This is a genomic window from Allobosea sp. P1_A7 (assembly GCF_056406775.1).
The window spans coordinates 1-50,008 of the sequence record NZ_JBFTZN010000009.1 but is presented as its reverse complement, the minus strand read 5'-3'; the positions used below and the strand labels follow the sequence as shown (position 1 = coordinate 50,008).

Below are 50,008 nucleotides of genomic sequence, written 5' to 3'. Positions count from 1 at the left end.
GCGCGGGGGAGACCCGCGCCGCATCTCCTGCTCCGGTCGGCCGCACGGTTCTCTCGCGCGTTCTTCGCCCCGGGTGCCTTCTCTGTTCTCTCTACGGATGATGCCATGACGCTCACGGTCATCAGGAATGCGGATGTCGTCGTGGCCTGGGATGCCCAGGCTGCCGGTCACGTCTATCTCTACGGCGCGGATGTCGCCTTCGAGGATGGCAAGATCCTTTTCGTCGGCGAGCGCTATGACGGCCCAGCGGACGAGACCGTGGACGGGCAGGGGCGAATGGTCATGCCCGGCCTGGTCAATATTCACTCGCATCCGTCCAGCGAACCCCTCAACAAGGGCTTTCTGGATGAGCTCGGTTCGCCGGCGCTCTACAATTCCTCGCTTTACGAGTTTATGCCGATCCTGCGTCCGGATGCCGAGGCGGTGCCGGATTGCGTACGCGTCGCCTATTCCGAGCTGCTGCTCTCCGGCGTGACGACGGTTGCGGATCTGTCGGTGCCGCATCCGGACTGGCTCGACCTCGCGGGACAGAGCGGCATGCGCGTCTGCCTTGCTCCGATGTTCCGCTCGGCCCGCTGGCATACGCGCAATGGCTATGTCGTCGAATACGAGTGGGACGAGAAGGCCGGTGCCGACGCCATGGCGCAGGCCTTTGAGGTTATCGCCAAGGCCGAGGCCCACCCCTCGGGCCGCCTGTTCGGCATGGTATGCCCCGCCCAGATCGACACCTGCAGCGAGGGGCTGATCAAGGAAAGCTATGCTGAGGCCGGCCGACGCGGGCTGCGCTGGCAGATCCATGCGGCGCAGTCGACGGTCGAGTTCCATGAGATCACGCGCCGGCATGGCGTCTCGCCGATCCAGTGGCTCGAGAAGCTCGACGTGCTCGGCTCCACGAGCATCGTCGGTCATGCCATTTTCCTCGACGACTACCCGCGCAACGCCTGGCACAGTCGCCGCGATCTCGATCTCCTGGCCGAGAGCGGCACGACGGTGGCCCATTGTCCGACCGTCTTCATGCGGCGGGGCATCGCGTTGCGTGATTTCGGGCGCTATCGGCGGGCCGGCGTGAATATCGGCCTGGGTACGGACACCTATCCCCACAACATGCTCGAGGAAATGCGCAATGCGGCCTATGTCGCGCGCCTGATGGCGGAGAGCCCGCGCACGCTCAGCACGACCGACCTGTTCGAGGCTGCGACGGTCGCTGGCGCCCGTGCGCTGGGGCGCAGCGATATCGGCCGGCTCGCGGTGGACTGCAAGGCGGACCTCGTGCTCGTCGACCTTGCCCATCCCATGATGCAGCCGCGGCGTGATCCCGTTCGCAGCCTGATCTACGCGGCGGCCGAGCGCGCGGTCGATCGCGTCTATGTCGATGGCCGGCTCGTCGTGAGCGGTGGCGAGGTCCTCACCATCGATTACCCCGCCGCTGCGAGGCGCCTGCACGAAGCCCAAAAGCGGACCGAAGCGGCCGCTCCGAGGAATGACTGGGCCGGCCGCCCGGTGACGGATTACTCGCCCMTGACCTTTCCCGAAGCCGGGCATAGGACCTCCGGGGCCCGCTCATGAGCCCGGCCACGGCCACACCGATCATCGAACTGCGCAACCTGACGACGGCCTTTCAGACCCTGAACGGGACGGTGCGGGCGGTCGACGGCATTTCGCTTTCGCTCGAGCGCGGCAAAACGCTCGGTATCGTGGGGGAGAGCGGGTGCGGCAAGAGCATGCTGTCCCTGTCGATCATGGGCCTCGTGCCGCCTCCGGGACGCAATGCCGGCGGCGAGATCCTGTTCGAAGGGCGCGACCTCCTGAAGCTGCCGCCGAGCGAGATGCGCGACATTCGTGGCAACCGCATCGCCATGATCTTCCAGGAGCCGATGACCAGCCTGAACCCCGTGCACACGGTGGGGTATCAGGTCGTCGAGTCCTTGCGCGCGCACCGCAAGGCCTCGGCCCGCGATCTGCGTGACGAGGCCATCGAGGCGCTGCGCAGGGTGCGCATTCCATCGCCCGAGCGGCGCTTCGACGAGTATCCGCATCAGCTGTCGGGCGGCATGCGCCAGCGGGTCATGATCGCCATGGCGCTGACCTGCAAGCCGGCCCTGCTGATCGCGGACGAGCCGACCACGGCGCTGGACGTCACCATCCAGGCCCAGATTCTCAGGCTCCTGCGCGAGTTGCAGGAGGAGACGGGCATGTCGATGATCCTGATCACCCACGACCTCGGTGTCGTCGCTCAGGTCGCCGATGAGGTGGCCGTCATGTATGCCGGCAAGGTGGTCGAGCGGGCCTCGGTCAAGGACGTGTTCCACGATCCGCAGCACCCTTACACGATCGGCCTGATGGGTTCGATGCCACGCATGGACCAGGACGTTGCGCGGCTCATCGCGATTGACGGCGTCGTGCCTCCGCCCTTCCGGTTGCCGCAAGGCTGCCGCTTCAATCCGCGCTGTCCGTTTGCGGATGACGGCTGCCGCGCGGAGATGCCGGTGCTCGGGGAAATCGGCCCGACCCATCTCGTCGCCTGTCGGAAGGCCCCGCTGGAGGAGTTCGTATGACGGTACCGTTGCTCGAACTTGAGGACGTGACCAAGCACTACCCCGTCTTCAAGGGCCTGATCCGGAAGAAGCAGGTCGGTGCGGTCCGTGCCGTGGACGGGGTGAGCCTGCAGATCAATCCAGGCGAAACCCTGGCGATCGTCGGTGAGAGCGGCTGCGGCAAGTCGACCACCGCGCGTCTTGCCATGCGGCTCATCGCGCCCACGGCGGGAAGCGTGCGCTTCGAAGGTCGCGACATCACGCATCTCGACCGAGCGGCCATGCGCAGCATGCGTCGCAATATGCAGATCGTCTTCCAGGACCCCTATGCCAGCCTGAATCCGCGCATGACGGTGGAGGAGCTGATTTCCGAGCCCATGCTGGTCCATGGCGAGGGCACGGCGGCCTCGCGGCGTGCGCGCGTGCTGGAACTGCTTCGGAGGGTCGATCTCGCTCCCTATCATGCGGCGCGCTATCCGCACGAGTTCTCGGGTGGCCAGCGTCAGCGCATCGGCATTGCCCGGGCCCTGGCCCTGTCTCCGAAGCTCATCGTCTGCGACGAGCCGGTGTCGGCTCTCGACGTTTCGATCCAGGCACAGGTCGTAAACCTGCTGAAGGACCTTCAGAAGGAATTCGGCCTGGCCTACCTGTTCATCTCCCATGGCCTCGCCGTCGTGAAGCACATGGCCGATCGCGTGGCGGTGATGTATCTCGGGCAGGTCGTCGAACTGGCGAGCAAGCAGGACCTCTACGGTAATCCGCGCCATCCCTACACGCAGGCCCTGCTGTCCGCGGCTCCGGAGCCGGACCCGACCCGGCGCGAGGCGTGGAATGTGCTGGGGGGCGATGTCCCGAGCCCGCTCAATCCGCCAGCGGGCTGCCGATTCCATACGCGCTGCCCCCTCGCGCAGGAGCGCTGCCGCAGTGACGTGCCGAGCCTTCGTGCCGTCGGCGCGGGGCACAGCGCCGCGTGCCATTTTGCCGAGACTGTGCCGACCTTCAGCCACGCGGCTGCGGCCCGGGAGGAATCGCCGAGCCGGCGCAGGCGCCTCGCGCTCTATGAGGCGCACCGTCGTCAGGTGAACTGAGCGAGGCTTGGCGTCTGAGGCGGTCCACGCACACCGATTGTCCTCGTCTTGCCGTCACGCCCGGACCGCGATCTCCGTGCCGTTTGTGCATGCTTGGTCCGCTGCCGTGAAGAAGGCGTCGGCATAGGCGTGAGCCGGGTCGAGTCCGCGGCGCGTCATGGCTGCGACGGCGTCATCAACCAGGCGGGGCGAGCCGGCGACATAGGCTGTCACGCCCTCGAGTTCGGCAAGCGCTTCAAGGCGAGCACCGAGCGGCGGTCCGTCGCTCAGGACAGGGATATAGGTAAAATCGGCGAGCCGGTTGGCGAGGTCAGCGATCGTGGCCTCCTGATAGAGATCATGCTCAGCCCGCGCGGCATTGTAGAGCCGAATCGGCTGTTTCAGGTGCAGACGCGCAGCGCTGTGCAGGATCGACAGGATCGGGGCGAGCCCGGTTCCGCCCGCCACGGCGAGGATTGGCCCGGTCCGCCTTGCGCGCAGATGCGCCGTGCCCATCGGGCCACGCAGCCGGACGGGATCGCCCGCCTGCAACCCGCTCGCGACATGGCCGCTGGTCACACCATTGGCGACATGCCTGATGTGGAACTCGAGGAGCGGCTCGTCCGGGTCGTTCGCCATCGAATAATTGCGCGGCGCGCAGCCTGCGAAATGCAGTTCGGCATATTGGCCGGCCGTGAAGGCGAGCGGCTCTCCCTCCAATTCGACGCGCAGGATCGAGATATCCGGCGTCGGGCGTTGCAGCGAGACGACCCGTCCCGAAACCTCGCGCAGGGGATGTCCGGCCGTGTCGCTGCCAAGCCAGGCGATGCCGCAATCGCTGCGCGGCTGGGCGCGGCAGGCGAGAACGAAGCCGCGCTCCGTGTCTGCTGCGGTGAGCGCGAAGGGCGTGTGGGGAAGCAGCTCGACTTCGCCCGAGAGAAGCCTCGACTTGCAGGCGCCGCAGCGCCCGACCTGGCAGCCATAGGGATAGGCGTACCCGGCAAGCTGGGCCGCTTTCAGAATCGTCATATCCGCCGCGACGGTGATTTCGGTCGCGAGGTTGGCGATGTGGACGGTGTGGTTTGCGGTCATCGAGCGGGCACCTGCTGAGGCTCGAACGGCGCCACCGCAGCGCCGGCCATTGGCGGCGAGAAACGGCGCAGGCGCTGCGCCTTCTCGACGCGGTCGGCCCTGGAGGAGGTGATGCCCCCGACCGCGACCAGGGGCCTCCGCGCTGACCGCACTTCGGACTGATTGATTACCGTCATCTGCGCCACCTTGATTGGACGAACGCTCAATGCGGTGCGGCTTCCCATAGTGGGAGTGTCAAGCGGCCGCGGACCTGTCGTGGGAAGAAAATCCGGGCTTGACCTTGCCATATGGCAAGGACCGACACTGATTTTGCGCTCATTCCTTCAGGAGAGATTTCCCATGTGCCAAGCTCACCAGTCTCAGGACCACGAGATTGCTTCCGCTGCCGTTTCCGGCGTTTCCGTTCGTGTCGACGACATGACCTGCGGCCATTGCGCCGGCACCATCAAGAGCGCCATCGAGAGCTCGATCCCCGGCGCCAAGGTCAGTGCCAACCCGGAGGCTCGCCTCGTCTCGGTCGAAGGTGCCGATCTTGCCCGGGTTCGCGAGATCATCGCCCAGGCCGGCTATACGCCCGACGCTGCGCCTGCCCACGCCTGAGCACGTGAGGCCGGAAATCCGGCCTCCGCTCGCGTTCGGCAAGGCTCCTTGAAATCGTGACAGCCGCGGCGAATGCCGCGGCCTTTTGCTTGGCCGCGCTGTCTCGAACAATGACAGGCGCTCAGCAGATCATGCCGTCCCCATCCGGTTCAGGCGCGGGGTGGGGCGGTTGCTGCTGTGCTTGTGTAAGCCGACCTTCCCATTCCCTGGGGGCGTGCGGCCGATACGGGACCGGGCGGAAGCCGGCGCCCGGAAAGATGGTCCAATCCCCATGGCGGCTTTGGCCTTAGCTCTGGAACTGTCGCAAGAAACGTCTGGACGGCTCCACAGATGACATCGCCCGCAATCATAGTGCTTGACCGCGCCAAGGGCGCGCAGCCTGCCATCAGCCACGTCACGACGAGGCTAAGCGCGGCCGACCCATTTGCCGCGGGCCGCGAGATTGCGTGGACCGGCCCCGATTCCATGGCCGCGGGCCGCGCCACGTTCGAGGGGACTTGCGAAAGCGTCTCATTTCCTCACACCGAATTCCTGGTTGTTGTCGCCGGCCTGCTGCGTCTTGCCGAGACCGGTAAGGCCGCCCTGGAGTTGACACCCGGGCGCGGGGCCGTGATCGCGTGCGGCACCGGGTTGCGGATCGAAGCGATGCCCGGTGCGCGCTTCGTCTTCTGCGCCATGACCGGTGCGACCTCGGCCGCGCCGGGATTGCAGGAAATTCTGGCTGAGGCCGCCCTCTCGCCCTCGGCGGCGCCGCCGGTCGAGGTGCTCATCGGCCCGACGCCGCAATGCCGCAGCTTCAACGCCTTTACCGACGAGGCCTCGCGCTTCCGGGCAGGCACCTGGGATTCGACGCCCTATCACCGCATCTCGCGCCCGCATCGCGTCAATGAGCTGATGCATCTGGTCGCAGGCAGCGTCGATCTCACGGGGGCCGATGGCAGCGTCACACGTGTCGAGCAAGGCGACAGCGTCTTCGTTGTCCAGGAGACGCCCTGCGCATGGGAAAGCCGCGTTCATGTCGCCAAATTCTACGTCGTGCAGGAGGTCCGCGGCTAAGCCCGCGACCGTCCGGCCGATGCCTCTGACCATGGAACCGATGATGTCCGCTACCGCCCCTCAAGAGACGCTGCTTCTGCGCGAGATCTCGACGGCCGACGCACTGGCCTGCCATGCGCTGTCGCGCGCCGTGAACTGGCCGCATCGCGCCGACGATTGGAAGATGGTGATCGGCCTCGGCCATGGCGTCGTCGCGACGCTCGGCGAGGAGATCGTCGCGACGGCACTGTGGTGGCCCTATGGTGAGAGCCATGCCACGCTCGGCATGATCATTGTTTCGCCCGCCCATCAGGGTGGGGGCATCGGCAAACGGCTGATGCAGGCGCTGTTCGAGCAGGCACAGGGGCGCTCGCTGATGCTCAATGCCACTGCCGCCGGGGAGCCGCTCTATGCGAAGCTCGGCTTCGTTCCCTGCGGTGGGGTGCAGCAACATCAGGGCGATGCGCCGGCGATCGCGGCGCCCGTCCTGCAAGCTGGCATGTCGCTGCGCCTTGGTCGCCCAGCGGATCTGGAAATGCTGGAGCGGATCGACCGGCAGGCCACCGGGCTGGCGCGCAAACCGATGTTGGAGATGCTGCTCGCCTGCGGCGAGTGCATCGTGCTGGAGCGCAGCGGCCAGCCCGTGGGCTTCAGCATCCTCCGCCGCTTCGGTCGCGGCCTGGTGATCGGACCTGTCGTCGCCATGAAGCGCGACGATGCTCAAACCCTGATTGCGCATTGGCTGCATGAACAGCGCGGTCAGTTCCTGCGTGTCGATATCCAGGCGGATTCAGGGCTAGGGGATTGGCTGACGGAATGTGGGCTGAAGCCTGCGGGGCTGGTCACGTCGATGGTGCTTGGCGAGATGCCAGACCAACCGGGGCCGATGCGCCTCTACGCCTTGGCCAACCAGGCACTCGGCTGACTGTCGGAGCAGGCGGACACAATGGCGCTGCTTTACAAATCCGATCCCGCGCGCGGTGCCGAATGGGCCAGACTTCTGGCGGCAAAGGCGCCGGATCTGGCCTTCCGCATCTGGCCGGATGTCGGCGATCCCGCAGACATCCGCTATCTCGCTGCCTGGATGCCACCCGACGACATCATGGCGCAGTTTCCAAATCTGGAACTGCTGATCTCGGTCGGGGCCGGTGTCGACCAGTTCGATTTTTCGAAGCTGCCGCCGGAGCTTCCGGTCGTGCGCATGGTCGAACCCGGCATCGTCGACGGCATGGTCGAGTATGTCACGATGTCGGTGCTGGCGCTGCATCGCGACCTCGTGCCGTATATCGCCCAGCAGCGCGACCAGCTCTGGCGTCCGATCAGGGTGTGGCCGGCATCGACCCGTCGCGTCGGCGTTCTAGGGCTCGGCATGCTGGGGGAGGCCGCGTGTCGCAAGCTCGCAGGTTTCGGCTTCCAGGTCGCGGGGTGGAGCCGCTCGCGCCGCGAGATCGAGGGCGTAATCTGTTATGCCGGCCCGGACGGGATGACCGATTTCCTCAGCCGCACCGATATCCTGGCCTGCCTGCTGCCCCTGACCGAAGAGACGCGCGGCGTGCTGAATGCCGAGCTCTTCGCAAAACTGCCGCGGGGCGCGCGGCTGGTGAGTTCCGGACGTGGCGGCCATCTCGACCAGGATGCTCTGCTCGCCGCGCTTGACAGCGGCCAGCTCTCGGCAGCGGTCCTGGATGTTACCGTGCCCGAACCGCTGCCCGTCGGCCATGTGCTGTGGAGCGACCCGCGCGTGCTGATCACCCCGCATATCGCCAGCATGACCCAGCCGGAGACGGCGGTCGACGTCGTGCTCGACAATCTGAGACGTCATCGCGCCGGCGAACCGCTGCTCGGCCTGGTGGACCGCAAGCGCGGCTATTGAGGGGAGATCAGTCCATGCTCGTGGAACAGCTGAAGGATCCAAGCCTGTTCGTCCAGCGCGCGCTGATCGGTGGCGAGTGGGTCGGGGCGGCGTCGGGCGCGGTGCTGGCGGTGAGCGATCCCGCCGACGGCTCAGAGCTCGGTACGATCCCGGCCTGCGGCGAMGCGGAGMCGCAGGCTGCCATCGCTGCCGCGGAAGCTGCCTTCCCGGCGTGGCGCGCGCGCCCGGCAGCCGAGCGTGCTGCCTTGCTGGAGCGCTGGCACGATCTCCTGCTGTCGCATGCCGGTGATCTCGCCCTGATCATGACCGCAGAACAGGGCAAGCCGCTGGCGGAGGCCGAGGGCGAGGTGCGCTATGGCGCTGGCTTCATCAAATGGTTCGCCGAGGAGGCGCGACGCATCTATGGCAGCATCGTGCCGGCTCCGACCACCGACCGGCGCATCCTTGTGCTCAAGGAGCCGGTTGGCGTCTCTGCCGCGATCACGCCGTGGAATTTTCCCAATGCGATGATCACCCGCAAATGTGCGCCGGCACTGGCGGCGGGCTGTACCGTCGTGGTCAAGCCATCCGAGCTGACACCCTTTTCGGCTTTGGCGCTCGGTATGCTGGCGGCGCGGGCCGGTATCCCCAAGGGCGTGATCAACATCGTTACCGGCCTGCCCAATGCGATCGGCGAGACGCTGACCGGCAGCACCGCGGTGCGGAAACTCTCCTTCACGGGCTCGACGCGGGTCGGTGCGCTGCTGATGCGCCAGTCCTCCGACACGCTGAAGCGGCTCAGCCTCGAGCTTGGCGGCAATGCCCCGTTCATCGTCTTCGACGATGCCGATCTCGACATGGCCGTTGCAGGGGCCATCGCCAGCAAGTTCCGCAATGCCGGCCAGACCTGCGTCTGCGCCAACCGCATCCTGGTGCAGGACGGCGTTCATGACGCCTTTGCGGAGCGTCTTGCGAGAGCGGTATCGGCAATGCAGGTCGGCAGTGGTCGCAGGGATGGCGTCAGTATCGGTCCGCTGATCAATGCCGCGGCTGTCGAGAAGGTCCGGGCTCATGTCGAGGATGCCTTGGCGCTCGGCGCAAAACGGGTGGTCGGCGGTGAGGCTGGCTTCGATCCTGCCCGTTTCATTGCGCCGACCGTGCTGACGGGGGCGAATACACGGATGCGCCTTGCCAACGAGGAGACATTCGGCCCGGTCGCGCCGCTGTTCCGGTTCAGGCATGAGGATGAGGCGATCGAGATCGCCAATGGCACGCCCTATGGCCTGGCGGCCTATTTCTACTCCGAGAACCTGCATCGCGCCTGGCGCGTCGGCGAGCGGCTCGAATTCGGTATGGTCGGGCTCAATACCGGCTCCGTCTCGATGGAGGTTGCGCCCTTCGGTGGCATCAAGCAGTCCGGAATTGGGCGCGAAGGCGGCGCAACCGGCATCGAGGAATATCTGGAGACCAAGAGTTTCCATATGGGCGGGCTGAAGCAAGCCTGAGCGGCGGCGCCTCTCAGAGCACCGAAAGCATGATGTGCTGTCGCTGCCTCGGAAATGCGCAGGGGATACCATGTCGGCCCCTCCGCTGAAGCCGACATCATGGCGGCCCGGTCCTAGGCTTCTGGCAAGGCGGCCAGGCCGTCAGCAGGGAAGAGCCAGTCCATGCATGAGCCAGTTTCCAATGTCGGTGCAGCGCTTTCGGGCCGCATCAGCCCCGGTATCCAACGTGCTCTCGCCCATATCGAGCGGCACTTCACCGACGCGGTCTATCTTGAGGATATTGCGGTTCTCGCCGGACTGAGCGTCTGCCGTTTCGTGACGGTGTTTCGCCATCAGGTCGGGCTCACGCCGCATCGCTTCATCTGCCACCGGCGTATCCGTTACGCCAAGTCATTGCTGCGCGAGGGCGTGCCCTTGGCACTGGCGGCCTCCGAGGCGGGCTTCTTCGACCAGAGCCACCTGTCGCGTCATTTCAAGAGCATATGCGGGGTCACGCCGGGCCGCTACCTGCGCGAGCAGGCGCATGCTACGCGACTGAGGTCCGAACCTGCTGCCTATACGCAGGCCGGCGCTGCCTGATCCGTCATCCGCCTCTCGATCCAGAGATCCCCCAGCAAGGCCTGTCTCCATGACCGTCAACTCGCTCGAAGCACTCGACCGCATGCATTGGGTCCACCCTGTCGCCAACTGGGCGGGGCATGAGAAGCGCGGCGTCACCATCCTGAAGTCGGCACGCGGAGCCTTCATCACGGACGCCGATGGTCACGAACTGATCGATGGCTTTGCGGGGCTCTGGTGCGTCAATGTCGGCTATGGCCATGACAGCATCGTCGAGGCGGCTGCCGCGCAGATGCGCGAGCTGCCCTATGCGACCGGCTATTTCGGCTTCGGCAGCGAACCTGCGATCCGGCTGGCCGCCAAGCTGGCCGAGATCACTCCCGGCGATCTCAACCACATCTATTTCTCTCTCGGCGGTTCCGATGCCGTCGACAGCGCGCTGCGTCTGATCCGCTACTACTACAACGTCACCGGACGACCGGCGAAGAAGCAGATCATCTCGCTGGAGCGAGGCTATCACGGCTCAAGCTCGACGGGGGCCGGCGTGACGGCGCTGCCGGCGTTCCACGCCAATTTCGACCTGCCGGCGGAGGGGCAGCACTACATCGCCTCGCCCTATCMCTATCGTAACCCGGCGGGCTCCGACGACGGCGCCGTCATCGCAGCCAGCGTCGCGACGCTGCGGGCCAAGGTCGAGGAACTCGGTGCTGACACCGTTGCCGCCTTCTTCTGCGAGCCGGTGCAGGGTTCGGGCGGTGTCGTCGTTCCCCCGAAGGGCTGGCTGAAGGCGATGCGCGATGCTGCGGTCGAACTCGACATCCTCTTCGTCGCCGACGAGGTCATCACCGGCTTTGGACGAACCGGCCCGATGTTCGCCTGCGAGGCGGAGGGCGTCGTGCCGGACATGATGAGCATGGCCAAGGGCCTGACCTCGGGTTACGCCCCGCTCGGAGCGCTCGCCATCGGCGAGAAGGTCTATCGCGCCATCGCCGACAACGCACCCGCCGGCGGCCCGATCGGGCATGGCTATACCTATTCGGGCCATCCCGTCAGCGCCGCCGTCGCGCTTGAGGTGCTGCGCCTCTATGACGAGGGTGGCATCCTCGCCAACGGCCAGCGCGTCGGCGCCTATTTCGAGAAGCGCCTCGCTACGCTTGCCGACCATCCCCTGGTCGGAGAAGTCCGGGCGCGCGGCCTGCTCGCCGGTGTCGAGATCGTTGCCGACAAGGTCACCAAGGCGAAGTTCTCGCGCGCGGCGAAGCTGTCCGACCATCTCTTTGCGCGTGGCTATGCCAATGGCGTGATCTTCCGCGCCTTCGCCGATGATATCATCGGGCTCGCTCCGCCTCTGTGCTGCAGCGAGACGGAAATCGATCTGATTGTCGCGCGCCTGCGCCAGACGCTGGACGACATGCTGGCGCTCCCTGAGGTCACAGCCGAGTTGAAACTGGTTGAGCCGGCATGATCCTCGCTTTGCTCGGATAGAGCGACGTGTTTAGTTTCACGCCACCGGAGTGGTGGCTCGCCGTTCGGGTTTGCGCGGGGAGGGCTGGGGTGAGGCTTTCGTGGTGACACCGGGCGTGCGGCTCGATCGCATCGACATGAAGATTCTGATTGAGCTCCAGAACAACGGCCGCGTGACGAATGTCACGCTGGCCGATGCGGTCGGCTTGTCTCCGAGCCCCTGTCTGCTGCGGGTGAAGCGGCTCGAACAAGCCGGCTTCATTTCCGGATATGGAGCCACGATCAATCTGCAGAAACTTGGTGAGACGATCACGGTCTTTACCGAGATCACGCTGGCGGACCATACGAAGGAATATTTCATCCGCTTCGAGACTGGCTTGCGTCGCGTCGACGAGGTGGTGGAATGCCATATGGTCAGCGGCGGCTATGACTATCTGGTCAAGTTCGTCACGCGCGGGCTGACGCATTACCAGTCGCTGATCGAGACGCTGCTCGATCGCAATCTCGGCATCTCGAAATACTTCAGCTACATCGTCATCAAGACGCCGATCCAGAAATCGGGCTATCCGCTGCCTGTGCTGTTCGACGTTTAAGGCATCGGCCGAAAAGTAGATTGCGGTTTTCGGAAAAGCCGATGCAAACACAGAAGGTTAGATCACCGGACGGGATACGATATCCGGTCCGATGATCTAACCGTCAACCCAGGGCCTGGTTGATCAGCCCGAAGGTGCGCATCGTGCCGCGCGCCGCATGATTGTTGCCGCGGATCATCGTCGTCACGGTGTCGTGGATCATCATGCCGCAGGATTCGAGGAAACCGCCGAACAAGCCCTGCTCCATCGCAGTGTCGACCCGGAGGAACTCGCCCTCATGTGCCTGGACATGGGGCCGGGTCAGAGCAATCGCCGCCATATCGTCCTCCGCCACGATCGGCCCGACGACATGGCCTCGCCCGAAGTGGCGGCACAGCGCGAAGCCGACGGCCTCTCCGTTGCGTTCGTGGATCGTCCCGATCGATTGCGGCATCAGGGCCTTGATCACCCGCGTCCGATCCGCGCCATAGGCCATCGCATCGAGACGGGCGATAGCGTCAAGATCATCCACAACCACTGGCCTTACCGAGATCGTGGAATCGGTGGCGGGGCCTGCATCCTCGACGCGGCCCTGATGCTGAAAGACACGGCCGATGGGCTCGAAGCCGAGCGAGCGGTAGAGCCGGTAGCCTTCGCGCGTCGAATTCAGGCGCAGATCGCGCTGCCCGGATTGTTCGAAGATCGTGTCCATCAGCCGCCGGCCCGCACCTCGCGCCTGGAGGCGGGGCGAGGTGATAACCATGCCGATCGTGGCGAAATGTTCGCCAAAGGGCCACCACATCGCTGTCCCGAGCGCACGACCGATCAGATCGCAGGCGATGAGGCCATATCCGACCTCGAATACCAGCCGCCAGTCCTCAGGGCGATGCGGCCAGGCGACGGCGATCGAGAGTTGGTGTGCCTGGCCGAGATCGGCCTCGGTCATCGCGCGGATATCGATCGCATAGTCAAGTGGGCGCTTGGCCGTTTTGTAATCCACCCCTGCGAGCCTCATCTGGAATGAAGCCCAAGTATAGGTGCGCCGCTGGCTTTCGAGAATAGTAAAATTCATACAATACATAGGCTTAGAATGTCGCATGCTCGGGCTTCCAAATCGGACCGCGTCTGGGCAACAGCTTGCGCAGACCGGTTCGCAACGCCTTTCCGGCCCTGACAGCCGGCGCTGACCCGCGGATCGATCGCTGATGAAACTCGAACCCTATTGGCTTGCGACGGCGCCGCGTTTTGGCGGAGGCGCCACAGGTCCGCTCGCAGGCACTGTCGATGTCGCCATCGTCGGCGGTGGCTTCACCGGGCTCTCGGCGGCCCTGGCCCTGGCAAAATCCGGCGCAAGCGTTGCGGTTCTGGAGGCGGGCCGTGTGATCGGCGAGGCGTCCGGGCGCAATGGCGGACACTGCAATAACGGGCTCGCCCATGATCTCGGCGGTCTCGCAGCCAGCCTGGGCCAGGACCGTGCCGTGGCGCTCTACCGGGCCTTCGATGATGCGGTCGATCAGGTGGAGAGGCTGGTCGCAAGCGAGGCGATCGATTGCGATTTTATCCGCACCGGCAAGATCAAGCTCGCGGCCAAGCCCGAGCACTTCGCCAAGTTGCAGAAGAGCGCGGAGTTGCTGTCGCGCACCGTCGAGCCTGATCTCACCGTGGTCCGGCCGGAAGATATCCGCCGGGAAATCGGTTCCGACGGATTCCATGGCGGACTGGTCTTCCCGCGCAGTGCCCACATGCATATGGGCCGTTTCGGTGTCGGGCTGGCCGATGCCGCTGCGCGGCGTGGCGCGAGCATCTATGAGAACGCTGCGGTGACGGAGCTTCACCGCCTCAAGGCGCGTGCGCACAGGGTCGTGACGAGCCGCGGCGAGATCGAGGCCGGGCAGGTGCTGCTTGCGACCGGGGCCTCCCGGCAGGGGCCGTTCGCCTGGCTCAGGCGGCGCATCGTGCCGGTGGGCAGCTTCATCATCGCCACCGCGCCGCTTTCGGCCGAACTTGCTGCATCGATCCTTCCGATGCGGCGCACCGCGACGACGACGAAGAATATCGGCAACTATTTCCGCCTCACGCCGGATAATCGCCTGATCTTCGGCGGCCGCGCCCGCTTCGCACTGTCGAGCCCGAAATCCGATGCCAAGAGCGGTGCGATTTTGCAGGCGCGGATGCTTGAACTCTTTCCGCAGCTTTCCGGCGTCCGCATCGACTATTGCTGGGGTGGTCTGGTCGACATGACCTCTGACCGGTTGCCGCGCGCCGGCGAGCGTGACGGCGTGTTCTATGCCCTGGGCTATAGCGGCCATGGCACCCAGATGTCGGTGCATATGGGCCAGATCATAGCCCGCGTCATGGGCGGGGACGTGAATGCGAATCCGCTGGCGGGGCTCGCCTGGCCCGCAGTGCCAGGCCATTTCGGTCCGCCCTGGTTCCTCCCCTTCGTCGGCGCCTATTACCGCTACCAGGACTGGCGTCACTGAGGAGGCGTCAACGAGAGGAGCCCCATCGAACACCCGGGCCTCCGCGTCGCGGCTTGTCGGGAATGATGATGAGGCTCGTGGATTCAGCCTGCCTGCTTCAGCATCGCTGAAGCAGGGGGGAAACCGTCGTCAGCTCGGGCCGGAATCGAGGCGATCKATCGGCTCCTTCCCGACCGCGCTCGGCTGCGCGCGAGTGGCCGTAAGCCTTCACGCACCGATGTCGATCAGCACGGTCTTGTGCCGCAGATTGGTCTCGACGGCTTGCCGGCCGAGATCCTTGCCGATGCCGGAGCTCTTGTACCCGCCGGTCGGCAGGATGAAGTCGAGCGTGCGGTTATAGCGGTTGATCCAGACCGTGCCCGCCTTGATCTGGCGTACGGCCCGCAGGCCTCGGCCGAGATCGGAGGTGTAGACGCCGGCCGCGAGCCCATACTCGGGGTGGTCGGCGAGGGCGAAGCCTTCCTCCTCGGTGTCGAAGCGCTGGATCGTCAGCACCGGGCCGAAGATCTCCTCACGCACCGCCGCGGTGTCCGCATCGACGCCTGTGAGCAAGGTCGGCTGATAGAAGGCTCCGCCGTGACCCTCGATCCTTCCTCCTCCCAACAGCACCTCGGCGCCCTGGGCGCGGCTGCGGGCCAGGATCGCATCGATGCGCCGGGCCTGGATCTCCGAGATGATCGGCGCAAAGCCCGTCGACGATTTCCAGGTCGGACCTGGCGCGATGCGCGAGAGCCGCGCCAGCAGAGCTGAGACCAGGGTATCAGTGGCCTGCCGCTGAACGATCAGCCGCGAACCCGCCACGCAGGCCTGGCCGGCATTGGCGAGGAGCGAGCTGGCTATGCAATCCGCTGCCTTGTCGAGATCGGCGTCAGCGAAGACGAGCTGCGGGCTCTTGCCGCCGAGCTCCAGTGTTACCGGCTTGATGCCGGTCTCGGCCGCGGCCTTCATCACGGCGATGCCCGTACGGGTGGAGCCGGTAAAGGAGAGTTTGGCGATGCCGGGGTGGCGGCTGAGTGCGTCGCCCGTCACCGCGCCCGTGCCCTGTACGACATTGAAGATACCGGGCGGAATTCCGGCCTCGACGGCGAGCTCAGCCAGCCTCACGGTCGAGAACGGCGTCAGTTCGGACGGTTTCAGGACGATCGCGTTGCCGGCGGCGAGCGCCGGGCCGACCTTCCAGCTGGCCATGCTGAGCGGGAAGTTCCAGGGCGTGATCGCCCCCACCACACCATAGGGCTCGGAGACGATCATGCCGAAATGGTCGGCCCGCGTCGCGGCGACGTCGCCGCCGAGCTTGTCCGCCCATTCGGCGAAGAAGCGGATGCCCTCGGCTGTGCTGGCGACGTCGCCGCTCACGGCCTGGGCAATCGGGCGTGTCGAGCCCAGCGCCTCCAGCCGGCCGAGTGCCTCGCTCTTCGCCTCGATCAACTCGGCCCAGCGCCGCATGGCACGCGCCCGGTCGCGCGGGGGCTGCGTCGCCCAGCCACTGCGCTTGACCGCATGCGTTGCGTCCTCGACAGCCCGATCAACAACCTCCGCCGATGCGACCGGCAGATCGGCATAGGTTACGGCGTCGGATGGTCGGGTGACGCTGATCCTTTCACCGGGGCCATCGATGTTGCTGCCGGCGATGAAATGGCCCGTGGCGAAGGCGATGGCGTCAGGGTCGAAATCGCGCATCGGCGTCAGAGCCCGAGCAGGCCTGGCAGGCCGCCGATGTCCTTGATTTCGCGGTAGCCGTAAGCTGGAATGCCGGGCTCGTGACCGCGATTGACGAAGACCCGCTGACCGATCTTCAGGTCGTAGGCGCTCATCAGGTCGTAGCGCAGACTGGACGAGCAATGCACGACGTCTTCAGGTCCGCAGCCCAGCATGTCGAACATGTATTCGAACGCCTGCAGGCGCGGCTTGTAGGCCTGCGCCTCCTCCGCGGTATAGGCCGCATGGAAGGGGGCGCCGAGTTTGACGACGGAGTGCGGAATCAGCTCCTTCATCGAATTCGAGAGGATGACGAGGGGGATCTCCCTGGCGACCTTGGCGAGGCCTGCCGGCACATCCGGGTGCGGGTTCCAGCTCGGAATCTCGTCGTAGATGGCCTGGGCGTCGGCCGGGTCGAACGTGATCTTCCAGGCTCTGCAACTGCGCTCCACCGAGTTATGGACCACTTCGATGAAGGGCTTCCAGGCGCCAAGGACCTCGTCCAGGCGAAACCCCCTGAAGCTCTCGCAGAAACCGTCCATGACCTCGGGGGACAGGCGTGCGCCATAGACGCGCCGCGCCGCCGGGCCCATTTCGAAATTGATCAGCGTGCCATAGCAATCGAAGGTCACGAATTTCGGCCGCAGGGTGCTCATCGCGTCTCTCGCCATCAGAAGTTGCCGCGCCAGCACGATCTGCCGCGTTGCATCCAAGACTAGGGCCGGTGTGCAGGCGCGGACTTGGAATTGCGTCCGGCCGAGCAAAGATTCTGCCGATCATCTGCCCCGGTTCAGCATGAATTGCCGCCGGCTGCAAAAGGCCGAATGAAGGGCTGTCCGACACCGACGGGCGATGTTCAGAATTCGCCGATCTCGCCCCGCGAGCCATCGATCAGGCGCGAATGCCGGAAGGGACGCGGGTCGACGATCGGTTTGTCCCCCACGGCGAGATCGGCCGCCAGATGGCCGGCCGCGGGCCCGAGTCCGAAGCCATGCCCGCTGAAACCGGCCGCCAGCACGAAGCCCTGCAGACCCGCGACGGGCGAGATCACCGGCACGGCGTCCGGCGTTGAATCGATATAGCTGCCCCAGCTCTCCCGGACGGCGACGTCTTGAAGTGCGGGGTAGAGCGCCCGTGCCCTTGCCAGCGTCAGCGCAACGGACCTGCGGCTCGGCACGGGATCGAGCACGCGGATGCGTTCGAAGGGAGTCTCCCTGTCGAAAGCCCAGCCTCCGAGCGCCTCCGGCCCCTCGAAGAAGGAGGTGCCGAGGCCGAACTCGACCGCTTTCAGCCGCTTGATGAACATCGGCAGGAACTCGCGCGCATAGCGCAGTCCCTGCGGCGTGACTTCAAGTGTGCCTTTGCCGCTGATCGCGATCGTGTAGCTGCCGTCGAGCCGACGCGTCAGGGCGCAGTCGGGGGTGTAGAGCGCATCGAGTAATCTGGGCGCGACTTCTGTCCGCAGAATGGTCGAGCGGATGCTCGCCTGCGGAAACCGGATGCCATGGCGCCGGCAGAAGGCTGATGCCCAGGCGCCGCCGGAAAGGATGACGGAGCGCGTTCGGATCAGGCCCTTCTCGGTGATCACGCCTGAGACYGCGCCATTCGTGACGTCGAGGCCGCGGGCAGCACAATCCTGATGGATGCTCGCACCMTGCGAACGGGCGCCTTCTGCGAGGACAGGTGCGGCGAGGGCAGGCTCAGCCTTGCCGTCGCTGACCGAATGGACCCCGCCGAGCCAGGAGTGGCCGGTGCCTGCCGTCATGGCGACTGCTTCGCTGCCGGAGAGCATGCGCGTATCGATGCCGAATTGCTGTGCGGTTCCGCGCCATTTGTCCCATTGCGCGATCTGGCCGGCATCATTGCTGGCATAGATCAGGCCGCTGCGCCTGAAGCCGATATCACTGCCGATGTCGCGGCTGAGCCCGTCCCAGAGCTCCATGGCGCGCATGGCGAGGGGCAGTTYGCGGGCGTCACGGTTCTGCTGCCGGCACCACCCCCAGTTCCGGCTCGATTGTTCGCCGCCGACGACGCCCTTCTCAAGGAGTGCTACGCTGTGCCCGCGCTTCGCCAGGAAATAGGCTGCTGCGCTGCCGACGATTCCGGCACCGATCACGATGATATCGGCCTGGGCCGGCAGGCGCGCATTGCTGGCGATGCGTTCAAGCGTCGGTGACATAGGCGGGGCGCTCCGGCAGGGTTTCGTCGCGACGTTAGCGACCGCGCTGCGGGCGGCATTGGATCATCTTTGCATCGGCGCCGGACTCAATGCCGCAGCGCGGTCTCGATGCCGATTGGCGGATGCAGCTATGGCAAGACCCAACCCCGATGCGGTGGCTTGTCTTCAAGACATTGRAAGGCGCGTCACATCATGCCGGGCTCGCCGAGATCGGTCCCGTCGATCATGCGGCTGTAGCGATAGGGGTGTGGATCGACGATGGGGGTGTCGTTGGCGACGATGTCGGCGGCAAGGCGCCCGGCGGCCGGGCCGATGCCGAAGCCGTGACCGCTATAGCCCGTAGAGATATAGAAGCCGGGCAGGGTCGCGACGCCGGAGATGACCGGAATCCAATCCGGGGTGAAGTCGACCAGCCCGCCATATTTATGCGCGATCTTCACATTGGCGAGCTGCGGATAGAGTTGCCCAAGCCGTGTCAGGGCAAAGCTGATCAGCTCCTCCTGTGCCGGCGGATCGAAGGTGCGGATTCGCTCGAAGGGCGAGATGCCATCGTTGCTCCAGCGGGAGATCGCCTCCGGCCCGGCGAAGAAGGACCGGCCAGCCCGGATGGTCAGGCCCCAGCGCCGCTTCTTGAAGGTCCGCCAGAACTGTTGGGCGTAGAGCATGCCCTGCGGAGTGAGTTCGAGCAGGCCGCGTCCGCTGATGCCGACGGTATAACCGCCATCGATCCGGCGTCGGAAGGTGAGATCGGGCATGGACAGCCCGCCCTCGATCACCTGCGGCGCGGCCTCCGTGAAAAAGGAGGTGGAGCGCACGCCCGCCTGCGGCAGCTTGAGGCCGTGATGGCGGCAGAACATCGAGCTCCAGGCTCCGCCGGCGCAGAGCACTGCGCTGGTCCGGATCGTGCCCTTTTCGGTGACGACCGCCGAAACCCTGCCTCCCTCGGTCTCCAGTCCGCGTGCGGCGCAGCTCTGATGAATGGTCGCCCCCCGCTTGCGCGCCCCTTCGGCGATGGCCGGGGTCGCCAGCGCGGGCTCGGCCCGCCCGTCGGTCGGCGAATGCACTCCGCCGATCCAGTTCTCCGTACTGCCCGGAGACATGGCCTTGGCCTCGGCAGCCGTCAGCATCCGGCTATGCATCTGATACTCGCGGGCGCGGTCGGCCCAGTTCGACCAGATATCGAGATCGGATTGTTTGGTCGTCACATAGAGCAGCCCGGTGCGGCGGAAGCCCGTCTCGGCTCCGAGTTCTTCGTTCAACCCGTTCCACATCTCGACGGCGCGCTGGGCCAGCGGCAATTCGCGCAGGTCGCGATTCTGCTGGCGGCACCAGCCCCAGTTCCGGCTCGACTGTTCGCCGGCGAGGTGCCCCTTCTCAACCAGTGCGACCGAATGCCCCTTCTTTGCCAGCTCATAGGCCGCGCTCGTGCCGGCGATGCCACCGCCAATGACCACCACATCGGCAGATTTCGGCAGAAACTCGTCGCTACGGACGCGGGTGACCGGAGGAGACATAGGCTGGCTTTCCTTGCGCTGCGGGACCGCTCCGCGCGGGCAACGACCAATCCATCCGCACGGCCGATCCGATTTGATCGGCTCGATAAGACCCGGTCCGGTGCAGAACCCTATGCCAAAGGCGGTGGTTGAATCGGCAGATTATGCCCGGCCGGGCGCCGTGATCGGCATACGAGGCGGGTGGGTGCAGGCCTAACCTAGGCACGCGGTTGAAGGACCGGCCGCGCCCGCGAACGACCCGACGGATGAAGCGGGCGGCGTGGATGCGCGATCGTTTCCGCCTGAATTGCCCGGGGCGCCCGGGACTTCCGCAAAACAAGCAAAAGAGGGGTTACCGGATGATAAAGCACTCCGACGGAACGACCCGTTCGGCTTTCCCGATGCCGGCATTGCATCGCCGCCAGTTTCTCGCGCTCGGAGCGGGCGGCCTGCTGGCCGCCTCGGGGGTTGGAGCCAGCGCCCAGACCAAGCCTGCTCCGCCACCGCCCGCTAAACCGACCGGCCAGGTCGTCGTTGGCCTGTCGCAGGAGCCGACAGCATTCAACCCGCTCATGCCTGGCATCGAGGTCGACGAGACCGTCTGGATGCAGGTCTTCAATACGATGTGGCTCGCCGACCCTCAGGGCAACCTGATGCCCGATCTCGCAACCGAGGTGCCGAGCGAGGCCAATGGGGGCATCTCGGAAGGTGGCCTGGCCTGGAAAGTCAAACTGCGCGAGGGCATCACCTGGCATGACGGGACGCCCTTCACGGCCGAGGACGTGAAATACACGCTGGAGCTGATCAATGCGCCGGGCTTCAAGAGCCGCACCCGGGTCGGCCATGCGCTGGTCAAGGACATCGTGGTCAAGGGACCGCATGAGATCTCCTGGCGCATGGAGAAGGCCTACGCGCCCTATCTCGCGCTGCTCTCCAACACCTTCATCGTGCCCAAGCATCTGCTTGAGAAAGCCAGCGACCCGAATACCGCACCCTTCAACGGCGCGCCGGTCGGTACCGGGCCCTTCAAATGGGGGCAGCGCACGCCGGGCGACAACATCACGCTCGTCGCCAATGAGCGTTATCACGGCAAGGGCCCCTATCTGGAGAAGGCTGTCCTCAAATATGTGCCGGACCAGACGGCTCTCTATGCACAGTTCCGCACGGGACAGGTCGACCTCATTATCGGCACTGGCATCCCGGCGAATTTCTATGCCGAGGCCGTGAAGCTGCCGGGCCGCAAGATCGTGAAGATCCCGAACGCCTCGCTCGAAATCCTGATGCCCAATCTCGAGCATCCGGCCTTGTCCGAGAAGGCGGTGCGCCAGGCTCTCTACGCCTCGATCAACAAGCAGGCGATCATCGACGTCATCTTCTATGGCCTGCACAAGCCGACGGAGTCCTTCGCGCCTCAGGAATCCTGGGCCTACAATCCCAACCTGCCGCAGCAGAGCTACGACCTCACCAAGGCTAACAAGCTGCTCGACGACGCTGGCTGGAAACGCAGCGGCAGCGGCGTTCGCATGAAGAACGGCGTGCCGCTTGAGTTCGCGGTCTCGACGACGACCGGCGCCTCGCTACGCGAGCAGTGCCAGCAACTGATGATGCAGGACTGGCAGCAGGTCGGCGTTTCCATGAAGATCAACAACATGCCGGCCGCGGTGATCTGGGGCGAGTTCTATACGCGCTCGAAGTTCCAGTCGCTGCTGGTCGGCACCGCCTTCCGCACCGTGATCGATCCCGATCCGGCCTCGCGCTTCGCCTCTGATGCAATACCCGCCAAGAACGGCAGTGGCGCCAACCAGATGCAGTGGCAGAATGCCGAAGTCGACAAGCTGCTGAAGGAGGGCCAGGAAACCTTCGATCAGGCCAAGCGCAAGGCCGTCTACTGGAAATTGCAGGAAATCGTCCGCGAGGAACTGCCGATCCTGCCGATCTACCAATATGTTCCGGTCGAGGGCTACAAGGAAGGGCTCATCGGCTACGAGCCCAATATCAATGCCCGCCAGAATACCTGGAACATGGGCAGCTGGTACTGGGCGCGCTGAGACCATGAACGGCCCCCCCGGGAACACGGCGCCATGAGCACCTTTCTCGTGCGACGGCTGCTGCAGGCGCTCGTGCTGCTGCTCATCGTCTCGATAATCGGCTTTGCGATCCTGCACYTGGCTCCGGGCGGGCCGCTCTCGCAGTTCGCCGCCGGCGGCGACATGACCCAGGCCGATCTCGACCGCATCGCTGAACAGCTCGGCCTCAACCGCCCGCTGCCGCTGCAATATGCGGAATGGCTCTGGCGCATGCTGCGCGGCGACTGGGGGCTGTCCTATCGCGACCATCAGCCGGTGCTGCAGATCATCGCCTCCCATATCGGGCCGACGATGGAACTGATGCTGAGCTCGACGCTGCTCGCCATGTTGCTCGGCGCCTGGCTCGGTATTCTTGGCGCGATCCGACGCTACTCGTTGTTCGATTCACTCGCGACGATCGGCGCCATGATCGCGCTCTCGATCCCGACCTTCTGGTTCGGCCTTGTCATCATCTATGTCTTCTCGGTCGGGCTCGGCTGGCTACCTGCCGGCAACCGCTACACCATCGGCGATGGTTCGGTGCTCAACCGGATCCATCATCTGATCGGGCCCTGCATCGTGCTCGCGCTGGTCTCGACGGCGGTCTGGAGCCGCTACATGCGCTCCTCGATGCTTGAGGTCGTCAATCAGGACTATATCCGCACCGCCCGGGCCAAGGGCGTGCCGGAGCGCCAGGTCCTGCTGCGGCACGCCCTTCGCAATGCGCTGCTGCCAATGATCACCATCACCGGCCTGCATGTGCCGACATTGCTTTCGGGCGCACTGGTGACCGAGACCGTCTTCACCTGGCCGGGCATGGGGAGGCTCTTCCTCGACTCGATCAGCTATCGCGACTATCCGACCGTGATGGGCATCCTGATGTTCACCGCCGTCCTGGTGTTGCTCGGCAGTCTGATCGCCGACCTGCTCTATGGTCTCGCCGATCCGCGGATTGCGAGGAATGGCTGATGAGCACTGATCTCACCGGCGTCACCGAAGTCCGGATCGCAGCTTCGCCATTCGTCTGGAACAGCCCCGGCTTTCGCCGTTTCCGCCGGCACCGGCTGGCGGTTTTCGGAGCGGTGGCAATCGTGGCGATGACGCTCGCCTGCATCTTCGGGCCGATGCTGCTGCCCTATAGCGACACGTTCATCGACATCCGGCAGCGCTTCGCGCCACCCTTCTCGGGCCCGCATGTACTCGGCACCGATCCTCTCGGGCGCGATATCCTGGCCCGCCTGCTAATGGCCGGGCGGATTTCACTCGCAGTGGGCTTTTCCGCCATGCTGATCAGCATGGCGATCGGCATCTGCATCGGCATGATCGCCGGATTCTACGAAGGTGCGGTCGGGGCTGCCCTGATGCGCTTCGTCGACGCGATGCTGTGCTTCCCCTCGATCTTCCTGCTGCTTGCTGTTTCGGCCCTGATCTTGCCGTCGGTGCCCTCGATCGTCATGCTGATCGCTATGACCTCGTGGATGGAGGTGGCGCGGGTCGTCGAGGCTCAGATAAAATCGCTCCGCACCCGCGATTATGTGGTTGCAGCGGTCGCGATGGGCGCCAGCAACGGCCGCATCATGTTTCGTCAGCTGCTGCCGAACGCGATCGCACCGATCGTCGTTGCCGCGACGTTGAACGTCGCCCATGCGATCCTGGCCGAGAGCTATATCAGCTTCCTCGGCTACGGCATCCAACCGCCGACTCCAAGCTGGGGCAATATGCTGGAGAACGCCCAAAGCTATCTCACCAGCGCGCCATGGCTTGCGATCCTGCCCGGGGCGGCGATCACGCTCGCCGTTACGAGCTTCAACTTCGTTGGAGACGGTTTGCGCGACGCGCTCGATCCCAGAATGGACTTGCCGTGACGTCGCGTGCTGCCCTTCTCGAAAGGGGGGAGGGGCATTGCTGCGGGCTGCACAGAGTGTGGGACGGTGGCACGTGCCTCTCTGTTAGGTTGTACCCTTTCCGAGAGGCGTTCCTGGGCGTGCCTCTGTGCTGAGATGACGCGCGGATTTTGCTTGCCTGGTGCCCTGGAAGAGCGCTCACTGCATCGCCGCTTCCGTTCAACCTGAACCGAGAGCGGGCCGCGGTGCCGGGTTGGCGCCGGTCAAGGCTGGAAGCTCGTCGTGCAAAGCGAACGCCAGGTCACCTGGCTTCAGGGCAAGGGCCAGATCATCTGGCGCGACGGTACGCGCCAGCCTGTATCTTACAGTTTCGAAACATCCCGGAACGCGAACGGCAGATGCCGCGGGCATTTCGACCTCGATCTACGTCAGGTCGCACCCTTGCTGCTCTCCTATGAGATCAGGCTGCTCTGCGAGGACGGGCATGTCGTGAACCTTGCGATCACCGATCATTGCAGCGACGGGGCTACCTTCGTGGGCAGCCTCCTCGACGAGCGCTGCGAGAGCGAGGAGTTGCTCCATGACCGGTAACTAAGGGAAGGCTGATGTGATCAGCCTGAATTTTGACTTCCGCGACAGATCCGGTCTCGGAACTTACCAGATCCCTCGGGTGCTGCCAGCGGGCGAAATCAGGCACCGACAAGACCGGGTGCGGGGCTCCGATGGCCACGAGCGGGCGATCGAAGAGCATCGGATCCGGGCCGGCGTCACGCAGAAGAACCACTTCGGCAATCTGAAATAATCGAACGAGCCCTGACCGGTCGGAGGAGCGGCTCAAGGCGAGGCGCCAGACGCCGTCTTCCGTTTGCCGTTCAGAAGCACCGGCGCAAGGGCGGGTGTGGCCGATGTCAGGCCAGTCCCTGCGTCCTCCCGGAACTCCATTGCATGGCGATCTGCCCGAGATTGGGGCCGAGCGTGACGGGCGTGYTCAGACGATCTCGGAAACGAGCTTGCCGATCAGGCTGTTGGAGAGGATCACAGGCAGCTTCGCGGCTTCCGCGGCCTCGCGGCGATGAGCCTCGACGAAACCCATGCAGTCCATCAGCAGAACCTTAGCACCGCGCCTGGCGAGGTCGCGGGCCGCCTCGGACAGGTTGGAACCAGGCCCGCCATAGGGCGAGGCCGCAGCATAGAGCGGTTTGCGATCAAGCCCGGCCCATTTCCCGGCCTCGCTTGCGATCTGTTCGGCGAGCGGCACGATGATGCCGAGTTGCGCGCCCGGGGTGAGGGCGGCGACCGTTGGCGGCAGGATCCGATCAGGTTCGATCAGTTGCGCCCTGTCTGCCGCCAGGGTCTCGAAATGGCCGGTGCAGAGCATCAGGATCGTGCTGCAGCCCTCGGCTTCCAGCATGGCGATCTTGGCCTGCGCCGCAGCTTCGGTGCGGCTCCTGTCGATGATGACTGAGCTGCCGTCCAGCAGCTTGGTGATCAGCACGGCAGCTCCGGCGCGAGGGCCGAAGTCGCGCTCGATCTCGGCCTTGCTCCGCCCGTCCAGCACACCCGCATGGCGGCGCGGCAGGTCGGAGCCGATCACCGCGTCGAGAATGGGCGTGATGTCGGAGCGCGGCGCCTGGCCGATGGTCAGGGTTCCGAGTTTGCGCATGCGAGGCCGTCCTCTGTCGAATGGGACGCCCGTGCCGTTTCCGGCACGGGCGCTGAGATCATCGATYGGATCTCGTTTCCGGTCCGATGATCCAGCTCTGTGTTCGCATCGGCCGTCCCGAAAACCGCGAAGCAGTTTTCGGGCCGTTGCTTTAGCGCCTGAAGTTCTTGATCACCGAGTCGAAGAAGCTGAAGATCGCGTCTCCGGCGATGATGCCGGCGGCGAAGACCTCCATGTCCCCTTCGCCTGTGCTGCCGCGCAGCTTCTCCCAGACAAGCCGGCAGACGATGCCGGCCAGGACGGCCCACCCCGCCATCGGGAAGCTGATGAGCAGGCCGGTGGCGAAGAGCACGCCGATCTGGCGCTTCGGGCCGCCGATGAACTGCAGGATCGCGCCCGGGATCGCCCAGAGGAAGAGCTGCCAGGCGACGCCTGGCGCCACGCCGGCCTTGATCGTCGCGGCATAGACCTTGTTCACGGGGGCGACGAGGTTCTGGTCGAAATAGGACTGGTAGGAGACCAGCACCACCGCACCGGCGATGACGAAGGCGAACATCGCAGCAAAGAGCTGCTGCCGACGGCCGTCGCGCTCGAAGGCGGGATCGGCGCCGTTGCCGCGCAGGATGTACCCGGCCTTCAGATCATAGCCCATGTCGGCGAAGGCAGGCCCCGTCGCGGCGGAGAAGCCAACGAGCAACGCAAGCGCCGGCATCGGGAAGCCGATCAGCATGCCGATGATCAGCGTGATCAGTGCGACGGCGAAGGCCGGGAACCAGCCAGAGTGCATCGCGGCGAGGCCGACGATGAGCTCATGCACATAGGCCGCGAAGGCGGCATAGAGCACGAACAGGATCAACATCCCGATCGACATATCGCTCATCAGGCCGCCGACCAGCGCGATGAAGACCGCGATCACGAGATAGGCAATGGTGCCGAGACCGAGCGCGCGCCTGACTTCCGCATCGGAAACGCCGGAGGCCGCCTCGGCCAGCTTCTGGGCTTCGCTGCGCCTGAACAGGAGCTGCGCGACCTGAAACAGGGCAATCAGCCCTGCGCCGATCATGAAGCCGTGCGGGATATAGGCCGCCATCAGATCGCCCTTCGGGATGATCTCGGCGAAGAGCGGGCCGCCGAAGAGCTGGCTGGAATAGCCGCGCAGCAGCAGGCCGACGCCGAACATCGAGAGCGCCCAGATATTGCCGATGAAGGCGACGCCGAAGGCGGACATCGGAATGCCGGAGACCGCCGTCGAGCCGACAAAGCCGATGGCCGCGAGCGGCACCTTGACGAAGGAGGCCAGGATGCCGGTGACGAAGCCGACCCCCATCAGCACCGCCTTGCGTCCGCCCTCGTCGCCGGCCTTGATCGCTTCGGCGGCGGCAACGCCCGGGGGCCAGGCACCGGTCGCCGGAAACACCCGGGAATCGAACATCCGGTAGAGCAGGTAGGCGTCGAGCAGCATCGCCGCGAAGGCGCCTGCCAGCATCGGCAGCACCAGATCGGAGCGACCAAGCAGGAAGGGAATGCCGATCGGCAGCAGCAGGCTGTTGGCAGCCCCGAATGTCGCGGACGAGATCGCGCTCTGAGCCAGATTCTGAACATGGATCGAGCGGTAGCGCGTGAACATCGCTATCGGCACGCGCGCAAGCGCCATGGCGGCGAGCGCCCCGATTAGCGATGTGTTTGCCGTGATGCCCAGGGAGACCAGAAGCTGCATGCCAATGATCGCGCCAAAGACGCAAAGAATGGCGATCAGCACCAGCGTCCCGGGCTCGAACAGGCTCGGGTGCCGCTGAGGCACTCCTTTCGGTTGGTCCTTCATGCCTCAGTCCCCGTTATTGGCCCCTGGAGGGGCAGATGTGCTTGTTGATGTCAGTCGTCAGGCAACAAGGATGCCGGCCTTGGCCTCGCCGACGTCGTGCGTCGCATGGCCGGTCTGGACCCCGTAGTCGCGCTTGGCGGCCTCCGGTGAGACGAGGCCGAGTGCGATGTCGCGGGCGATGGCGTCGCGGGAGCGCTCCGCCGCCGCGCCGTAGCCGGCGCCGCCGGCGAGCACGAGTTCCACGATCTCATGGGGATGCTTGACCTGGACGAGGTCGCCCGTCCCGACATCCTTCAGGACATGGCCCTGCTCATCGATGACCCGCCCTGATGCTCCGCCGCCGGCCTTGCCGCCGAACAGGCCCGGGATCGGGTTGTTGACGCCTTCCGGATAGAGCGAGACCAGCGTCGGGAGACCGTCATCGGAGAGCTTGCGCAGGCGGACGCGCTGGCCGAGGCCGCCGCGATGCTCGCCGGCACCGCCGGAGTCGGTGAGATAGGTCTTCTCCACGACCAGCACCGGCACGCGCGCCTCGAAGGTCTCGATCGAGGTGTTGGCGGCCGAGGTCGGATAGAGAAGGCCGGACTTGCCGTCGCCATGGGCCGAGCCGCCCTGGCCGCCGCCGACGAAAAGCATGTCGGAATAGGTATCACCCGCCTGGTCCCGGCCATAGACGCTCGCCGCCACCGGTAGTCCGGTGAAGGCCTGGACCTGGTTCGGAGCGGCCTGTGACAGGGCGCGGAAGATGTTCGGCGCGATGTACCAGCCGGTGCGCGTCCGCAGGTTGACCGCGAGCGGCTTGTCGCAGTTCAGGATCGAGCCCTTCGGCGCGTCGATCGAGAAGGCGCGATAGCAGCCGGCATTGCCGCGGACATTCGGCGTCAGCATGCATTTCAGCGGGTAGGTCGCATGCGCCATTGTGTAGTTCAGGGTGCAGTTGAGCCCGCCCTGCGGCAGCTGCGGTGGGGCGCCGTCAAAGTCGAGATGGATCGTGTCGCCCTTGACCGTCAGCGCCAGCGGATAGGTCATCGGCGTGCCGAGCGGGTTGTTCGAGACGGTGCCGTGATAGGTCCCGTCCGGCAACGCGGCGATGGCCTCGCGCATGGCCTTCTCGGAACGGTCCTGCACCACCGAGGCGAGGGCGCGCAGATCCTGCATGCCGTAATCGCTCAGGAAGGACTGCAGGCGCTCGGCGCCGATCGCATTGGCCGCGACGAACGAGTGCAGATCGCCGAGAACCTGCTCGGAATTGCGGACGTTCTCGCCCAGCAGGCGGACGAGTGTCTCGTTGATCCGGCCAGCCTCGTAGAGCTTCATCGGCGGGATCTGGAAACCTTCCTCGTAGATCTCGCGGGCCCTGAGGCTGTCCTTGGTGCCGCCGATATCGGAGACATGGCCGACAGTGCCCATCAGTCCGACGACGCGGTCGCCCAGGAACACCGGCGTGACCACGGCAATGTCGAAGAGATGGCCGGCGCAGAGCCAGGGATCATTGGTGATCAGAACGTCGCCGGGCTTCAGGGTGTCGGCCGGATAGCGCTCGAGCAGCGCCTTGACGGCGCGCGGCAGGGTCAGGTTGAACACCGGCATGGCGCGTGGCGAATGAGCCAGCGTCTCGCCCTCGGGGTCGAGCAGCTCGCAGGCAAAATCCTGCGCTTCGGAGATCACCAGCGAGAAGGCCGTGCGGCAGACGGTCAGCCACATCTCCTCGACGACGTTGACGAGGCGGCTCCACATGATCTCCAGCGAGATCGGGTCGGCCTCGATCCGGCGCGCGGCCTCAGCCAGCGGCATGTCGGCGCTGATCGTGGTCTCGGCGGCGCTGGCCCGCCCGACGCTGACCAGCAGGTTAAGTACCTGGTCGATCGCAACCGTATCCCCGGGAGGAACGATGGTCGTCGCTTCGCGCTCCTCGATGATCGCGGGACCCTTGATGGAGTCGCCCGGCCGCAGCGCGTAGCGATCATAGACGGTCGCCTCGCTCCAGCCGCTCTCGAACCAGGCCTGGCGAGTGCCCTTCACCTTGGTGCCGGCATCGCCGCCGCCGGCCGCGCCGGAGAGCGAGAGGCTCGGCACCGGACCGGCGCAGCGGACGCGGAAGTTGATCGCCTCGAGACGGGCGCCCTCGTAGACCGAGGTGTAGCGCGCCGAATAGGTGGTGGCGAAGGCAGCGCGGATGGCGTCCAGGCTCGATGTATCGATCGTGCCGGCCGGCAACGTCACCGCGATATCGTGCATCTGGCCGACGAGGCGCATATCGGCCGAGCGCTCGACCGTGATGTCGGCTGGCTTCACGCCGGCCTCGAGCAGGTGCTTGCGGCCCTGCGCCTCCAGCTCGCTGAGCACGGTGTTGACGGCCTGGGCGTCAAAGCCCTCCGAGAACTCGACCGGCAGCGACTGCACCATGTCGAAGGAGAGCGGCGCGGCGAGAAAGCCGAGCGCCGAAGCCGCGCCGGAGGCCGGCGGAATGATGACCTGCCGGACGCCGAGCACGCGGGCGACATCGACGGCGTGCGCCGGGCCCGCCCCACCGAAGCCGACCATGGCGTAGTGACGCGGATCCTTGCCCTTCTCGACGAGATGGACACGCGCCGCGGCGCCCATGCTTTCGACGACGACCTTGTGGATGCCCCAGGCTGCTTCTTCCACGGAGAGGCCGAGCGGCTCCGCCACCGAGGCAACAGCCTTGCGCGCGGCCGCGAGATCGAGCGCCATGCGTCCTCCGAGGAAGAAGCCCGGATCATAATAGCCGAGCACCAGATTGGCGTCGGTGACGGTCGGCTTGGTGCCGCCCATGCCGTAGCAGGCCGGGCCGGGGTCGGAGCCTGCCGAGTGCGGGCCTACCTTGAGCAGGCCGACCTCGTCGATGGCGGCGATCGAGCCGCCTCCGGCGCCGATCTCGATCATGTCGATGACGGGAGCCTTGATCGGCAGGCCGGAGCCCTTGGCGAAGCGGTTGACGCGACCGGCTTCGAGCATCGGTGCGATCTCAGCGCGGCCGTCCTCGATCATGCAGGCCTTGGCGGTGGTGCCACCCATGTCGAAGGAGATGACGTCCTTGTGGCCGGCGAGCTCGCCGAACAAGGCTGTCGCAAGGCCGCCGCCGGCAGGGCCGCTTTCGAGCAGGCGGATCGGGAAGGTGCGAGCGGTCTCGGGGGAGACCAGGCCGCCAGCCGAATGCATCAACCGCAGCGAGCCGGTGAACGAGCGGGCTGCGAGTTCGCGCTCCAGCCGTTCCAGATAGCGCCGCATCAGTGGCTGGACATAGGCGTTCGCCGCGGTGGTGACGAAGCGCTGATACTCCCAGATTTCGGCGACGACCTCGCTCGACAGGGAGACCGTGAGTTCGGGGCAGGCGTCCCGGACGATCCGGCCGGCTTCCTGCTCATGGGCGGAGTTGCGGTAGCTGTTCAGGAAGCAGATCGCGATCGCTTCGCAGCCGGCAGCGGCCAGCTCGCTGGCGGCTGCACGCACCGCGGTTGCATCGAGCGCCGTCACGATCTTGCCGTCGCGGTCGATACGCTCCGCGACTTCGAGACGAAGCTCGCGCGAGACCAGCGGCTCCGGGAAGGTCAGGAACAGATCGTAGATGTCATAGCGCTGCTCGGTGCCCATTTCGAGGATGTCGCGGAAGCCGCGCGTGGTGATCAGGCCGAGCTTGGAGCCCTTGCGCTCGATCACCGCGTTGGTCACCAGCGTTGTGCCATGCACGATGTCGCCGATATCGGCCAGCGTGATGCCGGCCATCTCGGTCAGTTCGCCAAGGCCGATCAGGGCAGCCTCGGACGGATCATGCGGCGTGGTCAGGCGCTTGTGCAGCAGGACCGAGCGCTCCTGGCCGTCATAAAGGATGAAATCGGTGAAGGTGCCGCCGATATCGAAGCCGATGCGCCAACGATTGCTCATGGAGCTGTCTCCGCGATTGAGGGATGTAGGGGAAAGAAAAGCGGGTCCCGGGTCAGCGCCGCGATCTCGGCGGCGCCTTCTCCCAGAGAACGGATAATGGCGAGGCGCTCCTCCGGCGTGACGGTCGCTGCCGGGAAGGAAATGCAGAGCGCGACTTCGTCGCCGGTGCTCGGATCGCCGACCGAAACCGAGATGGCGCGCACGCCCCTGACCGCCTCGTCATGGGATTCGGCGTAGCCCTCGCGTCGTGTGACGGCGAGCCGCGCCAGGAGTTCGTCGAGGCCCTGCGGGGCTGTATCGGACGGCGGTTCGAAACCGCCGGCATAGAGGCGGCGGACCTCGTCGTCGGGAAGGCGGGCGAGCAGGGCGCGGCCGGTGCTGGACGCGAAGGCGGCAATTCGATCGCCAATCGACGTGACGACGCGCAGGGCGTGCCGTCCGGGATGGGCCGTGACGCCGACGATGTCGGTGCCGCGCCGCACGCTGATATAGCCGGTATGTCCGACCTCGTCCGAGATGCGCCCGATCACGGAATCGGCCCGGTCGATCAGCGAGGCGGCGAAGCGGTAGATATGGCCGACCTGATTGAGCAGCAGGGAGGGGCGGTAGCGCTTGCTGTCGCCGACCGTTTCCAGCAGCCCCTCGTCGCGCATCGCCCGCAGCAGTCGCGACGCATTGCTCTTCGGCATTCCAAGCAAGGAAACGAGATCCGTCACCGTCACATCGTGACGCGTGCTGGAGAAGCAACGGAGCACATCGACGGCCGCCGACAGAATGGACATCCGGGTGAGTCTAGAAAAGTTCCATAAAATGGAACTTGAGTTGCAATAACAGGAACAATATCGCGCCTGACCGAAGAGTCAACAAGCGTTAAGGATTGAGGGTGGAATGCGCTCGGACGAGGCGCTATGGCCCTGGAGTGCCGGATCAACGGCGGTCCTGCCTGATTGGCTTGTGTGCGTCCGTTGAAGCTGCAGGCAGTCCGACCCGCCCAGCGCTCGATCCGGTGCAGGTCAAGCTTCCTTGCCGAGCCCGGTCAGGCCGACAGGACCAGGAATGCCAGGGAAGGGAGTTCGACGACGAGGCTGCGCACAACCGGGCGTCGGCCAGATCGGAGAGGCAAGCGACTGCGCAAGGCGGCGCTGTTCCAGCCTTTCGCCGGACTGCGGCGCGGAGCGGCGAGCCGCCATTCATGTTGAGGTTGCGGGCTCGGACGATGCTGGCTCGCCCGGGTCGGGGCGAATGCGGCGCGTCTCAGGACGCGGCGCAGGGCATGCCGCCGCCTTCGCCTGCCAGGTCCGTCTGTGCGGGGGAGGCGGTAATCACCTTAGGACGGCTTGCGTGCGGAGATCAGGAAGCGGTTTTGCGCTGCGCGCTCGAGACGCTGGAAGAGCGGCATGAAGCGACCCTGGGCGCGGTGGATCGGGCCAAGGTCGCGGTCGACGACGACGTCCTCGAACCCTGCCTGCCTCAGCAACTCGGCGACGGCATCGGGGCGGCACCCATCAGAAAAATAGACGCGCGACAGGATGCTTGCATGGGTGTCCGCATAAGGTGGGGGAGGCGGCACATTCCTGCTCAGGCGTTTGACAAGTCGTGCGAGCCACTTGATCAACCGCCTGTCCGGTGGGGTGTTGATGGTGTCCGCGTCGATGATCGCGACGCGTCCGCCCGGCTTGAGTACCCTGTGCCATTCGGCGAAGGCGGCCGGCGGGTCGGGCAGGGTCCAGACAAGATGCCGGGTGACTACTGCGTCGTAACTATCCGAGGGCTCCAGCGTATTCTCGGCATCGCCGAGGAAGAGCTTGATCGGTCCCTTGCCCGAGACCTTGGCGCGGGCACGCGCCAGCATGGCCTCGGAGAGATCGAGGCCGGTCACCGAAAAGCCGAGTTCCGACAGCAGCAGCGAGATCACCCCCGTGCCGCAGGCCAGGTCGAGCGCCCGGCGCCCCTGATCGGTGCCAAGGTGCCGCGACAGAAGCGCGAGCCATGCGCGCCGTTCTTCCAGGGAAAAGATCTCGTGGCCTGGCGTCGTATCGAATGTCTCTGACCTGATGGACCAATAGTCCCGGATTTCATCCTTCAGGCTGCGATTTGCGATCGTGGTCGACATCGATCATTCGCCTTGTCTTGGTCCGTTTCCGGCACCTTTCACCACGCTGCGCTGCGTCTCACAAGTCTTTCCTTCGGTTCGCGCCGAGAAGTTTTGTGAATGAGCGGTCTGTTCTTCACTTTAGAATTCGTTTAATCAAGTAGATTGGATGTATTCTAAAAGATATGCCTTGACCGACCTTGTGTCATTTCATACGAGCCGCCCAGCTCAGACGAGGTTTAGGTGGTGGCGTGATGGCATTGCTTCACAGGGTTATTCAAGTAGCCACTCTGACCATTGGCCTCATCGCGTCGACGTTGCCTGCTTTCGCGGAGAAGGTCAGGGTCACGGATGTTCTCGGCCGGGCGGTCGAGGTCAACGCGCCAGTCGAACGCGTGATCCTGGGCGAAGGGCGGCAGATGTACTTCGTCGCCGCGCTCGACAGGGACGATCCGTTCAAGCGTGTCGTCGGCTGGCGGGACGATCTGCCGAAAGCCGACCCCGACAGCTACAAGGCCTATCTCGCCCGCTATCCCGCGATTGCCAAACTGCCGAATTTCGGTGGCATGAAGGAGGGCGCATTCGACGTCGAGCAGGCGATAGCGCTGAAGCCGGACGTTCTCTTCCTGAATGTCGAGGCGAAGATCGCCAGCGACGAGGCCAAGCTGGTCGAGAAACTCGCCTCCGTCGGCATTCCCGTCGTCTATGTCGATTTCCGCGAGAAGCCCTTCCAGAACACCGAACCGTCCATGCGGCTGATCGGCAAGCTCTTCGGCAAGGAGGCGCTTGCGGAGGACTTCATCACGTTCCGGGCCGAGCAGATCTCGCTGGTGACGGACCGTCTTGCCAAGGCTACGGCATTGAAGCGGCCGGTCGTGATGATCGAGCGCGCCGGGGGCTATTCCGACGATTGCTGCATGTCGTTCGGCAACGAGAATTTCGGCAAGATGGTCGAGATCGCCGGGGGCAAGAATTTTGCGGGCGACCTGATCMCCGGGACCTTCGGTACGGTCAATGCCGAGGCCGTCGTCGCCGCCAATCCTGATGTCGTCATCGTCACCGGCGGCAATTGGGAGGCCTATGTCCCGGGTGGGGCCTGGGTCGGCCTTGGCCCCGGCGTCGACCTGATCGAGGCGCGCCGCAAGCTCGCTGCGCTGTCGCGCCGCCCCGCCTTCGCGCAGACGGCCGCCGTCAGGAATGGCCGCGTCCATGGCATCTGGCACCAGTTCTACAACAGCCCCTACCAGTTCGTCGCGATCCAGGAGATCGCGAAATGGCTGCATCCCGACCTGTTCAGGGATGTCGATGCTGACGCCACACTGAAGGCCCTGCATGAGCGCTTTCTGCCCTTGCCTTACCAGCCCGGCTACTGGGTGACCGTCGAGGCCAAGGGATGAGCGAGATCGGAATATCTGGCGCCGCTGCCGAGGCGGTGCGCGAGGGCGGGGGGCGGGCGAGCTATCGCGCCCTGAACGCGCGCCGGCGCATGATCCTCGCCGGGCTCTTTCTGCTGCTGCTGCTGAGCTTCATTGCCGACCTGATGATCGGCCCGGCCCGCTATGCGGCGTCCGATGTCGTGCGTGCGCTCGTGATGCCGGACAGCGTCCCGGTTGCCGTGCGCGTCGTGATCTGGGACATCCGCCTGCCGGTGGCGTTGATGGCGGTTGTGACGGGCGCCTCGCTGGCCATGGCGGGCGCCCAGATGCAGACGATCCTGAATAACCCGCTCGCCAGCCCGTTTACCCTTGGGATATCGGCTGCAGCCAGTTTTGGCGCGGCGCTCGCGCTCGTGTTCGGCGTCGCCATCCTGCCGTTCGCCGTCGATTATATCGTGCCGTTGAACGCCTTCATCGCGGCGATGGGGGCGGCCATGCTGATCCATGTGCTCAGCCAGTCCCGCGGCGTGACGACCGAGACGGTGATCTTGCTCGGCATCGCCCTGGTCTTCACCTTCAATGCCCTCCTCGCATTGCTGCAGTTCTTCGCCTCGGAGCAGGCGCTCGGCGCTGTGGTCTTCTGGATGATGGGGAGCCTGACGAAGGCAAGCTGGAACAAGCTTGCGATCACCAGTGCCGTGGTTGTCCTGTGCGTGCCCTTCTTCATGCGCCGCGCCTGGGCCCTTACCACGCTGCGTCTCGGTGACGAGAAGGCGGCAAGCTTCGGCATCGATGTCAGGCGGCTGCGGCTGGAGATCATGCTGCTGGTCAGCCTGCTGGCGGCTGTGCCCGTGTCCTTCGTCGGCACGATCGGCTTCATCGGCCTCGTCGGCCCGCATATCGCGCGCATGGTGATCGGCGAGGATCAGCGCTTCTTCCTGCCGGCATCTGCGCTCGCCGGTGCCGCCATCCTCTCGGCCTCCTCGGTCGTCAGCAAGTCGCTGATACCGGGCCTCATCTTCCCGATCAGCATCGTAACGGCGCTCATCGGCGTGCCGTTCTTCTTCAGCTTGATCCTGACCAATCGGAAGCGGTCATGGTAGTTGGCCTGCAGCTTCGCGAGGTCGGCGTCCGTTACGGCCGCAAGGTCGTTCTGAGCGAAGTGACCACACCGCTGCTCAGCGGCGGGGAGGTCGTTGCCGTGATCGGCCCGAACGCGGCCGGCAAGTCGAGCCTCTTCCGACGGATTGCCGGCCTTGTGCCAGGGGCGGGCGAGGTCAGCATTTCCGGCGAGAGCTCCGTGCCCGGGCGCCGCGCGCCGTTGTCCTGCTACCTGCCGCAGGATACGGCGGTGAACGCAGTGCTCACGGTTTACGAATCGATCCTGCTCGCCTTCAAGCAGGGCGGGACATGGTCGGTCAGCGATGACGAGCTCAAGCGGATCGATTGCGTGCTGCGCGATCTCGAGATCGAGGATCTCGCCTTCAGGGGGCTTGGGGAACTCAGCGGCGGTCAGCGCCAGTTGGTTTCGATCGCCCAGACGCTGGCGCGCGAACCGGACATCCTCCTGCTCGACGAGCCGACGAGCGCGCTCGACCTGCATCGCCAGTTCGAAGTGCTGTCGCTCGTGCGTCGACTGGCGCGGGACCGCGGCATGTGCGTCCTGATCTCGATCCACGATCTTAATCAGGCGTTGCGCGTCGCCGACAGGGTCCTTGTCCTGGCCAAGACGCGCCTGGTCGCGATCGGCGCGCCGCGCGAGATCGTGACGCCGTCGCTGCTGGACGAGGTCTATGGCGTCAGGGCGCGCGTCGAAGGCCTGTCTAGCGGCGAGCCCTATGTTGTCGTCGAGGGCTCCACGCGCCACGCCGCATAAGGATCGGCCGTCCAGACGGGCAACGTCGTCCTCTTCTGACGCCCGGCGGCCCGGGCGCGTTCCTGCCCGTGCGGGATCCTGCGCTGGCTGCATGACCCGATCGTGCTCATGCTTCTTGCCGGCTTGTCGCGCTGGGCGTTTGGTCGCAACAGCGAGACGCAGGTTCGCGCCGACACCGATCCGGACGATCGGCCGCGCGACGGCATGGGCAGGAAAGAGCCAGGAGCAGGATATGACCGATCAGCAGAACACCGCCGAGATCTGGCGGTTGGCGGATGCCAAGAGTCCGGCTTTCTTCGAGCTTAGCGACCGCGTCTGGGCCGTGCCCGAACTGAATTATCAGGAGGAGCGTTCGGCCGCCGAACACGCCGCGATGCTCGGGAAGGAGGGCTTCCGTGTCGAGAAGGGCGTCGCCGGTATTCCGACGGCACTGATCGGCGAGTCGGGCGAGGACGGTCCGGTCATTGCGATCCTAGGCGAATATGACGCGCTGCCCGGACTGAGCCAGGAGGCCGGCGTCGCCGAGCAACGCCCGATCATGTTGGGGGGAAATGGCCATGGCTGCGGCCACAACATGCTCGGTTCGGCCTCTTTGCTTGCCGCGACTGCCGTCAAGGACTGGCTGGCTGCGAAGGGCATCAAGGGGCGCGTGCGCTATTATGGTTGCCCAGCCGAGGAGGGCGGCTCGTCCAAGGGCTTCATGGTGCGCTCCGGGCTGTTTGACGATGTCGATGTCGCCATCTGCTGGCACCCCTCCTCATTCACCGGCGTCAGCAAGGCGATCTCACTTGCCTGTGTCGAGGTCGAGTTTACCTTCCGGGGCCGTGCATCCCATGCAGCTGCCTCGCCGCATCTCGGTCGCAGTGCGCTCGATGCGGTCGAATTGATGAATATCGGCGTCAACTACATGCGCGAGCACATGCCGAGCGATGCGCGTGTCCATTACGCGRTCATCGATGCCGGCGGCATCGCGCCGAATGTCGTGCAGGCGCAGGCGACCGTGCGTCATTTGATCCGCGCCCGGACGCTCAGCGAGATGTGGGACCTGGTGCGGCGGGTCAAGGCGATCGCCGATGGCGCCGCTCTGATGACGGAGACTTCCGTCGTTGCGCAGCAATTGTCGGGCGATGCCAACCTCGTGGGCAACCGTCCGCTCGAGGAGGCGATGCACGCCAATCTCATCCGGCTCGGCGGGCCGGGTTTCGATGCCGCTGACCGCGCCTTCGCCGCAGAGTTCCAGAAGACCTTCTCGAAGGAGGATATCCGCGCCTCCTATGGCCGCTTCGGTCTGTCGGTGCGGGAGGGGGAATCGCTCAGCGACGACATCTATCCGCTGGACTATGTCGCCGCCCTCTCCGTGGGGTCCACCGATGTTGGAACTGTGAGCTGGGTCGTTCCAACCGTGCAATGCCGCGTCGCCTGCTATGCCGTGGGCACGCCCGGACATTCCTGGCAGCTGGTCGCCCAGGGCCTCGCGCCGGCGGCGCATAAGGGGCTCTCGCTTGCGGCCAAGGCCATGGCCGGCGTCGCGGTCGATGTCCTGTCCCAGCCGGCGCTGCTCAAGGCGGCCAAGGGTGATTTCGCTGCGTTCCGCGCCGAGAACCCGTTCCAGAACCCGATTACCGACGATATCGAACCGCCGCTCGACATGGCGGCTCATTGAGCGGGCATCGGCCACGAGCCGTTTTGGCTCAGCAAGGATCGCCCGGAGCCATCGTCCGGGCGATGATGTTCGAAATGGCGCCGGCGCTCCGGATCGATCGGTGCGGGTGCTGCCGCACGCACCAGCCTCGTGCGAGGAGTGCTTAGATCTCTGCCGCGTCCAGCCGCCGATAGAGCGGTAGCGCCAGCGGCGCGATCCGGCGCACGACCGCGCGGAACGGCTGGGGTTTTGGCTCGGACAAGGGCAGGCCGAGCGTCTCGATCGCCGTGCCTTGCGTCGCCCTGGCAAGCTCGCGACCAAGCGAGATGGACAGCGCAACGGCCCGGCCATTGCAGCCGACCCAGGCAAAGCCGTCCGGCCCGAGACGGTGGATGCGCGGATAGCCCGGCACCTGCGGCTGGAGCAGATTGTCGGGGGTCATCCCGACATAGCCCGACCAGACATAGTCGAACTCGACATCGCCGAGCTGCGGCCAGAGTGTTTTCAGCCGTGCCGCGATCTGCGGCCGCAGATTGACCCCGCCATCGCCCGGCAGCACGGCCGCTCCTCCGGTGACAAGGCGGTTGCGGGCGTCCCAGCGGGCGAAATAGAGTTCGCGATGCGTGTCCGACATCGCCTGGCGGCCCGGGATGACGGTCTTGGCGATATTGTCGCTGACCGGCTTTGTCGCCATCTGCCAGGACAGAACAGGGATGACCTCGCTGGCGATCTCGGGGGCGAGATCGCGCTCGAACTCGCCGGTATACGCATTGGTCGCCAGCACGAGCGCGCGAGCGGTGACCGAGCCGCGCGCGGTCTTCACCGTCCAGCGGCCATTGGCATGGCTCATCGAGGTGGCGGGAGACCGTGCATAGATGGTTGTGCCAAGCTTCAGCGCGACCTCGGCCAGTCCGCGTGTCAGCGCGAGCGGATTGATATGACCGCCCGTGCGATTCCAGAAGCCGCCGAACCAGGCATCCGACCCGAGCATCTCCGCCGCAGCGGCGCGATCGAGCAGTTCGACCGGTGCCCCGATTGCCGACCATTCGCGCACGCGCTTTTCGGCGAGCTTGAAGCGACCAGGCGAATGGACGGGCTGGATCCAGCCAGCTTGTTCAGCCTCTGCCGGGATATCGTATTTCCGCACGAGGTCGAACAGATACTGAGCGCTGTCGCGCAGCACCGCGTTGAAGCGTTCGCCGGCTTCGCCATGGCGTTTCACCATCGCGGAGGGATCGTGGCCGGCAAGCGTCGGGATGACCTGGCCATTGTTGCGCCCCGAGGCGCCCCAGCCGGGCTCGGCTGCCTCCACGATCGTGACGTCGACGCCGCTCTCGCGGAGATGGATCGCGGTCGAGAGGCCGGTAAAGCCGGCACCAATCACCACGACATCGGTCTGGACATCCCCTTGGAGCGCGCTGAGCACAGGCCCAGGCTGGGCGGTGGCGGCCCAGAGAGAGGGAGGCCAGGCGACGGAGGGCGGAGCAGTCATCGGCGGCGATCTTTCGCAAGGCGGGCTGGTCAAAACCCGTTTGGCAGGAGCTTGCGCATACTTGCCGCCATGACCGCCCGCTCGCAAGTAGGTTGGTTCCGGCGATTTGCCCGGCGGAGAACAGTTTTCTATTTTTCTCGCCAAAGACGAATGAAATCTACCAAATTTAGGCTTTCTCGCTCGGGTTGTTGAAAATACTATTCTCCGGACGCTATGTGTGCCGCGCAGCGGGGGCTGCTGGAAACGTCACCTCGAAGTGGTTGCGCCCCTCTGTTGGTTCGGATGAACTCTGCTTCCGTTGGGTTCTTGGTCAAAGGGGGCGTCATGTCGCTCAAGCACATTCTCGGTCTCGATCATGTCGTCGTGACCGTCCGCGATCTCGATGCTTCTGCCCGGCAATGGGAGCGCCTCGGTTTCACGGTCTCCCCGCGCGGCACCCATTCGCCGATCCTGGGAACCGGCAACTACACGATCATGTTCGGAGACGACTATCTCGAGCTGCTCGGCGTGCTGACCGAGACGGATCAGAACAAGCCGACCCGCGACTATCTGAAGAACCGGGAAGGGCTGGAGCGCGCTGCCTTCACCACGGATGATGCCGCTGCAGGCGCAGCTGAACTCAAGACCCGTGGCCTCGAAGCCCTGGGTCCCGTGCATTTCGGCCGCCCGGTGGATCTGCCGAATGGCGGGACGGGCGAAGCGAAGTTCAATGTCTTCCGCTGGCCTCTGAACGAGAGTCCCGGCGGACTGCGCATCTTTGCCTGCCAGCATCTGACGCGCGAGACGGTCTGGATTCCTGAGCTCCAGAAACATGCGAACGGCGCGAGCCGCATCGTTCGGGTCGAGGTCCTCGCTGCAGATCCGAAGGCGGCCGCCGGGCATCTCAGCCGTTTGATCGACGAGCCTGCGCGTCCGCAGGATGACGGCTGGCTGGTGCCGTCGGGCGGCAAGCGCGCCGATTTCCTGTTCTATGATGCGGCCGGTTTTGCGGGGCGCTATCCTGATGCGGTGCGGATCGGTGCGGCTCCCGCCGGCGCAACCGCGATCGTTCTGGCGAGTGCCGATCTCGAAGGCGCTGCCAAGGCGCTCGGCCCGCTCGCGGTGCGCCATGGTGGTGCCGTCAGCGTACCGGCCGACTCCGCCAATGGCGTGATCGTCAGCTTCGTACCGTGACGCGAGCCTTGGCTCCCCTTTGAGAACAGCCTGATGGCCGGATCATCGTGAATTCCGGCTCTGCCCTTATCGAACACCGGACCCAGGAGGTCTCCATGGACATGACCCGCCGCGCCGCGCTGCTGACAAGCGCCGCCATCGCTTCGAATGTGCTGTTCCCGATGCGCTCCTTCGCCCAGGAAACACCGCGCAAGGGCGGAGTCTTCACCGTCCATTACGGTGCCGAGCAGCGCCAGCTGAACCCGAGCCTGCAGGCCTCGACCGGCGTCTACATCATCGGCGGCAAGATCCAGGAGCAGTTGGTGGATCTCGATGCCAGCGGCCAGCCGGTCGGCGTGCTCGCCGAGAGCTGGGAGGCTGCACCCGACGGCAAGACGATCACGTTCAAGCTGCGGCCGGGCGTGACCTGGCATGACGGCAAGCCCTTCACCTCCGCCGACGTGCAGTTCACCGCGATGGAGATGTGGAAGAAGATCCTCAACTACGGCACCACGCTGCAGCTCTTCCTCACCGCCGTCGATACGCCCGACCCGCTGACGGCAGTGTTCCGCTACGAGCGCCCGATGCCGCTCAACCTGTTGCTGCGCGCACTGCCCGATCTCGGCTACATCTCGCCGCGCCATCTCTACGAAGGCAAAGGCGACATCCGCCAGAACCCGGTCAATCTGGCACCGGTGGGCACGGGGCCGTTCAAGTTCGCGCAGTACGAGCGGGGCCAGCACATCATTGCCGACCGCAACCCGAACTACTGGCGCGCCAACGCCCCCTATCTCGACCGGATCGTCTGGCGCGTGGTCACCGATCGCGCTGCCGCCGCCGCCCAGATGGAAGCCGGACAGATCCACTACAGCCCGTTCTCGGGCCTGACGATCTCGGATTCCGCCCGTCTCGGCAAGGATCCGCGCTTCATCGTTTCGACCAAGGGCAACGAGGGCAACGCCCGCACGAACACGATCGAGTTCAATTTCCGCCGCAAGGAACTCGCGGATATCCGGGTCAGGCGCGCGATCGCGCATGCGCTCGACATCCCGTTCTTCATCGAGAATTTCCTCGGCGATTTCGCCAAGCTCGGCACAGGTCCGGTCCCCTCCGTCTCGACCGATTTCTATCCGGCCGATAACGGCCCGCAATATCCCTTCGACAAGGCACTCGCCGCGAAGCTGCTCGACGAAGCCGGGTTCAAGGCCGGCGCTGGCGGAACGCGCTTCTCGGTGCGCCTGCTGCCGGCTCCATGGGGCGAGGACATCACGCTCTTTGCCACCTTCATCCAGCAGTCGCTCGCCAATGTCGGCATCAAGGTCGAGAGCGTGCGCAACGATGGTGGCGGCTACCTGAAGCAGGTCTATGACGATCACGCCTTCGACTTGGCTACGGGCTGGCATCAGTACCGCAATGATCCTGCGGTCTCGACGACGGTGTGGTATCGCTCTGGGCAGCCCAAGGGTGCGCCATGGACCAATCAATGGGACTGGACCGATCCGACGATCGACAAGATCATCGACGACGCGGCGACCGAGGTGGATCCGACGAAGCGCAAGGCGCTCTATGGCGACTTCGTACGGCGCGCCAACACAGAGCTGCCGATCTGGACGCCGATCGAGCAGATCTTCCTGACGGTGATCAACGCCAAGGCCCGCAACCACTCCAACACGCCGCGCTGGGGCTCGAGTTCCTGGCACGATCTTTGGTTGGCGGAGTGACACGTCCACCAGCCTCCGCAGTCGAAACCGGCCAGTTCCCATGCGCGTATTAGCTCTTGCGGGGCGGCGTCTTGCCGCCTCGATCCCGACCCTGATCCTGATCCTGATCGGGGTGTTTCTGCTGCTGCAGTTCGCGCCGGGCGATACGGTCGATGCGATGATGGCGCAAATGGGCGGTGGCGATGCCGCCACCGCCCGCCATCTGCGCGAGTTCTACGGGCTCGATCTCTCGGTCTGGGCCCAGCTCGGCAATTATCTCTGGCGACTGGTCAGGCTCGATCTTGGCTTCTCGGCGATCTACGGCAAGCCGGTCGTGACCGTGATTGCGGAGCGGCTGCCGGCGACGATCCTGCTGATGAGCGCCTCGCTGTCCTTTGCCTTTTTCTTCGGGCTGATCTTCGGTGTGATCGCGGCGCGCGGCGTCAACAGATGGCCCGATACCCTGATCTCGACACTGGGGCTGATCTTCTACGCCATGCCGACCTTCTGGTTCGGGCTGATGGCGATCGTCGTGTTCTCGATCTACCTGCAATGGCTGCCAGCCGGTGGTTTCGAGGATATCACAGTCAGCCTTACGGGGTTGGCCCGGACGCTCGACATCGCCAAGCACCTCATCCTGCCGACCCTGACGCTTGGCCTGTTCTACATGGCGATCTATCTGCGCATCATGCGCGGCTCGATGCTCGAGGTGCTCAATCTCGACTTCGTCCGCACGGCGCGGGCCAAGGGCATGGATGAGACGCGGGTGGTGGTGCGGCACGTCCTACGTAATGCGCTGCTGCCGATGGTGACGCTGATCGGCCTGCAGGCTGGCACGATGCTGGGCGGTTCTGTGGTGGTCGAGAGCGTGTTCTCGCTGCCGGGGCTGGGGCGGCTGGCCTATGAATCGGTCGTGCAGCGCGATCTCAACACCTTGCTCGGCATCATCTTCGTCTCGGCGCTGCTGGTGATCGCGGTCAATTTCATCGTCGACCTGCTCTATGCCCGGCTCGATCCGCGCATCACGGCGGGAGCCTGAGCCATGGAGTTCGCAAAGCTCTATTTCCGCAGTCCCTCGGCCGTCATCGGCCTGCTGCTGCTCATCCTCGTTCTGGCCATGGCGGGGACGGCCGACTGGCTCTATCCGCGCGATCCGCTGGCGCTTGCCGGGCGGCCGCTGATCTGGCCTTTCAGCAACCCGCGCTTCCTGCTCGGGACCGACAATTCCGGCCGCGACATCGCCGCGCAGATCTTCCATGGCGCACGCATTTCGCTGCTGATCGGTCTGGTCGCGACCTTCATCTCGGTCATGATCGGCATCACGATCGGCGCCTTCGCCGGCTATTACGGCAGCTGGGTCGACACCGTACTGATGCGCGTGACCGAGGCCTTCCAGACATTGCCGAACTTCCTGTTGCTGCTCGTGCTCGTCGCGGTGTTCGGCTCGACCATCACCACGGTGACGGTCGCCATCGGCATCGTCTCATGGCCGGCTTCGGCGCGACTGACGCGCGCCGAGTTCCTTTCGCTGCGCAACCGCGAGTTCGTGCAGGCGGGACGCACACTGGGACTGAAGGACATCAAGCTGATCTTTGGCGAGATCCTGCCGAACGCATTACCGCCGGTGATCGTCTATGCCAGCGTCGTGATGGCGGTCGCGATCCTGCTCGAGAGCGCGCTCGCCTTCCTGAAGCTCTCCGATCCGAATGTTGCCTCCTGGGGCAACCTGATCGGCGCAGGGCGCGATGTGCTGCGCGTGCAGTGGTATGTCTCGGCCATTCCCGGCATTGCCATTCTCGTCACCGTGCTCGCCGTCTCGCTGGTCGGGCAGGGGCTCAATGACGCTCTCAATCCGAGGCTGAAGAGCCGATGACCCCGATTCTTGTTCTCGACGATGTCAGCGTGAAGCTGCCGGCCGGCGCCGACCGGTCGCACGCCATGGCGAATGTGTCGCTCTCCCTGGCGGCCAATGAGATCCTCTGCGTGGTCGGCGAATCCGGCTCCGGCAAGTCGATGACGGCCAATGCCATCATGCGGCTGCTGCCGGGCGGGGTCGCGATCGACGGCGGGCGCATCCTCTTCGAGGGCCGCAACCTTGCCGATGTGAGCGAGGCCGAGATGCGCAAGGTGCGCGGCGCCGGTATCGCGATGATCTTCCAGGAGCCGATGACCGCGCTGAATCCCTTGCGCAGCATTGGCGACCAGATCGGCGAGATGTTCGAGATCCATACCGATCTGCCGGCTGGCGAGATCAGGACGCGGGTCCTCGCCCTGCTCGATGAAGTGCGGATTCCCGATCCGGCTTCGACGCTCAAGRCTTATCCGCATGAACTCTCGGGCGGTCAGCGCCAGCGCGCCATGATCGCCATGGCGCTCGCACTCGATCCCAGGGTGCTGATCGCCGACGAGCCGACGACTGCGCTCGACGTCACCACCCAGGCGCAGATCCTCGAACTCATTCGCGACCTGCAGCGGCGCAAGGGCACGGCCGTTCTGTTCATCACCCATGATTTCGGTGTCGTTGCCGAAATCGCCGACCGTGTCGCGGTGATGAGCCAGGGCCGCGTCGTCGAAGAGGGCACGGCCAGTGCGGTGCTGGACAATCCCCGGCACGCGTACACGAAGYAGCTGATCGCCGCAGTGCCGCCACTGAAGGCTCCGCCTCCGCGTCCGCTGTCGAGCGATCCGATCCTGACCATAGAGCACGTCTCGAAGACGTATCGCACCGGTGGCTTCTTCGGTCGCGGCCAGCGCATCACCCACGCGGTCAAGGATGTTTCGCTGGTGCTGCCGAAGGGCGGCACGCTCGGCATCGTCGGCGAGTCCGGTTCCGGCAAGTCGACATTGGCGCGCTGCCTCGTGCGCCTGATCGATCCCGAGAGCGGCGAGATCCGCCTGAACGGCCGCGACCTCGCCTGTCTGACCCGCGAGCAGATGCGGGCGGAGACGCGCCATATCCAGATGGTGTTCCAGGATCCATTCGCCTCGCTCAACCCGCGCCGCAAGGCGGGCGAGGCGGTTGCGCAAGGCCTCGTCGTTCACGGCATGCCGCGTGCGCAGGCATTGGCGCGCGCCAAGGAACTCTTTGGGCTGGTCGGTCTCGATCCCGCCGCGACCGAACGCTACCCGCATGAGTTCTCGGGCGGCCAGCGCCAGCGGATCGGACTTGCCCGCGCATTGGCTCTGGAGCCGGATGTGCTGGTGGCGGACGAGCCTGTCTCCGCGCTCGACGTATCGGTCCAGGCGCAGGTGCTGAAGCTGTTGGCGGAACTGCGCCAGCGTCTTGGCCTGTCGATCGTCTTCATCACCCATGATCTGCGCGTGGCGGCTCAGGTCTGCGATCTTGTCGCTGTCATGAAGAGCGGGGAGGTGGTGGAGGCCGGGCCGATCGGCTCTGTCTTCGGCAATCCGCAACACCCCTATACCCAAGCGCTGCTCGCCTCGATTCCCGGACGCGAGTTCGGGCTGGAGCGGGTGGCCGAGCGGCAGGAGGGCTGACCCCTCAGACACGCGTCGTAACCCTTCGCCCGGCGGCGCAGGGGCGAGCATTTTCCGGCTTGAACAGCGTTAACTGGTTCTATATTGGTATCGTACCAGAGGGTGTTGATCGCGCTGAGCGCGCGAAGCGGGAGCACGCGGAACAGTGGAAGGCGAAGGGTCTCTTTCAGGGTCCGCAGAACGTCCCGCTGTCTCTGCTGTTCCGAAGGAATCGGCCGGCTGGCGCATCCTGTCGCAGGTCAGCGTCAAGGGCAGTGCGCCCTTCAACGAGGACATGGCGGGATCTTCCGGCTCGCATGCATGGATCATCGACGGGTCCGCCTTCTTCTCAGGCGCTTCCAGAACGGAGCAGCAATCGGAAGGGGCGTGGCTCGCGCAGCGGGTCGATGAGATCCTGCGTTCCACGGCGCGCGATGAAGCCCCGCTTTCCGAGATCGCGGCAACTCTCGAGGTGGCTGCCGCTCGGGATTACGCCGTGCTGGGTGACGGTCAGCCTGAGCGTATCGGAGGAGAGGGGCCTTCGGCCGTCCTCGGCCTCGTGCGCCTTTCAGCCATGGGGGAATCCTGTCGTATCGAGGGGGTGGTGATCGGCGACGTGTCGATCATTATTCTCGATGGCGAACATATGGAGCGCTGGACGGACGCTTCGGCGGGCCCGTTCGAGGCCCGGACAATCGCAGCGGCCGGAACCGGCCTGCGGCGTGACGGCGAGCCGATTTCGGCGCCTGCTCTGGCGCAGATTCACGAGAATCGCCGTTTCCTGAACCAGCCGGATGGCTATTGGGCTGTTCATCCCGGGCTTCCGTGGCAAGCGGGCTTGCGTTCCTTCTCCGCGACCGTGTCCCCGACGGCGACGGTCCTGCTCGCTTCCGACGGGTTCATGCGCCTTGTCGATGTCTTGAAACGCTACGACGAGGCTGGTCTCATGCAGGCTGTGGTGCGCGACGGTGCGACTGCACTCGTTGCCGAACTGCGCCGGCTCGAGAACGGAGATCCTCGCACGGAACGGTTCAACCGCGTCAAGATCCACGATGACGCGACCGCGCTCGTCGTGACGCCGAACTTGCCGGCCGTCGAATTCATCCAACAATAACAAACGTTACGTTCAACGAGGGAGAGCAAACATGTTGGCCGGGATTCTGACCAGATCCATCTTGAGACGCGCGCTTGGCAAGCTCGCCCTGACGGCTTTCGCCGCCRCGACAGTCCTTGCGGCTCCGGTGCAGGCGGAAGATCTCACCCTCTGGAGCTGGCGCCAGGAAGATAAGGCAGCCTACGCCAAATTCATCGAGGCGTTCCGCAAGAAACATCCGGACATCAATGTGAAGTTCGAGGCTTTCGAGGCCGCGAACTATCCCACAGTCCTGTCGACCGCACTTGCTGGCGGCACCGGGCCGGACATCGTGCAGGTGCGCGCCTACGGCACGCTTGGCGTCGGCAAGCCGGACTATCTCGTGCCGCTCGACAAGACGATGGTGCCGGAATTCGACAATTTCCCCGCGTCGGCGGTGGCGGCAGAGACCATGCGGTCCGATGGCAAGCTCTATGCGGTGCCCTTCGCCTCGCAGACGATGCTGATCATCTACAACAAGGATCTGTTCGAGAAGGCCGGCGTCACGCCGCCTGCGACATGGGACGAGCTCGTCGCCGTTTCGAAGACGCTGAAGGAGAAGGGCATCACCCCCTTCGGTAACGGCACCGCCACCTCCTGGCAGAACGAGACCATCGTCGGCGCCTTGCTCTCCTCCCAGATCGGCAAGCAGTTCGAGCAGGACGTGCTCGCCGGCAAGGCCGACTTCACCGATCCGCGCTTCGTTGGCGCTCTCGCCCAGCTGAACGAGCTGAAGGAGTACTTCGCCCCGAATTTCTCGGGCGTGGATTATGCCGCGTCGCAGCAGTTCTTCGCGGCCGGGCGCGCAGCCATGTTTGCCGGTGGCTCCTTCGAGCTCGCCAACTTCCTGCGCCAGAACCCGAAGCTGAAACTGGGGATGTTCGCCTCGCCGGTTGCCAAGGCCGGGGATGAGCGGCTTGTCGCGCTCTATTACGATGGCGGCTACGCGATCAACGCCGCGTCGAAGAAGAAGGACGCAGCGCTCAAGTTCCTGCGCTTCCTCGGTACGCCTGAGTTCGGCACGGCCTTCTCGAACGATCTGCAGAACATCTCGCCAATCAAGGGCGTGAAGTTCGAGAATCCGTTGTTGAAGGAGGTCGCGGCGCTCAACGAGCGGGCCATGTCCTACATCATGCTGGTCAATTTCCGCTATCAGGAGCCGACGGGCTCGGTGCTGCTGCAGTCCGGCGTGCAGAAGATGCTGGCGGGCAAGGCGACTCCGGCCGAGGTCGGTGCCGAGGTCACGAAGGGCATCGGGACCTATTACGCACCCTTCAAGAAGTAAGCTCCGGGGCTGAAGCTCCCATGATGCGCATGGCCGGCAGAACCCGACCATGCGCTTGGACAGGCGCGCGCCGGGCTCTCCCCCTGAGTGCTGCTTCAACAGGCCAGGTCTCATGAAGACGGATTACCGACGCCGCGAAAGGCGCAAGCGCGCGGCCTGGATCGCATTTCTCATCGTGCCGCCGATGGCGATGATGCTGACCTTCGTCGTCTGGCCGCTGCTGGTGGCGCTCAGCTCTGCCTTCTATCGCTGGGAGGGGATGGCCCAGGGAGAATTCGTCGGCCTGCAGAATTTCAGCGATGTCCTGTTCGGTGATCATTTCGCGGCGCTGACCTGGCGCGCCTTCCGGCACAATCTCTTCGTCTTCTTCGCGCTTTTCGTGGTGCAGAACACCGCCGGATTTCTGCTTGCCTGGTTCATCTATCGGGAGCCGTTCGGCTTTCGCTTTCACCGGATCGCGATTTTCATGCCGGTGATCCTGTCCACCGTCCTGGTCGGGTTCCTGTGGAAGCTCTTCCTCGACCCCAATTTCGGCCTCATCAATCAGCTTCTCGACATGATCGGCCTCGGCGCGCTGCGCCAGCCCTGGCTCGGTCAGGAGACGACGGCGCTGCCCGCGCTGGTCATGGCCAATGCCTGGCACTGGGTCGGGTTTCCCGCCCTGGTCTATCTGGCCGGAATGCAGCGCATCCCCCGCGAAATCCTGGAAGCGGCCAAGCTCGACGGCTGCAGCAGCTGGCAGATGCTGACCCGTGTCGTCTGGCCACTGGTGGCGCCCTCCACGACCATCACATTGACGCTGCTCTTCATCGGCGCCTTCAACTGGTTCGAGCTGCCCTACATCATGGCGGGGCTGGACGGCTCGCCCTACGGGTCGACGGACGTGCTGGGGCTCTATTTCTACCGCACTGCCTTCGGCAACCAGAGCGCAGGCCTTCAGGATTTCGGGCACGGCAATGCGCTTGCCGTCTTGATGTTCATGTTCATCGCGGTCGTCGCGACGCTCATTACGCAGTATCTGCGCCGCCGGGAGATCGCGCTGTGACGGCAAAGGCCCAAAGCCCGGACCCATTGTTTCCGCGCAGCAGCCCCGGCAGCCTGATCGCCGCCGCGCTGCTCGTCGGCAACTCCGTTCTGATGCTCTACCCGATCGTCATCATGGTCTTCTCGGCCTTCAAGACGACCGGGGAGATCTTCGACGCACCGTTTTCCGTTCCTGATTTCACCTATGTCGCGAACTTCACCCGGATCTGGGGCGAGACAAGCCTGCCGGGCTACTTCATCAACTCGGTGATCATCACCGGCTCGTCCATCGCGCTTATCCTGCTGCTCGGCACGATGGGGGCCTATG

Annotated in this window: 42 protein-coding genes and 1 pseudogene; 30 read left to right on the top strand and 13 right to left on the bottom strand. The window is 65.1% G+C overall.

What is annotated here, in order from left to right:
* Positions 1-105 precede the first annotated feature (105 nt).
* Genes AC1D34_RS02580 through AC1D34_RS02570 form a run of 3 tightly spaced genes read left to right on the top strand, consistent with a single transcriptional unit; the run spans position 106 to position 3,622 of the window.
* On the top strand, positions 106-1,566 hold the full coding sequence (locus AC1D34_RS02580) for an amidohydrolase family protein (protein ID WP_476823417.1): 1,461 nt from the start codon (positions 106-108) through the stop codon (positions 1,564-1,566).
* Positions 1,563-2,555, top strand: a complete 993-nt coding sequence (locus AC1D34_RS02575; protein ID WP_441489749.1) for an ABC transporter ATP-binding protein — start codon at positions 1,563-1,565, stop codon at positions 2,553-2,555. Before AC1D34_RS02580 ends, AC1D34_RS02575 begins: the two co-directional genes overlap by 4 nt.
* A complete protein-coding gene (locus AC1D34_RS02570) occupies positions 2,552-3,622 on the top strand; it encodes an ABC transporter ATP-binding protein (RefSeq protein WP_476823416.1) in 1,071 nt (356 codons plus the stop codon). The genes AC1D34_RS02575 and AC1D34_RS02570 overlap by 4 nt, the downstream gene beginning before the upstream one ends.
* Before the next feature lie 54 nt (positions 3,623-3,676).
* Here AC1D34_RS02570 and AC1D34_RS02565 read toward each other — a convergent pair whose 3' ends face one another.
* Positions 3,677-4,693, bottom strand: coding sequence for a 2Fe-2S iron-sulfur cluster-binding protein (locus tag AC1D34_RS02565; protein ID WP_441505939.1), 1,017 nt, complete (start codon positions 4,691-4,693; stop codon positions 3,677-3,679).
* Positions 4,690-4,869, bottom strand: a complete 180-nt coding sequence (locus AC1D34_RS02560; protein ID WP_476768336.1) for a hypothetical protein — start codon at positions 4,867-4,869, stop codon at positions 4,690-4,692. The genes AC1D34_RS02565 and AC1D34_RS02560 overlap by 4 nt, the downstream gene beginning before the upstream one ends.
* Positions 4,870-5,032: 163 nt before the next feature.
* Here AC1D34_RS02560 and AC1D34_RS02555 point away from each other — a divergent pair, with 163 nt between their 5' ends.
* From AC1D34_RS02555 to AC1D34_RS02520, 8 genes are all read left to right on the top strand, one after another.
* The gene (locus AC1D34_RS02555; RefSeq protein ID WP_441489752.1) at positions 5,033-5,293 is read left to right on the top strand and encodes a heavy-metal-associated domain-containing protein; all 261 of its coding nucleotides are present in this window, start codon (positions 5,033-5,035) and stop codon (positions 5,291-5,293) included.
* Between the two features lie 330 nt (positions 5,294-5,623).
* On the top strand, positions 5,624-6,349 hold the full coding sequence (locus AC1D34_RS02550) for a cupin domain-containing protein (RefSeq protein ID WP_441489753.1): 726 nt from the start codon (positions 5,624-5,626) through the stop codon (positions 6,347-6,349).
* Positions 6,350-6,392: 43 nt separating this feature from the next.
* Positions 6,393-7,253: a GNAT family N-acetyltransferase gene (locus tag AC1D34_RS02545; RefSeq protein ID WP_476823415.1), complete on the top strand. Its 861-nt coding sequence runs from the start codon at positions 6,393-6,395 to the stop codon at positions 7,251-7,253.
* Positions 7,254-7,274: 21 nt separating this feature from the next.
* Positions 7,275-8,201: a 2-hydroxyacid dehydrogenase gene (locus AC1D34_RS02540; protein ID WP_476768335.1), complete on the top strand. Its 927-nt coding sequence runs from the start codon at positions 7,275-7,277 to the stop codon at positions 8,199-8,201.
* A 14-nt stretch (positions 8,202-8,215) separates the two neighbouring features.
* A complete protein-coding gene (locus AC1D34_RS02535; protein ID WP_476823414.1) occupies positions 8,216-9,685 on the top strand; it encodes an NAD-dependent succinate-semialdehyde dehydrogenase in 1,470 nt (489 codons plus the stop codon).
* A gap of 162 nt (positions 9,686-9,847) precedes the next feature.
* The gene (locus AC1D34_RS02530) at positions 9,848-10,264 is read left to right on the top strand and encodes a helix-turn-helix domain-containing protein (protein WP_476823413.1); all 417 of its coding nucleotides are present in this window, start codon (positions 9,848-9,850) and stop codon (positions 10,262-10,264) included.
* A gap of 49 nt (positions 10,265-10,313) precedes the next feature.
* Positions 10,314-11,708 carry an aminotransferase class III-fold pyridoxal phosphate-dependent enzyme gene (locus AC1D34_RS02525; protein ID WP_476823412.1) on the top strand — a complete coding sequence of 465 codons (1,395 nt, stop codon included), beginning with the start codon at positions 10,314-10,316 and terminating at the stop codon, positions 11,706-11,708.
* 115 nt (positions 11,709-11,823) lie between these two features.
* Entirely contained in the window at positions 11,824-12,300 is a 477-nt protein-coding gene (locus tag AC1D34_RS02520; RefSeq protein ID WP_200878107.1) for an Lrp/AsnC family transcriptional regulator, read from the top strand.
* 103 nt (positions 12,301-12,403) lie between these two features.
* Here AC1D34_RS02520 and AC1D34_RS02515 read toward each other — a convergent pair whose 3' ends face one another.
* The gene (locus AC1D34_RS02515) at positions 12,404-13,279 is read right to left on the bottom strand and encodes a GNAT family N-acetyltransferase (RefSeq protein WP_476768331.1); all 876 of its coding nucleotides are present in this window, start codon (positions 13,277-13,279) and stop codon (positions 12,404-12,406) included.
* A 205-nt stretch (positions 13,280-13,484) separates the two neighbouring features.
* Here AC1D34_RS02515 and AC1D34_RS02510 point away from each other — a divergent pair, with 205 nt between their 5' ends.
* Positions 13,485-14,762, top strand: coding sequence for an NAD(P)/FAD-dependent oxidoreductase (locus AC1D34_RS02510; RefSeq protein ID WP_476768330.1), 1,278 nt, complete (start codon positions 13,485-13,487; stop codon positions 14,760-14,762).
* A gap of 207 nt (positions 14,763-14,969) precedes the next feature.
* Here AC1D34_RS02510 and AC1D34_RS02505 read toward each other — a convergent pair whose 3' ends face one another.
* From AC1D34_RS02505 to AC1D34_RS02490, 4 genes are all read right to left on the bottom strand, one after another.
* On the bottom strand, positions 14,970-16,442 hold the full coding sequence (locus AC1D34_RS02505; RefSeq protein WP_476823411.1) for an aldehyde dehydrogenase family protein: 1,473 nt from the start codon (positions 16,440-16,442) through the stop codon (positions 14,970-14,972).
* A gap of 5 nt (positions 16,443-16,447) precedes the next feature.
* Positions 16,448-17,116, bottom strand: coding sequence for a haloacid dehalogenase type II (locus AC1D34_RS02500; protein WP_476768328.1), 669 nt, complete (start codon positions 17,114-17,116; stop codon positions 16,448-16,450).
* A gap of 200 nt (positions 17,117-17,316) precedes the next feature.
* Positions 17,317-18,639, bottom strand: a complete 1,323-nt coding sequence (locus AC1D34_RS02495; RefSeq protein ID WP_476823410.1) for an NAD(P)/FAD-dependent oxidoreductase — start codon at positions 18,637-18,639, stop codon at positions 17,317-17,319.
* 185 nt (positions 18,640-18,824) lie between these two features.
* Positions 18,825-20,153 carry an NAD(P)/FAD-dependent oxidoreductase gene (locus AC1D34_RS02490; RefSeq protein ID WP_476768326.1) on the bottom strand — a complete coding sequence of 443 codons (1,329 nt, stop codon included), beginning with the start codon at positions 20,151-20,153 and terminating at the stop codon, positions 18,825-18,827.
* Between the two features lie 338 nt (positions 20,154-20,491).
* Between AC1D34_RS02490 and AC1D34_RS02485 the strand changes: the two genes are divergently transcribed.
* The 5 genes from AC1D34_RS02485 to AC1D34_RS02465 all read left to right on the top strand — a co-directional run bounded on the left by AC1D34_RS02485 (position 20,492) and on the right by AC1D34_RS02465 (position 24,844).
* Positions 20,492-22,180 (top strand): peptide ABC transporter substrate-binding protein, encoded by a 1,689-nt coding sequence (locus AC1D34_RS02485; protein WP_476768325.1) that lies wholly within the window; start codon positions 20,492-20,494, stop codon positions 22,178-22,180.
* Between the two features lie 33 nt (positions 22,181-22,213).
* The gene (locus AC1D34_RS02480; RefSeq protein ID WP_476823409.1) at positions 22,214-23,167 is read left to right on the top strand and encodes an ABC transporter permease; all 954 of its coding nucleotides are present in this window, start codon (positions 22,214-22,216) and stop codon (positions 23,165-23,167) included.
* Positions 23,167-24,063: an ABC transporter permease gene (locus tag AC1D34_RS02475; protein WP_441505926.1), complete on the top strand. Its 897-nt coding sequence runs from the start codon at positions 23,167-23,169 to the stop codon at positions 24,061-24,063. Before AC1D34_RS02480 ends, AC1D34_RS02475 begins: the two co-directional genes overlap by 1 nt.
* A 261-nt stretch (positions 24,064-24,324) precedes the next feature.
* Positions 24,325-24,633, top strand: coding sequence for a hypothetical protein (locus AC1D34_RS02470; RefSeq protein ID WP_441505925.1), 309 nt, complete (start codon positions 24,325-24,327; stop codon positions 24,631-24,633).
* Positions 24,634-24,649: 16 nt separating this feature from the next.
* Positions 24,650-24,844 (top strand): hypothetical protein, encoded by a 195-nt coding sequence (locus AC1D34_RS02465; protein ID WP_441505924.1) that lies wholly within the window; start codon positions 24,650-24,652, stop codon positions 24,842-24,844.
* 186 nt (positions 24,845-25,030) lie between these two features.
* Here the strand turns inward: AC1D34_RS02465 and AC1D34_RS02460 are convergent, their stop codons facing one another.
* The 5 genes from AC1D34_RS02460 to AC1D34_RS02440 form a co-directional block, all read right to left on the bottom strand.
* The gene (locus AC1D34_RS02460) at positions 25,031-25,705 is read right to left on the bottom strand and encodes an AroM family protein (RefSeq protein WP_441505923.1); all 675 of its coding nucleotides are present in this window, start codon (positions 25,703-25,705) and stop codon (positions 25,031-25,033) included.
* A 151-nt stretch (positions 25,706-25,856) separates the two neighbouring features.
* A complete protein-coding gene (locus AC1D34_RS02455; protein ID WP_441505922.1) occupies positions 25,857-27,527 on the bottom strand; it encodes an OPT/YSL family transporter in 1,671 nt (556 codons plus the stop codon).
* 57 nt (positions 27,528-27,584) lie between these two features.
* Complete coding sequence (locus tag AC1D34_RS02450; RefSeq protein WP_476823408.1) at positions 27,585-31,433, bottom strand: hydantoinase B/oxoprolinase family protein; 3,849 nt, start codon at positions 31,431-31,433, stop codon at positions 27,585-27,587.
* Positions 31,430-32,215 carry an IclR family transcriptional regulator gene (locus AC1D34_RS02445; protein WP_441505920.1) on the bottom strand — a complete coding sequence of 262 codons (786 nt, stop codon included), beginning with the start codon at positions 32,213-32,215 and terminating at the stop codon, positions 31,430-31,432. Before AC1D34_RS02445 ends, AC1D34_RS02450 begins: the two co-directional genes overlap by 4 nt.
* A 545-nt stretch (positions 32,216-32,760) precedes the next feature.
* Positions 32,761-33,546, bottom strand: a complete 786-nt coding sequence (locus tag AC1D34_RS02440) for a class I SAM-dependent methyltransferase (RefSeq protein WP_441505919.1) — start codon at positions 33,544-33,546, stop codon at positions 32,761-32,763.
* A gap of 233 nt (positions 33,547-33,779) precedes the next feature.
* Between AC1D34_RS02440 and AC1D34_RS02435 the strand changes: the two genes are divergently transcribed.
* From AC1D34_RS02435 to AC1D34_RS02420, 4 genes are all read left to right on the top strand, one after another.
* A complete protein-coding gene (locus AC1D34_RS02435) occupies positions 33,780-34,922 on the top strand; it encodes an ABC transporter substrate-binding protein (RefSeq protein ID WP_476823407.1) in 1,143 nt (380 codons plus the stop codon).
* The gene (locus AC1D34_RS02430; RefSeq protein WP_113515844.1) at positions 34,919-36,004 is read left to right on the top strand and encodes a FecCD family ABC transporter permease; all 1,086 of its coding nucleotides are present in this window, start codon (positions 34,919-34,921) and stop codon (positions 36,002-36,004) included. The genes AC1D34_RS02435 and AC1D34_RS02430 overlap by 4 nt, the downstream gene beginning before the upstream one ends.
* Positions 35,998-36,777: an ABC transporter ATP-binding protein gene (locus AC1D34_RS02425; protein WP_476770952.1), complete on the top strand. Its 780-nt coding sequence runs from the start codon at positions 35,998-36,000 to the stop codon at positions 36,775-36,777. Before AC1D34_RS02430 ends, AC1D34_RS02425 begins: the two co-directional genes overlap by 7 nt.
* A 232-nt stretch (positions 36,778-37,009) precedes the next feature.
* The gene (locus AC1D34_RS02420) at positions 37,010-38,440 is read left to right on the top strand and encodes an amidohydrolase (protein WP_476823406.1); all 1,431 of its coding nucleotides are present in this window, start codon (positions 37,010-37,012) and stop codon (positions 38,438-38,440) included.
* 142 nt (positions 38,441-38,582) lie between these two features.
* Here AC1D34_RS02420 and AC1D34_RS02415 read toward each other — a convergent pair whose 3' ends face one another.
* A complete protein-coding gene (locus AC1D34_RS02415) occupies positions 38,583-39,911 on the bottom strand; it encodes an NAD(P)/FAD-dependent oxidoreductase (protein ID WP_441505915.1) in 1,329 nt (442 codons plus the stop codon).
* 324 nt (positions 39,912-40,235) lie between these two features.
* On the opposite strand from AC1D34_RS02415, the gene AC1D34_RS02410 reads away from it, so the two are divergent.
* The 9 genes and pseudogenes from AC1D34_RS02410 to AC1D34_RS02370 form a co-directional block, all read left to right on the top strand.
* Complete coding sequence (locus AC1D34_RS02410) at positions 40,236-41,084, top strand: VOC family protein (RefSeq protein WP_441505914.1); 849 nt, start codon at positions 40,236-40,238, stop codon at positions 41,082-41,084.
* A gap of 95 nt (positions 41,085-41,179) precedes the next feature.
* Positions 41,180-42,784: an ABC transporter substrate-binding protein gene (locus tag AC1D34_RS02405; RefSeq protein ID WP_476823405.1), complete on the top strand. Its 1,605-nt coding sequence runs from the start codon at positions 41,180-41,182 to the stop codon at positions 42,782-42,784.
* A 40-nt stretch (positions 42,785-42,824) separates the two neighbouring features.
* Positions 42,825-43,802, top strand: a complete 978-nt coding sequence (locus AC1D34_RS02400; RefSeq protein ID WP_113515850.1) for an ABC transporter permease — start codon at positions 42,825-42,827, stop codon at positions 43,800-43,802.
* 3 nt (positions 43,803-43,805) lie between these two features.
* A complete protein-coding gene (locus tag AC1D34_RS02395) occupies positions 43,806-44,636 on the top strand; it encodes an ABC transporter permease (RefSeq protein ID WP_441505912.1) in 831 nt (276 codons plus the stop codon).
* Complete coding sequence (locus AC1D34_RS02390; protein ID WP_476823404.1) at positions 44,633-46,261, top strand: ABC transporter ATP-binding protein; 1,629 nt, start codon at positions 44,633-44,635, stop codon at positions 46,259-46,261. Before AC1D34_RS02395 ends, AC1D34_RS02390 begins: the two co-directional genes overlap by 4 nt.
* Positions 46,262-46,406: 145 nt before the next feature.
* On the top strand, positions 46,407-47,354 hold the full coding sequence (locus tag AC1D34_RS02385; protein WP_441505910.1) for a hypothetical protein: 948 nt from the start codon (positions 46,407-46,409) through the stop codon (positions 47,352-47,354).
* A gap of 61 nt (positions 47,355-47,415) precedes the next feature.
* Positions 47,416-48,657, top strand: a complete 1,242-nt coding sequence (locus AC1D34_RS02380; RefSeq protein WP_476823403.1) for an extracellular solute-binding protein — start codon at positions 47,416-47,418, stop codon at positions 48,655-48,657.
* Between the two features lie 112 nt (positions 48,658-48,769).
* The gene (locus AC1D34_RS02375) at positions 48,770-49,702 is read left to right on the top strand and encodes a carbohydrate ABC transporter permease (RefSeq protein ID WP_441505909.1); all 933 of its coding nucleotides are present in this window, start codon (positions 48,770-48,772) and stop codon (positions 49,700-49,702) included.
* Positions 49,699-50,008 (top strand): annotated as a pseudogene (locus AC1D34_RS02370) (carbohydrate ABC transporter permease); the annotation flags it as partial. The gene AC1D34_RS02375 and the pseudogene AC1D34_RS02370, both read left to right, overlap by 4 nt.

Bases quoted from the DNA above. Each gene is read 5' to 3' on its own strand.
- AC1D34_RS02550 (WP_441489753.1), top strand. From the start codon at position 5,624: ATGACATCGCCCGCAATCATAGTGCTTGACCGCGCCAAGGGCGCGCAG.
- AC1D34_RS02575 (WP_441489749.1), top strand. From the start codon at position 1,563: ATGAGCCCGGCCACGGCCACACCGATCATCGAACTGCGCAACCTGACG.
- AC1D34_RS02540 (WP_476768335.1), top strand. From the start codon at position 7,275: ATGGCGCTGCTTTACAAATCCGATCCCGCGCGCGGTGCCGAATGGGCC.
- AC1D34_RS02555 (WP_441489752.1), top strand. From the start codon at position 5,033: ATGTGCCAAGCTCACCAGTCTCAGGACCACGAGATTGCTTCCGCTGCC.
- AC1D34_RS02460 (WP_441505923.1), bottom strand. From the start codon at position 25,705: ATGCGCAAACTCGGAACCCTGACCATCGGCCAGGCGCCGCGCTCCGAC.
- AC1D34_RS02560 (WP_476768336.1), bottom strand. From the start codon at position 4,869: ATGACGGTAATCAATCAGTCCGAAGTGCGGTCAGCGCGGAGGCCCCTG.
- AC1D34_RS02410 (WP_441505914.1), top strand. From the start codon at position 40,236: ATGTCGCTCAAGCACATTCTCGGTCTCGATCATGTCGTCGTGACCGTC.
- AC1D34_RS02440 (WP_441505919.1), bottom strand. From the start codon at position 33,546: ATGTCGACCACGATCGCAAATCGCAGCCTGAAGGATGAAATCCGGGAC.
- AC1D34_RS02490 (WP_476768326.1), bottom strand. From the start codon at position 20,153: ATGTCTCCTCCGGTCACCCGCGTCCGTAGCGACGAGTTTCTGCCGAAA.
- AC1D34_RS02395 (WP_441505912.1), top strand. From the start codon at position 43,806: ATGGAGTTCGCAAAGCTCTATTTCCGCAGTCCCTCGGCCGTCATCGGC.
- AC1D34_RS02475 (WP_441505926.1), top strand. From the start codon at position 23,167: ATGAGCACTGATCTCACCGGCGTCACCGAAGTCCGGATCGCAGCTTCG.
- AC1D34_RS02570 (WP_476823416.1), top strand. From the start codon at position 2,552: ATGACGGTACCGTTGCTCGAACTTGAGGACGTGACCAAGCACTACCCC.
- AC1D34_RS02500 (WP_476768328.1), bottom strand. From the start codon at position 17,116: ATGAGCACCCTGCGGCCGAAATTCGTGACCTTCGATTGCTATGGCACG.
- AC1D34_RS02510 (WP_476768330.1), top strand. From the start codon at position 13,485: ATGAAACTCGAACCCTATTGGCTTGCGACGGCGCCGCGTTTTGGCGGA.
- AC1D34_RS02375 (WP_441505909.1), top strand. From the start codon at position 48,770: ATGAAGACGGATTACCGACGCCGCGAAAGGCGCAAGCGCGCGGCCTGG.
- AC1D34_RS02545 (WP_476823415.1), top strand. From the start codon at position 6,393: ATGTCCGCTACCGCCCCTCAAGAGACGCTGCTTCTGCGCGAGATCTCG.
- AC1D34_RS02430 (WP_113515844.1), top strand. From the start codon at position 34,919: ATGAGCGAGATCGGAATATCTGGCGCCGCTGCCGAGGCGGTGCGCGAG.
- AC1D34_RS02450 (WP_476823408.1), bottom strand. From the start codon at position 31,433: ATGAGCAATCGTTGGCGCATCGGCTTCGATATCGGCGGCACCTTCACC.
- AC1D34_RS02505 (WP_476823411.1), bottom strand. From the start codon at position 16,442: ATGCGCGATTTCGACCCTGACGCCATCGCCTTCGCCACGGGCCATTTC.
- AC1D34_RS02405 (WP_476823405.1), top strand. From the start codon at position 41,180: ATGGACATGACCCGCCGCGCCGCGCTGCTGACAAGCGCCGCCATCGCT.
- AC1D34_RS02565 (WP_441505939.1), bottom strand. From the start codon at position 4,693: ATGACCGCAAACCACACCGTCCACATCGCCAACCTCGCGACCGAAATC.
- AC1D34_RS02485 (WP_476768325.1), top strand. From the start codon at position 20,492: ATGATAAAGCACTCCGACGGAACGACCCGTTCGGCTTTCCCGATGCCG.
- AC1D34_RS02455 (WP_441505922.1), bottom strand. From the start codon at position 27,527: ATGAAGGACCAACCGAAAGGAGTGCCTCAGCGGCACCCGAGCCTGTTC.
- AC1D34_RS02530 (WP_476823413.1), top strand. From the start codon at position 9,848: ATGCATGAGCCAGTTTCCAATGTCGGTGCAGCGCTTTCGGGCCGCATC.
- AC1D34_RS02425 (WP_476770952.1), top strand. From the start codon at position 35,998: ATGGTAGTTGGCCTGCAGCTTCGCGAGGTCGGCGTCCGTTACGGCCGC.
- AC1D34_RS02415 (WP_441505915.1), bottom strand. From the start codon at position 39,911: ATGACTGCTCCGCCCTCCGTCGCCTGGCCTCCCTCTCTCTGGGCCGCC.
- AC1D34_RS02400 (WP_113515850.1), top strand. From the start codon at position 42,825: ATGCGCGTATTAGCTCTTGCGGGGCGGCGTCTTGCCGCCTCGATCCCG.
- AC1D34_RS02445 (WP_441505920.1), bottom strand. From the start codon at position 32,215: ATGTCCATTCTGTCGGCGGCCGTCGATGTGCTCCGTTGCTTCTCCAGC.